Origin of the sequence: Bacillus pretiosus, from assembly GCF_051294775.1 — a bacterium.
In the GTDB taxonomy this organism is placed as follows: Bacteria; Bacillota; Bacilli; order Bacillales; family Bacillaceae_G; genus Bacillus_A; species Bacillus_A wiedmannii.
This window is the reverse complement of the sequence record NZ_JBPPHF010000006.1, coordinates 115,344-173,014: the sequence shown is the minus strand read 5'-3', so window position 1 is coordinate 173,014 and position 57,671 is coordinate 115,344. Positions and strand designations below refer to the sequence as shown.

Sequence of the window (57,671 nt, the reverse complement as noted above, 5' to 3'; positions counted from 1 at the left end):
CCTATTTTTTTGCTAAAATTGGAAAGGTGGTTTGCAATATGATAGTAGGCGATATTATTGCCGTAAGTGGAAAGTCTCTTATCTCAAAGATGATTCAAAAGGTGGCAGGTTCCAAGTGGACACATGTAGCTTTGTATATTGGTGGAGGATATATCATAGAGATAGATTGGAATACTAAATCCTCTATAGTAAGGGAGACATATTCTATTAGTAATTTAGAATGCATGGTGTTAAGAAATAAGAATGCGTTAACGAAAGAACAACAAGAAATTATTATCTCTACAGCGGTTTCATATCAGAGAAAAGGTTTTCAATATGATTGGCTCCGATTAATTTCTCTATATTTAAAGTCGAAATTTCCAAATAGCAAACTAATAGATAAACTAGATAGAAGGAATAAATTTATTTGTACAGAACTGGTGGATGAGATTTTAAAAGAAGCAGGTATTGATCTTTTTCCAAACCAAGGTGGGGATATTTTCCCTCATGACTACCTCACTTGTGAACAATTAATAGCGTTGAATAAAGTTAAATGGTCAAGTTATAAAAAGGCTAACTGAATCTTTTTACCCAAGTAGTTGACCTGTAAGTTGCTAACTATTTATGTTTTATTCTTACTTTTGGTGTTACTTTCTTAATGTTAATGACAAGAAGACCATCAATTTCAAGGTGCTCCTATTTATACTTTTATCTTGTAATGAAGTAGTTAGGAGATAAAATATTTTCCTATTGAACCTTCTAAAAAAAATGGTTATCTTTAGTAACTATTATAATTATAGGGGGATTTCAATGAAGTTTAAAATCCAATCAGATGTAATTGATATTCAATCAGTGGCACCTATACAAGTAATTGATTGGGGTGTTAATTTGATTCAAGCTCCTCAAATGTGGTCAATTACAAAAGGAGAGGGGATTAGGGTAGCTATATTAGATACCGGTATTGATGCTACCCATCCGGATCTTGCTGCCAATTACAAAAAAGGAATGAATTTTACTACAAATAATTTTACTGACATAATGGATAGGAAGGGGCACGGCACGCACTGTGCAGGTATAATTGCTGGGTGTGACAATTCAATTGGTATCGTTGGGGTTGCTCCTAAAGCTGGACTTTACATTGCTAAGGTATTAGCAGACGATGGTTCTGGTTCAGTTGAGGCAATTGTAAAGGGAATTGATTGGGCTATTTCTGAACAAGTAGATATCATTTCTATGAGTCTAGGTTCTTCGAATGATCCTGGTCCTGTCCTACATGATGCAATTAAACGTGCCCATGAGGCAGGTATTATTATTGTTGCTGCTACTGGTAATGAAAATACTCATGTTGGGTGGCCAGCATCATATGATGAGGTAATTGCAGTGGGAGCGATTAATAGAAATCTTGATAGAGCCACCTTCTCTAACTTTGGCAGTGAAACAGATGTAGCTGCTCCGGGTGTAGATATTTATAGTACATATCCTGTCAATCGCTATGCAAAACTATCTGGTACGTCTATGGCTACACCAATGGTAGCGGGGGTAATCGCCCTTATTCTAGCTTACTATCGTGATATTGGCAAAAAGTTAACTCCTGATCAAATCATGCAACTAATTCGTGAGCATTCGGTTGACCTTGGAGAAAAAGGTGTCGATGATATGTTTGGTAATGGACTAGTAAATGTTTGTGAATTAATGAAAATTAGTTGAAAAGAGGGGGCTCCGGCTCCTTTTTTATTTTTAAAATTTATTTCTAGATTTTTTATGAACCGTTTTATGTTATCTCAAAATTACCATATATCATAAGAGATATAGTTTTAGTGTGAAAATAAAAGAAAAAATTGTATATATTCCTAACGGAATCTCACCTTATGGTAGAAGTCTAAATAATTTATTGCTGCACTCTTGGTCGTTTTTGATAGGCTGATCTCGTAAATTAAGCTGTTCTTTTTTTATCATATGTACAGTTTCTACTCTAGAAAGAATGGATACAGCTGTGTAAAAATATTTGAATCCTAATATAAACGGAATTACTTCTTTATAAAGGAAATATCGTGTTCTACGATGTGTTATGGATTTGAAATATGAAAAGGCTGCAAAGCTTTCCTGAAAAAGCGCTTTGCAGCCTTTTAATTCGTTGTGTTGTTTAGGAAAAAATTAATTGTATTTCCTTTCGAATTAAAAATATCAAACAAATATATCTATTAAACTTTCACTTTGACATATGTTTCTTTCATTCTCCAAGAGTCATTTGTTTGAAGTGACGACGGATACGTTTATCCAATTCAGGTTCATGCTGACAATCTTAATGTTACCTATATAATTCATATTTATATAGGACCGGATCCATGTAACCAAGTCGTTCAAGTTTTCTATAAGATGCCGTAGCCTTTTCATTGGAGGAGTAGCGATGAGATATATATTTTAATGTCATCCATGTATCAGAGTGATAGAATTGTAGTCCTATGTAATAGGAACTATCATCCACTTTGATAACGGATACTCTCGTTGGATAGTTTTTCATGTAATCATCTTTCTATGTGTTTGTATGACAATTTGTTATTTTTCATAGTGACAGTAATGAATTCGTTCATGATAATCTCCTTCTATTTAATAGACGACTTAACCTAACCCTCTGACTGGAAAATTTATAGACTTGTAATATGGTTGGGAATGTGATACTGACATGGGAATTGGTAGTTATGTATTAAAAAAAGAGAGTGGTTATTCTTTAAATCTTAATTTTGTTTCACACCAGACGTTAGCTTAGTCAACATCTGTTTAATTGTTTCAATATCTTCCTTAAAAGTTCTACCCGAGAGTTATCCTCTAATGGGATTTCTGCTTTATATAATTAAGTTGAAAATAAAAAGAATGCAATCTGTTGAGGATGCATTCTTTGTTGTGGATTCATAGTCGTGAACTTGTTCAGTGCAAATTCCGTATACCATTTTGTAATTCAAAAAGTACAAAAGATTCGCCTGTGTACCAAGTTAGGTATAGGAGATTTGGTGATGAAGCTAACAGTATTTGATTGAGAAAATATGACAAATTGGTTAGGTTATGCCTGAAGTCATGAAAGGAGGGCGTGGACATGGAAGGGCTTAGGTATGAACGATTTGAACAAAACTTACTTGATCATTGGGTGAAACGTAAGGAGTCAGCAAAGGTGGGACTAAAGACTACTGTTGTTTGTCTTCAAATGAACAATGGATTTGAAGTAGTTGGACAATCAGCTTGTATGAATCCAGATGAGTACGACTATGAACTAGGTGTCTATTACGCTACAAAAGACGCGCTTAAAAGAATCGCTGATATTGTAGCTTACATTGAACATGAAGGTACCTTTTAGGTGTTAAGTTAAACGAGAAGCGCGTGATGGATAATCTATGCTCTTAAGTGTTTTAACCTTTTCAAAATGAACCATACTTAAAAACCTTGAAATAACATTTATTTAAGTAACTCACCTACATGAGGAATCAAAATGAATTTCGGAAAGTATTAATTTTAGCTTTGGCAAAAAACTTTAAGAATAGTGTTAATTGTGTCGTAGGCAAATTTCCTTGATGAGGAGAATCCATTACAGCAGACGTTAGATCATTTGCTGGTTAGTAATGCTTAGTCAAATCATTTTTATCATACACAGAAAGTAGGTACTAACTATGGCTACTAAAGAGCGTGAAATTGAAACTTACGATACATCTAGTTTTCTACAAAAGAACAGGTTAAAGGTTGCAATGGGTGCAGTTGGTGGTTTTGCCTATGGAGCGAAACACTTAATACAAACTCAACCTGTGCAAGGTTTAGTAAAAAGTGAAATTTTTGATGAAGAAAAAGGAATTTCCAAGAAAGCTAACAAGGGAAGTAGAATGCAATTTTCGGGAAAGAAGCTTGGAACTGCTATGGGTAAGGGACATTATGCTGTTACTCCTGCTACTGTTTTAGATGTAGGACGCCGAATTGAAGGATATGATGATACAGAAGAAATTAAAGGAGAACAAGAATTTCAACTTAGGAAAAAAATGAAGAAGCAAAGAGAGAAGAATAGAAATTTATATGGGAACATAAATCAAGGAGAAGTCGTATTTAATCTTTTTGAATCCAGAACAGGTCATCATAAGATGGGGAATGCTAAATTTAATTAGAGTGGAGCAGTGTATGTTTTCAATTGCAGATAACTTGTTAGGAACCCTGAAAAATATTAATAAACTTCTTAAAAAAGTAATTGATGTAGAGAAGATTATTCGTACTAAAACAACTTGTTTAAGTATGTCTACTATTGGATATGCGGATGCCAATAATTGAGTATCGAATATAATGGTTACCTAGAAGTTAAAAGTTGGTATAAAAAATCTTGAAATTTATCCATCTAGAAGCAAGAGTAAATAATTCAAGAAATTCACCAGTTGAAAATTTTTAGAGAAGAAAAATTAGAAAATATTTCTTCGGTAGGGGCTATAAAACAGGCTGATATAGATACTCTTCAAGCAACAGGTAAAGTGATGACAAGTAGCGATTAGTACAAACGGGTGCTATACGTAGTTCTTTAGTGGTTGCTTGAAATTAATGATTAAATGCGTGTACATACGCAAATGGTGGATTCCAAAGACATGGATCCTACTACTAAGAAATTATGTAGAATTTATACAAAAGCAAGAAACACCGCTATAAGGTGACGTGTCTACCCAATAAAAATGAGCATTACCTCAAAAACAAATGTCTCCAGTAACAAAAGGAATTTTTTAATCTAATAAATAGGAGGATAAATAATGGCTATTTTAAATTCAATCAAAAATTTTGCTAAAATAGGTGTTCTAAATACAAAAAAGGCCGTAAATGGTGTTAAAAGTGCTCCAAATAATATTATTAAGAGTACTTTTATTGATACAAAAGATAAGAAAAAGACATTGGGTAACCTCTACACTGGTAAAAGAATAAACCCAAAACACTTTGCTGTTGTTGGAGGGGGATATCTTGCTTTTAATCAAGCTAAGATGAGCTTTGAATATCAAATGGAACCTCTTAAACGAGCGACCATGAATGACTATCAGTATATTGGATCGCCAGAAATTATGATGTACGACGGTGTAGGGCAAGAAAGAGTTTCTAAAAATTAAAATGTTGATGGAAGTATTGTATTTGATCTTCATAATAATAGAAGGGGGTAACATAGATGGTGTTAAAAAAAATAAGAGAAGCAGCACCTAAATTCACTTTTGGGAAAGATGTTGCGGTTAGCTTATATGGAGGTGACGGCTTAGGTACATCATTGGCTAAAGCATCTATTAAAGGGGTTTTAAAAGCTTCTAACCCTGTTTTATCTGCGGCGGTAGGTTGGGGAAGCTTAGTAAAAAAACGTTACTGGGGTTTATTAGAATTCAATCACCAAAGGAAACAATGGTGGAATGCACAGTATGCAACAAGTAACGTAGTTGGGGGTAATTTTGTAGATACGCGAGGGGCTCAAACAATGAGACAAGCAGCTGTACAGGCTATCCAAGGAAGTAAGATGAATGCAAGAAGTGCACTTGGTGGAGAAGCTAAAATATTAAGCCCTTACTAAGTTGCTACACATCTAGAAGGTATTAGAGAGGAGGATTGGAAATATGAGTGGAATTATTAATCTTGAACGTGAAATGCTCCAAATTATTCATGATCCTGTTCAAAGGAGAGAACATCACCTAGGGGAGAGTCCAAGTTGGTATCAAGAGCAAATTATTCGACAGTCACATCATCGCGAAGGTTTACGTTATGGTGAGCGTGTCGGCAAATGTATAGAAGAAAACCAACGAATTATGAATCCTAACACGGGAGAATATAAGTCGATAGGAGAGCTTTATCAGTCCCAACTAGATGGTATCGCTACACCATTATTAACATTGAATGAGTTCTACCAATTAAAGAACAGTAAAGCTTTTTCCATTGAAGATAACGGTGTTCAAGATACGTTCGCTGTTGTAACCAAACATGGAGCACGAGTTACCCTTACAAGAAATCATCTAGTACTAACAGTCGATGGATGGAAAGAAGTAGATGCACTCCGTATCGGTGAAAGAATTGCTACACCTAAGTTCTTAACTGTGTATGGCACAAAACAAGTAGAAAAGAATAAACTTCGAATTCTTGCATATATGCTCGCTGCGGGACGTTTAAATAAGAATAGCATTAGCTTCCAAGTACGTTATGAAGGTGTTGGTGAGTCGTTGCAGAAATCTTGTGAGGCAATTGGTATTACAACGTATCATGAGCATCATAAGAAGGCGACAGTCTATCTAATGGACTTTAGAAGTTTTGAGTTTTATAGGGAGATAGAAGAAAAAAAAATCCCTTCATTTATTTACGAGTTGGATAGGGATCACTTAGCGTTCTTCTTAGGAAGTCTGTATTCTGCAGGTGGTTGGTTTTACGCCGGGCGTATTAGTGAAATCGGGTATGCTACTAAGTGTCGGCAATTTGCATTAGACCTAAAACACTTACTATTACGTTTTGGTATCCAAACGAATTTACTTCAAAAAGATATGAACGGTTCTGTTTATTACCATCTTATGGTTTATCACTGTTCCTCTATTTTATTATTCCTTGAACATTTAGCTACACCAGAGCGTAATTATGAAGAAGTCCGACAAAGAGCAATGAAAATGAATTCTTCTGAACCAACTCTCCCTAAAGAAGTATGGAAATACATTGAAAAGGAACGAATTGTTAAAGGAATGACAAAAGCTGAAGTGGTAGGAAAGGGTAATCGTCGTTATCGTACAGAAAAAGGTATTTCTTTAAGTAATGCTCGTGAATATGCGGAGAACTTACAATTTGCAATGTTACATTATTTAATTAATTCTCATGTATTATGGGAAGAAGTAGTAGAAATCATTCCTTATGGTAAGAGACAGACTTATGATGTCTTTGTTCCAGAGACTCATAACTTAGTAGTTGAAGATATTCTTGTATTTAGTCCATGTACAAATGTTTAGCATAGATAGAAATTGAATAAAAAAATGAAAAAAAGCGTAAGTGTTGCTACTACAATTTCTAACATCTTTACGATATATAACAACTTTGTAACGCCCCTTCAGGTAATCATTCCTGCTGGTAACGTGGTGAACATAGGGAAACTCTAATTTTTTAAAGGAAATAACCCCCTGATCTGAGGCTATATAGAGTGCGTTCCTAATATAAATAACAAGGTGCAATGACTATTCCATTGGATGTGAAATACGGCAACAAAAATGAGTTCATACGGGTAATTGAAGTATCTTGATTCAGAGCATTATGATATCTAGGGGAGATGATAGAGTCACGCATCATGTAAGAGTATGAACAGTTCATGAGGAAATAATAAAATAGTAGCGTTTTTTAAGAAAATAGCAGAAGTAGATTACATGAGTGATAAAAATTTTGAATCTATTTTCATCATTATCAAAGAAGCATCTATCATCCTATTTACTCCAATATGCCGAAGAGGGATATTCCTCAAAACATAGACTTAAATGAAAATGCATAAAGACGTAAAAAGGAATAAAAAACGTTTAGAATCTGAGGACATACTACCTTACTAGGGTTGCTTATGAACATGAGGTACTTGCTGGATTTTAAGTGTTTAATAAAAATATATTGACGGAGCAGCAAGCATTGGTTACAACTACACTATATTACTAACTCATAATAGTCCAGTTGCTATAGTTATTGAATGGATAAAAATTGAGTAGTTACATAAGTTGTTGTTACTCAATACTATCTTTACGATTTTCGTCATACAAGACTATAGTTTTGGAAAATAGATATATTATTTGGGGAATTTCAATTTATTAGCCGTGTTAAAATTTCTAAAGAGAAGTTTACATCAGGTAATTCAGCTAAGGAGATTATAAAGTAGGTAAGTCCGCATTTACTTAGACGAACATGTTTTAAATGGATTAGTGTTCGGATTATTAGTGTTCATTAATAAATACCCTAAATTTATAATTTTTATTAATATATCAAACACTATGAAAATAACGAAGGTAAGGAAAATATCTATCAATTCGTGTAAACAGCAGGAACGTTCAGTTAGTTCTAATGATATAGAACAAATAGATAAAGCAAACCCACCTAATTTAAAAAAGAGCTTGCGAAGTTTGGGATTGAGGTATTCATGGTTCCGATATGAATATGACTTCCCGCGGAGTATGGTAATAAAGGCGATAGGTATCCGCAGTGAGCCTGTTGCTTTTTTTATACGAAGGAGGACAACAATATGGATGAAGTATTAGGAAAAAAAGTTGAACTGGATACCGAATTAGAGCGCTCCATTATTGAATATAGACCACGCGTAAAGTATGAACCAAATAAACCTTTTACTGTTAATTTACCAACAGAAGAAATCATAGAGGAAGATCAAAAGGAATTTGATGAAGATGGTTCGTTTATTCCGGAAGAAAAGCCAGCTAAACAATATGATAAATTTGTAGGTACACTAGAGCTTATTAATGAACTTATTGAATATATTGAGAAGAAAATGAAAGGCTTACAAGTTCCAATTTCTATAGAAGAACTTGAGAAGGTATATGAGTCACAACCATCTTTTGAACAAGATATAGGGGACGAAGGTTTCATTGACTTTGAAACATATCAGAAAACATTTGAAAATCCAGAAGCACCTGCAAATTCACTTATTCAAGATATTGTTCATTCGTACGCAGAAGATGTGGAGGGCAGCTTAGAGTTAGAATTTTATGAAGATCTAAAAGAGTTGCATTCGATAGTAGAGGAAGGATATTTCCTATTTAAAGAAACTGTTTTAAAGAATTATCTTGATGGAAATATTCCTAAGACACCAGAAAAGAATAACAGTTTTACTGAGCAAATTGAAAAAGCAGTTAAGAAGCAAAAACAATGGTTTGATCAAGTTACAAACCTCTATAGGAACAACGAGCGTAAATATTATGATGCCCTAAGAACACAGTACGGTTCACCTGAATTCTTCAAGATGAGTGAGGAATATACAAAAACAAAGCGCCCTTATGACGTTGTGGTTCGTAAAGAAAAGACACTTAATGAGGTGAGTTCTCTTATAGATGGTCTTCTTATAGGTTCACAAGATTGTTCTGAATCTATTAAATTTGGATTAGCTATAGGTAGCGAGATTGATGGTGAAGGGGTTATGAATTTATTAGAAAATCAGGCTTCTACAAAAGAACAACTTACCGATTTGCTCAAATTAACTCAGCTATCATTGAAGTTACAACTTAATCAACAAATTGAAGATAAGAAACAATATCGAGACGTGTTAAAAAACATTAACAATCTTTCTCGTAAAAAGCGTGCGCATGATGAATTATTAATGGCATTGGAACTTCGAAATACGATGTACCTAAACATGTATGATTCATTGCAACATTTAGAATCTCCAAGCAAGGCACCTGGTGTGGAATCATTCCTAAATCAAATGGCCGGGGGATTAAGTCTTGTACAAGAACAGTATGACTCATTTCTGCAAGATGTATATGCAATGTATATGTCTGAATACGAAGTAAGAAAGGAAAAAATTGATAAAACATTAAACAAGGAAAATGCAAGAGCAGGTTATTCTTTGGTATCAGAGTACCTATAAAAGAGGTTTACTTCATCCTAATCCATATAAGGGTAGATGAGAAAACGCTGGCTAACTTATAGGAGGCTCTATTCCTTTTGAATATGGTGACATTAGACAAAGAAAATAAAGTGACCTAAGAGGTGAATCCGGATTGTTCAGTTTATCTCGAGATGAATTATTTTTTCATCGTTGAAAAACATACCATTGGGATGTACTAAAAGTAAGTAGAAGGTGTTTTTGCAACAAAACTTAATAATTAGTAAAACAATTAAATCTAGAAGCAGATTGGGATAAATTCGGACAACCTTCTTATGAAAATGAAGGTATATGGAAATAACAAATGTGGATCATACTCAAGATCTAGGAAAGTAATAAACTATCTACAAAATCTACTATACTAAGGTAGAACCTGTAAGAAGTAAGATGCGTGCTTTCTGCATTTCAGAAATACAAGATTTTAAACAATACAATTTTTTAATGGAGGGGTAAGAATGTATACGTACAATCAACTTATTTTCCCTTCTCATATGGAAAAGAATACTCGTTTTCTAGTATTAGCGGGCTTTTCTTTAAATGGGCCAGTAGGGACACCTTTTATTATTCGAGATAACATAGAGCCATCTTATATTCTTGGTGATTGTCGCCTGACGGAAAACGTAAGAATGGCAAAAAAATACGGAATCACCCCACTAATCCTTCGGTTAAATGGGTCTCATGGAGAATGCGTTGTTAATCATGATGAACTTAATATTCCAGTTTTCCGATTTAAAACATTAGAAGCAACAGATGAGTCAAATAACATAGTTATTCACTTATTTCCAACGTATATGATTATTAAAGGCATAAACACTAGTTATTCATACCTGTTCGCTGATTATAAAGGAGTAGATGACCTAGCTTTTGCTATCAAACAAGATCTTTATTTTGGGTCGGGAGAAGTAGATGTAGAAGTTATTAATCAAATTCCAATAAAAGGATTATGTACTTCTGAGAAATACGTTAGATTTATTGGAGCGGATGATGGCTTCCATTATGTAAGTAATCATAGCAATCTAGACTCAGAAGATAAGATTCAAATGCAACTACAGCTATTAAAAGATAGTTTTATTGCTGAAGATGGAAGTGAGGTTTTCTTTACAGGAGAATTAAGTAGTTTTCAAGTAGATACACTCCTATTTACAGATATACCTTACGAGAAAGCACCTGGTCAGCTATCCTCTATATTCGGGGAATTTGCCAAGACTAAGACAAATGAACAATCTATTTTCTGCTCAGTTGTTTTATGCTCTGATCTATTCTCTAAAAGTCGTTATACGGTAACAGGAGAAGATACATACGAGACTCAAGTACAATCACTTGTAGAAAAAGCCTCTATTAATACAGAAGAACATCGTCATTTAGAGCACATAGAAGTTGTAGTTGGTATACAAAACTCTGAGAACCCTAAATATTTCTCTATGCCAGTTGCAGCAAATTATGCTTGTATGCGATATAAACTGCCGAATTTCTATAATTCAGCTACAAATAAACAACTACTAAACATAAATACATTACAAAATAGAGAACTCAAAAAGGTAGAAGTTGCTAAATTAACAAGTAGTGGTTATATATGTATAGTACCATCAATTAAAAAAGGATTTGTTCCTTATTCCTCAAGAAATCTTTACCCTCAAAACAAATTTTATTCAAAACCTCATTATCTCCGGAGTATAGGTTACGATGTTAATCGAATTGCTGGATTCTTTAATCAATACATTGGAGAACCATTAAGCTTCGTATTACTTCAATCTATCATTACACAAGTTGATGCCTTTATTGATAGTCTTGCAGAAGATCATCCAATCTACAGGGATATAAAAATGGAAGTCCTACATTATGATCAAGAAAATCTTACTCTATCTATTTCATTTGAGTTATATGGTGAGATTGAAACGGTTAGAACTTCCTTTACTTATATTTCGTCAAGTGAGGTGAGTGTTTCATGTCAGTAGAAATCAATAAGCCAACCCAAGCAAATGGTTCTATGGACTATGAAGACATGACAAAGACAATAAAGCATTTACTAGATGCTGCTTGGGGAACTCAGTGGGGAAGCTTTACCGCGGAAGAACCAACTGTGACAGTTGACAAGCCTGTAGCATATCCAGTTATCATTCATTACCTTAAGTTAATGCAACCAGGACTAATTGGTAAAAGCATCAGAGAAATTAAACCTCGTCAACGTTACCTTGCTTTTAATGAAGATCCTAAAGGAACTCTACCACCTGCAACTAAGGTTTATGGTCAGGTATTTGATGCAGAAGTTGTTTTTGAGATTTGGGAAGAAACCAATGCGCGAGTAGACAAGCTCACAAAGGAGTTTCGTCAAACGCTTGCAACATTCACGGGATTCCTTAAAGAGAAGGGGCTTAAAGAACTTCAATTCGTAAAGATGGAAACAGACTTATCAAAAGCAAATATAAGTAATGTTAGTAAGGTTCGTAGACTTGTTTATTTTGCTAAATTTGAAGAATTAACAGAAGTTCCTGTAGATATCCTTCGTGTGATAGATGTCGTAGAACAGAAACTTCAGGAAACCACAAAAACTTTAAGAAACAAAAAAATCCAACTGGATGAATAGCGCTTGTCGCTTTTCAAATATAACAAAATAAAGAGGAGGCAAACCTATGCTTTATGAAAATCTTCCTGGCATTAATGTCACACTAAAAGATGGTGGCTTAATTGTCCCAGAACGAGGCGGATCAGAATCGATCCTAATCATTGCTCCATCTCTTGCGAAAGATGCTCCTGAAGAACCAGTATTAATTCGTAGTTCAACTGAACTTGTACAAGCTGGATTCGGTGACTTCTATGTTGCAGGAGAAGTTAACCCAATTGCTGCAGAATGGAAAGCTGCTACTGATGCAGGAGCTAGAATGGTTTACTTAGTAGCCCTTAAAGAAATCAGCTTAGAGCGTGCTGCTGAACTTGAGAAATATGCAATTGATGCCTATGTGGCTGCAGGAAACCAACTAGTAGAAGCCCAAGCTAAATTCAAAGACGTTTTAGTTGGCTCTACAGAAGCTGTTCGTATGCGCCGAAAATTCATCTATTTCTACGACATGCTAATGAGTGACCTACTTGATTTCACTGTGGATCACGTAGTTCTTAAAGGGGTTACACTTGAGGACGAAGCTACTAACTTAGTTGGTGAGTTTTTCCCTGAAGTTCCAAACTCTGAGGATTTCCCTTATATTAGTGGAATGGTTACTTCTTCTTATGTAATGGAGTCTCACGCTATTAATTACCCAGTAGAAATCAAAACTGGTACAAGCGATACGCTAGTAGTAAAGGTTGATGGCAAAGATGTAACGTTTACGCTTCCTGCTAAAACTTACAATGGTAGTTCATTAACAATAGCTGACTTGGTAAAAGACTTGAAGGCTGTTATCGATGAAGATGCAACTGGTATTAAAGTTAATGTGAGAGAAGACAGTGGTAAAATTGTCCTTTACTTCGATGCTCCTGCTTCTATCCAAGCTGGTACAACAGCGGCTGGTCTTCAATTAGATAAGCAAGTAGCAACATGGAAGAAAACAAGCTTTGGTGTAATTCACCGTGGTTCATTCGCTCAAACAGTTGCTGATTATTGTTCAATGAAAACTTTAATGAAATCAGCTGCGATTGGATACATTGGAGTTAAATCTCCAGTAGATACAAAGGTTTCTACAATCCGAAAATATGTGGAAGAACTATCTAAGATTGATACAGAAATCTCTCCTTATCTTCAAGTAGTGGGATCTGAAGTGGGAGTAATCATGCCAACAACAAATTCAATCCACTATGTAAATGGTGCGACTCACTACGCTGCACTACTTTCAACTCTTCGAAAAGAAAGTGCACCTACAAATAAACCAATCAAAGGTATTAAAGCTATCCGTTTTGATTACTCTCTGCGCCAACTTTCTAAACTAACTAGTAAGAAAATCGTTACATTCCGTTTAAAAGATTCAAATCAATTAGTTGTTACAGACGGAATCACAACTGCGCCATCTATTGTAATGGCTGGAAAAGTACGTGAAAGTGACTTTGCTCGTTTATCTACTCTTCGTATTACCCAGCTTGCTATCCAAGTTGTTCGTGAAGCAGTAGAACCATTTATTGGTGAAGCAAATGAAATGCCACAATACAACGCAATGAACACTGCTATCAAGTCTGCATTAGAGAAAATACGCGAAGCAGGCGCTATTCAAGGATACAAATTCTCAATTGAAAACCTTGGAGTATACTTAGATGAGGTAACTGTAACTTTAGAAATTATCCCGGCATTTGAATTACGTCGTGTACAAGTTCAAGTTAACTTAACTCCTCCTGAGTATATGCTACAAGGACTTAGCCAGTAAGAACTATTAATGAGAAGAGGGGATCAAAGGCCCCCTCTCTTATATAAAAGAATAACAGGAGGTTATTAACCTATGAGTACAACAGCTTCTCGCTATAGTAAAACTTTCACTACTTACGGTGGCTCTGACATCGTATGTACATTTAATGGACAGGTAGTTGGCCAATTACAAGCTATTACTTACTCAGTTACTCGTGAAAAAGGACCTGTGTATGTAATGGGTGATCCAAACCCAAAATCTTTCTCTCGTGGTTAAGATGTAGCCACCTTTCTATGGTGACATAGAATGACAAACTCCGTGAACTGCTGGAAACCCCTAAAGCTTTTGTTACTACAACGTAACTAGAAATGGTAAGCGTGAATGTTAAAAAAACAAAAGATAATTATATTCATGTTATGAATTGAAAAATTTATGGCGTAGAAAATAATGGGCAATCAGCAGCCAAGCTCCTGTTCCGAAAGGATGGAGAAGGTTCAACGACTAGAGTGTACTACCTGAAATGGTAATGAGACTTATTAGTGCGGAGCGAGTTGAAAGCCCATGTAAAATGACAATGTTTTAATGGGTGAATTCACACCAAAATATAATTACAAAAATAACCTTATTAAAAACATCAATTCACCAGAATACTGGTATATTGCAGAAATGCAAGCCTCAGATGTAAGAGACATCCTTTGTCCGGATAACCGATTGAAACAGAACTCCCAAGCAAAAAATTAAAATTTTTACAACACCATGATGGCTTAGTGTTTTAAAAAATGTTTTTAAAAAGGAAAAAAGAAAAGTATTTAGAGGTGTGTTATCAACTTGAAGATATAGTCTAGTCCGTCTGTAAAACAGAGTTAAAATATCTCGAAAGAGACGGTGTAAACGAAACGTGGTATTGCAGGAAGTTTAGTATTTACTATCTTCGACCGTGATGCACTATTTAATCTTAAGCAACAAGCTACTGTTCACCGTCATGGCTTAAATCAAACGGATGCACTTGCTAGTAGCTCTACTCAGGTATTAGATGCTGATGCAAATGCTGCAGCTTTAACTCAGCGTAATGACTTAGTTCAGGGATGGCAGACAAAACGTAAAGCCAACTTCATCGACGAAATCCCTCCATTTGATATTACAATCAACTTCCTTAACGAATATGGACAAGCTAGTAAAATGGAAATCTACGGTGTAGAGATTCTTAACGAAGGAATGGGCTTAAGTGTAGATGACAACACTACAGAAAAAGCTTGTACTTTCATTGCTCGTAATATTGTTGAGATGCGTCCACAAGATGATTGGGAAGTAGAATAATAAAACTTAAAGAGGTGCTTCGGCATCTCTTTTTGTATTTGGTAGCAAAAATATAATCGAGTGGTTATGTTCTATTTATAGAAAAATAGAAAGGCAGGTGTCTTCATGAGTAGTAGATATCAGAAGACTTATACGAGTTTTGCTGGTACAGATATTGTTGCTGTCGTAACCCCTGAAGGTGGTAAATCTGTAGTGCTAGGTCAATTGCAAACGATTTCTTATTCTGTTTATAGACCGACAGCTCCAGTATTTGCTTTAGGACAAATTGCAGCTAAAGGTGTTGTCCGTGGTGCAAGAACAGTAGCAGGAAGCTTAATCTTTACGGTGTTTGACCGCCATGTATTATACGAAGTTATGAAAGATCATAATGTGAATGGGAACAGTTGTCCTATCAATAAAAGTGACGAGCTACCACCATTTGACATAACAATTAACTTTATGAATGAATATGGGCAATCTTCAAAATTGGTGATATATGGAGTTAATCTTATCTCAGAAGGTCAAACAATGTCAGTTGAAGACATGATTACAGAAAATACAATGGAATTCATTGCTCTAGATATCGAAACAATGAAACCAGATGTTTTTGATGAAGGGTGGTAAGAGATATGAGCAATGGGGCTTATACATCGGCAGGTAAATCTAAAAGAGGTTATGCGAATTATTACTCAGGAACAGATATCCGAATTTACTTTGGAGATAACTGGATAGATGAAATTGTAGAAATAGAATGGACAATGCAGGAACAATTAGCACCAATCTACGGATATGCTTCTTATACCTGGGATAAGGTAGCTAGAGGGAACAGGTTGGTTCAAGGTTCTTTTTCTATTAACTTCAAAGAAGCTGGTTATTTACAAACGGTACTTAATAGTTTAAGTTCTGAAATGACAGAGGAAAATGAGTGGTTTAGCCTGGCAGAATTTAATGGTGAAAATGGTCAAAGCGCCCATAAAAATACAAAGGTTGAAGACCTTATAGGTAATTTTCAAGCATTAGCAGATGATTATGAAAATGCACTATGGGGAACAAACTCTAACTCTTCAAAGTTAATAGATAGCCGTAGAACTGATACATTCTTTTATAGCACAAATGAAAATGAAAAAAATAGGAATTTGAAAGAACATGGTTTTAATATCTTACTAACTTATGGAAATAATCCTTGTGCTGTTAGAGGGACTGGAAGCTACAAGACCGTTCAAACAATAGTTGGAGTGCAATTAACAGGTGTTTCTCAAAGAGTAGATCCGTCTGGGAACCCTATTTCTGAAGTATATACTTTTATAGCAAAAGATATCTCGGGGAATGTACAAAAAGCGTACTAGTTTTAATTATGGGATTTATATGACTAAATGATTTTAACTTTTAAATTTTTATATTAACGAGAGAAAGAGGAGGAAGTATAATGACAAAACATATTAAAAAAGAAGAAGCTTTAATGGAGGGTACTCAAGAAGAAACTTCGGTTGTTAAAGTAGGAGACAAATTCGATGAAGATGACGTTTCAAAAGCAGAACAAGAAATCTTCCCAGGTGGCCCGACTTATAACGAACTTGAAAAATGGAAGTCTATGTATGCAGGAGAAGTATACTTAACTGAGTTTGATGAGGAAAACATTTTTGTATGGCGACCAATTAAGCGTAAAGAATACAAAGATATTGCTAAAATTCCAAATGCAGATAATTTCTATAAAGAAGAGCGTATCTGCGAAAAAGCAGTTCTTTTCCCTGCTAACTATGGTTTCATGCAAATGACAAATGGTAAAGCTGGTATCCCGACACTATTACACGAATTGGTACTAGAGAAGTCAGGATTCGCAGCGAAAACAGGCGCAATGCGCTTAAGCTAAGAGCGGAGGAGGCGTATAATCGCCTCCTATTTTTATTGTAGGGAGGAAAAAACATGCTAATCGATCCTAGTTTATTAGATGACAAGGTAAAAGAATTACCTATTGAATTTGAAACATATGAAGAAGAGGTAGATTTCAAGGAACAATTGCGTATTTGGCATGAGAAATATGGGCATATCTTTATGCAAGAAATAAACGATGTCATATTTTTCTTTCGTGCATTAAGCAAAGAAGAATTGAAAATTGCACAGGAAGTATACAATGATGACTTTGAAAGAACTGAGTATATATGTAAAACTTGCGTTATAGAGCCAATTATTGAAGACTACTCGTTAGATATTTTTGCAGGTGTTCCAGAAATTCTTTGTCTTTCTATCTTAGAGGAGTCAGGTTATACAAAAGCTCAAAAAGTTAAAATTATGATAGCTAGATGGGAAAAACATATGGAAGAAGTAGAAAATCAACTTCCGTTAGTAATAAAAGAAGCATTCCAAGATATCCCATTAAGCGAAATTGAATCATGGACAATGGCTAAAACAGCAGAATATTATGTAAAAGCTAAATGGTTATTAGAAAATATACGAGGATTAAAATTATTGGGTGAAGAAGAAATTCAACAACAGTAGCCGTAAGGTGGTGAAGACGTATGGTCAATAAACGTTACATGGGTGAAGAGAAAGAGAAAAAGAAAAATCATGTGCTTAAAAATATAGCCAAAATTGGTTCTCTTATAGGGGAAGGGGTAATGGAATATCGCGATTTTTCAATGATAGGTAAGTCCGTATCTAATTTATCTAGTAACACAGCAGTTACAGGTAGTGTTGCTTTAAGTAAAGATAATTATAAACACAGTACTGTATCCGATGCAGGAGCATTTATGCAGAAGCAATCTAATGGTCTTGGTAAAAATGCTTATGTTAGTAGAAAGTTACGCGGTGGTTTTGATGATTATATACAGGAGAAGAAGTATAAAAAATTAGAAAATTATATCCGTAGAAATATTAAAAAGAAGCAGACACTTAATAAGCGTCTAAGTCAAAAGAATATGGAATTCACTACCCGTTATTATAACGAATTTCACAAAAGAAATATGTGGGGTCTCAACAAATTCGAATACGAAGCTACTCAATTATTCCGTCAAAATAAAATTCTTGAAAAACTTCAAAAACTATCTTCTATTAAAAACAATGGTGGGGACAAGATCCTTAAAGCCCTTATCCAATACTACAATCAGAATAAAGGTATTTTCAATAGTCCTGCCGTTTACATTAATGATTTTATAAAGCAACTGGAAAATGGAAAATACGCTCATAAAGTTAAATTCCTAAGTGATACGCAACGAAATGTATTTCAGAAGCAAATGCTTCAAACTCTTGGGCGGTACAAGGATATAAAAAAAATATTTGAAGAAAATAAAGGTACAATATTACCCCAAGCTAAGGCAATTGAAACTGCGTATGCTTACGAATTTATCAAAGATGCAATTAATCAGACTGACATATTAATGACTTATTTAAAGAAAACAGGCTTTAATTACACTACATTAAAAGATGCTGAAAAAGTTGATATAGCTACCAAGCGTAGGTATGGGTTAATCATTAATGACATTGATGAAAAAGGAAATGAAAAATCTATTGATATTACTGGGAAGTTACGAAAATTCTTAGATAACAATAAATGCAATGACGATTTAAATACATTGTTAGATAAAAAGGGAATATCTTTCGACTTTGAAAATATAATTCTTGATAGTAATTTATACACGCATGCTAAAACAGGTGAAATGATTGATAACAGGTATTTAAAAGCTGGTGCTATTAGCGCAATAGATTCTTTTCAGGAACGTGTTGAAGCTCCATTATTTATTAATGATTCGACGGATTTAACATCTTGGCAAGCTTTTTACTCGAGTCTATCTAAAGAAGAATTACAGGTATTAGTTTCAGGACAAGTTCATAAATTCGCAAGCAACTTAGGCGATAAAGGATTTGATAGTGTAACTAAAACGATTCAAGAAGGGGATATTCGCAATCCATTAAATAATAATGGCCATTTTTATACTAGTGGAAATGTTTTTCGTTATACAGAATCTGGCGTGGGAGATTTAATTAATGAAGGATTTTATCTAACACCATTACAATTCGGTGCGTTCTCGCGTATGGATAAGTCTTATGCTCGTTCTGGGTATAAAGAAGAGGTAACAGATAGGGATGCCTCGCAAGTTTACGAGGATAATTCTGTTGAAAAATTCGTAAGAAGGACATTGAAGTATATAAATCCATCTAAGGGATTTATATCTTTAAATGAAGCAGCAGTGGATAAAAGTTTATCAACCTTAATGGAATTCATGATTCCGACATTTGATGACGACGTAGTACGTATCTCTGCAATCGAAAAACTTAGACGTTCATTCCATCAATTCGATTTAAGAGCATTAGATAATGAAACTGGAGTTTTTTCACCGGATGTCGTGAAGGAGTATGCAAAAAATAAGGGGATTTTATCTGAATTAGATATAAAGAATATAAAGGGTTTAGAAACATTAAACGAGTTTCTGGGTTTTGACAATATCCATACTATTGATGTAAAGCCTCGTGAAGCAAGGGTATTCCTTGAAGATGTTATAAATAACGATAAAGATAAAGTTAGTTTTATTAGTACTAAATTAGTTTCAGATAGTGGCATAAGTAAAGTTGGAAAAGCAATTGTATCAGAGATTAATATTAACGACTTAAAGAGTTCTGGAGCCATTGATGTTGAATGTGATCTAACATTTAATACAAAAGATTCAGATTGGAGACTTTGGCCCCAGCTATACGAAGGTAATACGGTTGTTTCTCAAAATCAAATTATTACTGGCGAGGAAATGACAAATATGGGTGCACGAAGAATTATTTCTCGACTAAATAATGTTTTTGTTCCTCAAGTGCGTGAAGGCGAACGAGAAATTAATCAGTATTTTGACATTTATAGGGAATCTAGTGAATCTGTTCAAAGTAAAGAAAGTGTAAGGTTAGAAGCGTTCTTTGATGATGCAGATGGAAAAGAGCGAAAAAACAAAGGATTAAAAGGCTACTCAACAGATAAGAAGAAAACATTGTCCTGGGCTAAAAAAATGGGTTATGGTGACACCGAAGCCGTTAAATCACAAATTAATGAACTTTTCGATGGACTAGAAGATATTTCGTCTACAAAAGAACCTAATCAAGCAGGTAAGTACATACCGTTGGCTATAAAGTATCGACAAGAATATGAAGGTATTTTTTATAGTATGGGTGAGACTGAAGGCTCTGATAGCACATCGTTAATGGGAGCCTTAACACCAAAAGGGCAAAAATATATTCCTCGATTCTTTGAGACGAATAGCAGTAAAGAAGGTCAAGAGATTCTACGATATGTTCCTGAAGACACAAAAGGAATTTCACAGGACAGTTGGGGGCTTAGAGTAGATAAACAAGAAGGTATTGAAGATTATTTTAATACTCATTATCTACCAACTGAAAATTGGACTGGATGGAACGCAAGCACAAATCTTGATGGTATAAAAATCAAGGTTATGCAGAAGACGGGAGGAAATCCCGCTACTTCTGGTGATTGGAGTAAGGATCAAACTAGAGCGGAAAAAACAGGAGAAAAAGTAATTCCAATACACTCTTTAAGTAGTTTGATTAATATCGGTCGCTTGCGTGATGTGTTATTAGGAATGGGACTATCAGATGTAGATGTTCAATTAACTACTTCTTATGGTGAAGGACCAGGTGGAATCAATACTTCCATCGACATCATGAAAGATGTGAAAAATGAAATTTTAGATGGTCTTAATGCAGGAGTACATTCCTCATTATTCTAGAATACATTGAGCGGCGTTCAGTCTTTTTAGACGAGCGCCGTTATTTATTAGGAGGGTATTATGGAAGATATTAAAAGAGTGCCTATTAAAAACAGGGTGTTAATACCAGATTATGAATCAGCAGAAGATTTTGGTGAAATTAGAATAGAAAATCAAACTGAACGTGCAGCGTTTGAATACAGACAAAGTGCAATAGCTCAAACATATAACGAATTAACAAAAGATAATCGTATAAGTTCGTTAGGTATTTGGGAGTTGGCTCGTACTCCAAATAGTTTTAATGTAAATGCTCAACAAGCATTAGACCCTTTTATAAAATTAAAAAATGAAGACAATGTAGTATTCTTTGATATAGAAGCAATTGGAACGCCTGAACACATGAGAAGTAGTAAAGGATTAGACCTGTTTGCTATAACTGGGCTATCTTTTGGTGGAACTAAGTTTAATGGAAAAGACTTTGTTAAAAAGAACGGGGCTATTGTTTCAATGGCAGTCGCTCCTGAAAAAGATGCGTATTCCCAATTAAAACAGCAAATTAATAAATTAAAGCAAAATCCCATGATGTCAGTTTCACAAGATATACATCGAATATTAATGGATCTGACTAAGTATTCTGATGCAAGTAAATTTAAGGGTGCAACAAGTAATGGGAAATCCTATATATCTCTATTAGGGCATTCACGTGTTCTTCCTACAGACACAGCTTTTACAAGAAATACAATAGAAGTAATTGAACGTGGTCTTAATAACCTGTTTCATAAAGGGACAAAACTTGAAGATGCCTTATCTATTTTTCAAGGTCATATTATGTCTAGTAATGCAAAATTAGGAGGATATAATATCCATCACTACGATTTACCAGCTATTCTTGGAATAATAAAGGACACAAGTATAAAAAAATTCTTTGCAGATGCAGCGAAAAGTTCACTAGACTTTTTTCATGGATACTCTGCAACAGTTGAAAATCCATATTCATTAACTGGTGCTAGTTTACGTCAAGAACATATTTACCAAGCTATTTTAGCGAAAAGAAAAATTAACACGGGTAAAGTAGCAATTGACGGGAAAAGCCCTTCATATCTATATCATTTAGCAAAAAATGATATTCAAGCAAATATTGATATTGCTGGGTTTACTCACAAAAAAATCAAATCATTTATTGAGGGAGCAGAAAAGTCTGCTACTTATGATTTTTCTTCATCAGCAATAAAGCAAAATACTCTAGAAATAGGTAAGGAATTGTTTTCTTATCAAAGTGGTTACTTTGACAAAGATAAACACAAATACAATCTTGTGGGTAAAATTGGTAAAAATAAGAAAAACATAGTACCTCGGTTAGAAAATTTAAAGACATTACTCCCTTCAAATGAAACCTTCATAATTCAAGAATTCCTCAAAGATGTAGCGTTAACAGGTGCAGATAAAAAAGGTTTTGGCCTAAGGCTTGATTCTAAAGATATAAAGGGGAAAGTCCTTTTATTAATGTCCGAAACGCAGGAGGGATTAGCACAGCAAATTCATAGTTCTTTCATGCCAATGGATGATGCAATTTCTAGAAATTTGCGTGACTTAAAGATAAAATATGACGCTTCTTTTCGTGAATATGAACGAATGTTCGACACTAATGGATGGAAAAAAATGAAGGAGTACTATAACTATCTAGATAAAGCAGGTAGTGTTGAAGAAGATTTTGACTGGAGATTACACATTATCAAAAATGGTGGGACAGAAGAATTAGCTATGAAATTCCCTTATATGGTCGCACGATTAGAGGGAGAAAGAGATGTCTGGAGAACAGCTATTAGTACTCTCAAAGATTCAGGATTAAATGACGAACAGAAGTTAATTGCATTACGCCACATTAAAAGCAAGTTAGATGAGAAAGGAGATAATAAAGCTCAAATAACTGCTAAAGGAAATAAATTTTTTAATTTTAATTTTGATAAAGAAGACAATACAATATTTAATGCAAAAGACACGAATTCAATTAAAGCTTCTTTTAGTTCTTATATTAACGACAGAAGAGGGAATCGTATTGGGAATTTGGAAAGGTCATATAAGTTAGCTCGTATTGATGAATTGCAAAAAATAATCATTAAAAATTTCAAACTTTCACAAGATAGAAAAGCCTCTAATGATGTGAAATATCTTGTGAATCAGATGAAGAAAGAAGTTATGTCGGGAAATAAAACTGAAATAGCTCTGATTGAGATGACAAACCTCGTTCGTGAAAAGATAGAAAACATGGGTACAGACAATTTTGTTCGTGAAGTAACCAATCAGATGACAGATAGCCGTGTAACTGCAATTAAAGATTTGATGAAGAATCTACCAAATGTTATGCGTGAAAGTATTGAAAATGCTCGTTCATACAACAATACTAACGTATTATTAAACGGTAATAGTTCATTAAATAAATTTTTAAAAGAGCAAGATAACCGTATTAAGAGATTATTTGAGAAGAAATTTGGTACACATGGAATAAATGATCTAAACGTAATTAGTAGGACAAGTGGTATGGCTGCTAAGTACGAAGAACTTGTTGAGAAAATCATGTCAGCTTACAGCGAATACTTCAACACTCAAATTCGATTTATGGACGGTGGAAATCCTATACTTATCTTAGCAAGTAAGAAGAGTATTATGGATTTAAGCAAAGTAAAGACATATGAAGAATTGGTTCGAAACCCTAGATTAGCAACTATTGAGCTTCCATCCTTTGATAAGAACATGAAGGTGAAATACGGTGGAAACCAAAAAGCTTCTGTTATTCGTTCTGGTATTGGTGTAAAAGGTGCTTATCATAGTACATCGGTAACAGATGCTCTTAATATGATTCTTGATTATTCTAAGAAAGCCAAAGAGCTGTCTGAGAGAGCTGAAAGTATAGGTGGCAAGAATGCATTTGTTCAAATAAGACAAGGGCTACGTTACCGTATTGGAAGACAAATAAATTCAGTGCCTACTGATGCAAGTCGTAAATTACACTTCGATGATAGGGAAATGTTTGATAGCAAATCAGTTATGAGTGACGAATTCCTTTCAAGCAAATGGGATATCACAGGATATGCAGAGTCATGGTATCGTGCAAATTCTAAACGATTAGGAATTAGTGCTTCTGCCGACATTATTGCTCAAAATGCAATTGAAAAAGGAATTACATTCTTTGAAGCGATGGGACAGAGGGCAAAAGATTACGCTATTGCCGGAGAACTTCTTGATTTTGCAAAAGGTGCTTCTGGACTAAAAGGAAGTGTGGTTGGGATTAATAACCGGTCAGCTTCAAAAGAGCTTGTTGGGACTACAAATGTAAACGCTCGTACTTACATGGCACTAGGTAACTACTATGCTAAAACAATAGAGAGTCCACATAAGCCAATCAATTACCGGAAGGTAGACCACGAAGTTGCATCAAAAGTGTTACGTAACTTGGGTAAAGATCAATCGTTCCGTACGAAAAATAGTTTTATTTCATCAGCTTTATTTAAAGCTCTTGATGATGCAAATGAGGTTCGTGGTATTACAATGCAAACTGGTTATATGACGAATGAAGAAATTGCATTAAAGCTGGAAGATGCTAACACTATTATGAAATATAAGAGTATGATTGACACAGCTCAATTAAAAAAACAAATCTCTCCTGTAGAAGCAAGACAAATGAAGGAGTCTTTAGACATAAGGATGCTTTCTAATAGTGAAGGTTACGCATTTATGGATTACAAGTTAATGAAGGCTTTTGATGGAATGGATGAGGTTAGTATTAATATGAACGCCGAAAAAGTAATGTTCAACAACTATATTGAGGTAGCTATTGAAAAAGAAGCTGAAAAACAAGGTCTTGGTAATGGTTTATGGAAAGAGAAAGGAATCGCTTTTAATAAACCATTAGAGATTGATATCAATTCTATGTTCAATGAGAGAAATCATCTTACTCTTGGAAAATATGAACTTAACAATATCAAAAATAAAATTATTGATAAAAAACGTTTTAAGAAAGGTGATACAGTATCTATCCTTGGCTTCAACGTAGATGACATCAATAAAAAATCGCTTGTATTAGGTAGACAACGTGAAACAGGACACGAATTTAAAGTGGTAACTGAGGGTGGTTTCCGTGCTACTATGACCCCAATACTTGGTGATATTATGGGTGATTTATACGGCGTAGAAGGGGTAGAACAGGTGATTTCTCATCAAGTGGAAAAGGACGGTTCTACTGATTTACCGGCCTTAATTCGTGGTTACGATACTCAAATTCGTCAACAATTCAGTGGTTCTGTAATGAATAAGAAAATCACTAATGACTATGCTACTGAAGAAAGAGCGTTATCTTCATTTTATAAGGATGTTGAACAAATGCTTGGCATTAAAACAACTAATAAAGATGGCCAGTATGTAGTGGATTCTAGTTTTGGTTTAAATGGAAAACAGCTAGACTATAAAGGACGTGAGAAGCTTTCATCTAAGTGGATGAGGAAGTTAGGTCTTAACCGTGAAGTATTTGCTGACATCACAATGGCCTATGAGGCTTGGGATCGTCAGGGTGGAATTAATCATAGTAAGAACACGGTTAAAGAGCCTGGGGTATTAGATGATTCTGATTTTCGAACAGGGTTATATGTTCCGGGAGAATCCTCTATATATTCTAACTTTATGCATGATATGGTTTATAGTTCTAAAGTAAAGCCAGAAATTAAAGCACAACAAAAAGTATTTAATGAAATGGTTAAGTTTGGTGGTAACTATGAAAATAATTGGGAACCTAAAACAGGAGATGTAGTTATTGATTACACTCCTAATAGTACGAGGCTAATGACTGATGTAAATGCAAAGATGAAAGATGGTGTACTTCATGTAAGTAAGGATTCATTTGAAGCAATTCCACAAAAGTTTGATTATACCCAACCTTTCAATGTTGAGGATTACAGAAAAACTGTTATTAACGCTGGATTGATGGAATTTAATTTAGATCCTGGTGTTAAAGGTAAGAAAATCCTAGAACACTTACTTAGAACAAAAGGAACGGCATACTTGAAGCTTCCAGAATTTGCAGCAAATCAATACATTCCTCTTTTGGATATTAACTCAATGAAACTACCTGGTAATGTTAATTTTGTTGAGAAAACAGAATTTCTTGATACATTAAAAGGCTACTATACTTCTATTATTAGAAAAACAGAAGAGTACAATGACTTGTTTACAACAGATAAGTTTTCCGCAAGCGATACAGTGACGCGACGTGGAGTTCTAGAAACGGAAATTAATAGAGAAATTTCTCGACTTATTGCAAATTTTAGTGATTCAACTTCAAAAACGAGTATGGTTAAGCGTATTTCTGGGAATTTTAGTGGAGATAACTTAGCGGTGTTTTTAACTCCTTCTGGAATAAATGATGAGAAACAAAGAAATACTGTGGTGAATGATATCATAAGATTGCGTGATTCTGATAAGGAAAATAACAAATTAGCAGTTGATGTAATCAATGCTTCTGAAGCATTCTTCTCAGAAAATAGTGCTGAGAACCTCACTCTTGGAAATCTATATGGTGCTGGAGCATACGAAAAAAATCGTAAAGGTACGGGTGTATATAATGATTGGAGAACAGCTAAGAATGATGAACCTGGGGTTGGTAAAGCCGAACAAGAAAAATCAATTCTAGCTCGTGCTATCTTTTCTACAATTGGCAGTATAGATAATACAAGTATGAGGATATCTGCAGAGTTTATGAAGATGACAAAATCAAAAAAAGAGCCATTTGATGAGGCAGAAGGTTCAGGTCAAAACGTAGAAGAAGTAATGGATAAAAGAATAGCTGTTGAGCCAGAATTTTTCTTGAATGAAGCAATGCATAATGGGATGAATGAATCACTATCAGATATTGCGACTGTTGGTAAGAAAGTATTCAGTGGAAGTGCTACAAGTTTAGCTGGGATGGGGACTATAGGATTTGATGAATTATGGGCGACAAGCGCTCTAATGAAAGGTACACCAACACCAGAAGGCCTGCAAGAGATGGCACCAGTAGCACCTGAAACTTTAGGGTCCCCTACGGCCCGTATAACACCTAATCAAAATGGTGAGTACATTAACATCTCTGTAAAGGCATCAGCTAGTAATAGAATGAATCATAATAACCTAGCAGTGATGATAAACAATGAAATCATGGCAATGTCGAATGTCAAAATGAACACGAGTGTTAACGTAAATGATAATTCGAAAAAAATTGACAGCAAGTGGTTAGAGAGCGCTATTGCAAATGCGATGAATAAGGGTTATGCATATTAATAGACAAATGAGAGTTAACGTTTTGTTAGCTCTTTTTGTTTTACTACAACAAAAGAGGTGACCGGAATGAAAGAGAAAATATTAATTACCTCTCTAACTAGAGTTAGAAAAGATGCGCCTTGGCGTGTTGGTATATACATAAATCAGAACTACACGTTCATTAATGTAGGGAGCAAAGGGAATGTGGCTACTAGCCCAAGATTTAATATGTTCCTTGCAGAAGTGGAAAAAAAAGTGTCTCGTTATCCTGTAGACATTAGTTTTTATTCAATAGCGGATAACAGAGAAATGGAAGTTACTACGATGCGTAACCAAATCATCTATTTAGATTGTGGCTACAATTCTCATAGACTATTATCAAGCGCTAAATTCTACTACGAAAAAGAAGTACTTGGTAATCCATTAGAGATAGCGCAACAAAAACCAGAAGAAGAAAACAATGGATTCTTTAGTGTGATGGAAGAACATGCAGAACAAGTTGAGACTTCTGATTACATTGCGATTGGAAGAGTAGAGAAAGTTACAGATGGTGATACAATTGATGTGAAATTGGTGAAGCTATCTGATTTCTTGTCTTCTAAGCTAAACAAAGAACAAACAATCACAATAAGATACAACGGTGTAGACACACCAGAAACACTTCAGCCTGGAGAGGAATCGTACAAAGACCCTAAAAACACTAAGTTTGGAAAAACATATGGTGTTACTATGCAAGACATGTATGAGGTAGGAGAAGAAGCTCACAACTATAATAAGGAACTCTTAGGTTGTAAAGACAATCAGAAGCCACTTGTTATTATTCACTTTGATCGTAGAAAAATGGGAGAAGCACCTCTGACTGATGAAAAATATGGTCGCTACATTGCAGATGTTTATGCAACCAATGAAAAAAGTGCTGATATTGTTTTCGATAAGATCATTAACAAAAAGGATAATAAATTTGTACACGTAAACAAATCTCTTTTAGTAACAAAATCTAAGAAATTCCCTCAAGTCCCTCTTGGTCTTTTCCCATTTGAGTATGCAAATACTTTAACAGTTCTTAATCCCTTGAGTTGGATTCAGGAATTAAATTTAGAAGCGCATGACTCAGGTGTTGGTGCGCCTTCAACAGGTGGAAATGATGCAGAGAGTACGCCTGATATGGGTAGTGACGAACCCTACGATGAAGATATCAATCCTGAAACGACAAACATAAAAGGAACAACAACTCCTGCACACAACGCTTTAGACTTTTTTAGCCCTTATGACGATAGGGTTTCGATTTTTGCAGAAGGTATAACTTCAGTCGAAGATTTAAAAAAACATTCCAAAGTTAGGATTGGTGATGTAATTCTTACAATTCCACCTACTGCTATTGATGTAAATAAAACTTCGAACATCTCCAAAATAAAAACACTTCGTACAAAATCCTCTGTATTAGTTAACCGCGGCCAAACACTTACTACGTTAAGCATGGATCTTTATTTCCACGATCTAGAATCAATTAATGGTAAGAAATACCCTTGGAAGAAAGAATACGGAAAAGGAGAAGAGGCTAAGTATTTTTATGTGGATGGACTTAGACCACTACTTGCACAATTCGCTAAAGCGCCGTTTCTCCCTATTGATAACTATTACATTAATGATGTGTTAGGTATTCGTGATGTAGCTTTAATGAATATTGAAGTAACAACAGTTCCTAATTTCCCAGAGTCCTTAACTGCCAAATTAACGCTTGTTGAATTTAATTCAGAAGCATACTTGATGGATAAAAGCACACTAGGCGATTCTGTAAACTATCCGATGCTAAGATGGTATTACAACCAATCCCTAGCACCTCGCGGAGATAAGTACCGTTACTTCAAAGGATTAGAAGGTCAACTTAAAAGTGATATCAAATTTACCCTTGCTGATGAATCATTCCTTACAGCTCGAAGAGACGCTATCAACTACATGAAGAATGCAGATTCTCCGGAACTAAGAAAAATCGAATTAGAGACAAAGAATGATGAGTACAAATACAAAAAAGAAGATGCTTCTGTTGCTAATGAAATCTTGGATCAATATAAACGCTATAAAGATTCTACGATTAAGCCAGAAACAATTATTGATGATCTTCGAATGGGGTTTGCTGATAGTAACTATTGGTACATGGTTAGCGAACTTAAAAGTAAGTACCCCAAATTAAAAAGAGAAGAAGCAGAAAACGTTCTACGTGAAGGAGCGGAATTGTTTGATAAAATTTACGATGGTAAACACAAGGGCTCCTTTACTAATCTGCGTAATCAAGAAATCTTCATTCCATACCAGTCTCGTTTGTACTTTAAGGCTCGATTTGATTGGTCAGGTATATCTGCCGGGCTTAATTACTATGACGAAGATCCTCCAGTAGATTACTCAAAAGAACCATACAAAGGGAAAGAGGAATATGGTCTTATCCTTATAAAGGAACTTAAAGATTCTGGTAACCAAAAAGCACTTGAAAAGGAATTTAAGAAGTATTATGAGAAAGGACTATTCCGTATTCCTGCTAATGATGCTGGGATAAAGGCAATTAAAAACATTGCAGACGGTGCAAAGAAAATGGAAGATGAAGTAGCTAAATACAAAGATGAATTTGATGAATACATGAGAGTTATTGAAGCTAGTGAGCGTATGATTCCAATGAGGGAATACCCAATCTCCGGTAAGGCTATACCAATCTCTATCAATGCTCGTTTTTCAAATGAGTTTAGTATATCTCATGTTCAATCTAGTGAAGCTGCAACTCTACAATATATGGGTGGTGGAGATCCATACATTGATTTACTCTTGGAGGTAGATGAAGATGGTGCAAGAGATTTCAATAACCTTATTGCGACTTCTGACCAATACGCTAAGAAATTTAATCAAGGTATTACAAATGGATATATCGGTATTGAAAATGATCTTTCTCAGTTATTTGGTATTCGATATGTAATGTTTGAAAGTATCTCTGTAAATACAGTTCCTAACTTCCCAGGAAGATACCAAATCATGTTACAAGGTATTGGGTTTGATAAAACGCAACGTCAACGTGAAGAATTAACTGCACTACCTGGTAACAGTAAACAAATGGATCTTGAGAAGTTAAAGATCAACAAGATAGCATTTATGAATGACCGTATGATTGAAGCTAGACTTCACAAGCTAGAAGTTTATCCTGATATGGAACTTCCTACTTACGCTCAAATTAATGCCGTATTGCCAGAGCTGGATGCAGGAGTAAAAGAGTATCCGAACATAACAAATGGAACATATCTCGATCCCGACTTCTATTTCTCTACAGGTAACACGTTAAGACAATTAATTGAAGAATCATACCTTGGAAACCATCAGTTAAACATGTTTGATGCTACAGGTGTAGCTGCTTTCACAAGTAACAAATCAGAAAAACTATTTGATACAACTGAAGCAGACTGGGAGAAGCTTAAAAAGTTAGAAAAAACTGAAGGTGTAGGGCCTCTTGGCTGGAATTTTAGTTGGGGCAAACAGGAAGAAGCTAAGAAATCTGACGCTCCAAATACATCAGCAGGACCTGTTATGGCTGACCAAGGCGGTGCTGCAACGGTAAAGAATGCAGACGTTCAAAAGTTTTTAACAGATAAAAAAGATGATAAATTTGCTTATGAAACTTTCCCGACTATGGAAGAATGGAAAACACTCTTCCCTGATGGAGGAAATGATTATGGTACATTATCTCAAAAACCTAGTGGGGATGAAGCACTTATCTATCAAGAGCTTAATAGTCTAGTTGATAAGTACTTTAAGAAATATTATTCAGCTCCTGATTTCATTGAAGAGTGTCGCGGGGATTTAAAAGAGGCGGACAAAACTAAAAAGGTAGTCTCTTATCAACCTGCGGAAGATATTTATTATGCAAGTTTCAAAGTAAGAAGAAGTAAGATGAGAGGCCCAGATACTACTGCGATTGGTGATTTAATCAAGAAAGAAGTCATTAAAGAGCCTAAAAAACCGAATGGTATGGATCATATGGACTTCGCTAAAACAGAATCAAAAATCACAAAAGAACGATTCATGACGCTTATGAAAGCATTCCTTGATAAGACAAGTCAGTGGAAGCATTTTAAAGGGACAAAACCTAACGTTAGTAAGGCTGGACGTGTAGGGTTAGCGCAAGTAGATGTTTCTTCAGCTGATATAAAGGTTGATGAAGTAAAACGTTTAATGTACAACTGGAGATACAATTTACAAACAGCAGTTAAGCAACTTGCGGAACACTACGAGAAGCTAGATAAGTTAGACAAGGATCGTGAGAACTATGAATCTTATTGTCGTCCTTGGGATGGAATGTTCGCCCTATATGAAAAGCCAGATGCTAAAATTAAATTTTCTAAGGATATTGAAGACAATAGTTTTGCAAGCGGCGTTATGAACCGTTTCAACCATTATGCGACTAAGCCATTTAATACATTTAGTGGTTACAATAAGGATGTCTATAAAGGATATGCCGGATTAACTCTAGATGAGGGCATTACGATGGGTGATGGAAACAAAGATGACTATGTTGATCAACTCTTAGAGCTAGAATACTACGACTTATCAGTATTAAAAGCGAATAATTTAAAAGTTGATTCTGATAAGAAAAATATCAAGAAGGTCATGAAAAAGCATCTAGAAACCCTGGATAAACAATCACTGTACTCGATTTATGAGAAGCATTTAAAAATGCTATATGAATTAAGTAAGACAGATGGATGGGTTGAAAAAGGTATAGACTTTCTTGGGAAATACAATCCAGGTAACCTTGCTACATTTGGTGCACTTGGAAAAGCCACCGATAAACTAACAGACAAATTCGCAGGTAGTAAAAAAGATAAGAATGGATACGAGTATTCGCAAAAAATCTATGAAAAAGGTGCGAAGCTGTACGAAACAATTCACGATGTTGATAAAACAGCTGAATCGTCAACAGCATCAACAGACCTTCGTTTGTATAATGATGTTGATCCACGCGTACTGTATGAGGAAATGTTCTACGACTTAAGATATCATGACCAACGTGGAAGAATGCTTCGTGCATTCCCAGGGTTCCAGATGTTTATTATCCATGAAGGTGATTACTTTGGTAAGTACAAGTTTTGGGATAATATGTACGGATTCAACGCTATTCAGAGTATAGACGTTCACCGTTCTCGTAAAATTGCTGCAGATACGGCAGTAATCTCTATGACTAATGTTTACTCAAACTTAACAACTCGTCGTACCGATGTTGATTACGTAGACCGTGAGTTAAAATGGTGGGATAACTATATCTGGAATGAAATCCCTCAGGACTTAATTGATAAGAAGGAAAACGAAATTCACAAGAACCTTTTCCTAGAAACAGGAGCACGTATTCATTTAAGAATGGGTTATGGTGCTACAGCTAGTGCGTTACCAATTGTCTTTAATGGTACAATTTCAGAACTTGAGATTGGTGATGTAATTGAGATTGTTGCTCAAGGTGACGGAGTTGAATTAGGAAACGTAGTATCTGGTGACCCTGATGATGACAACGATGGAATCTTCAGTGTAACTGAACCACGAGACCTAATTTGTAGTCTTATGAGTTCAAAAGGAAGTTGGTTTAAAGACTTCATGAACGGTGTAGTAGATGAGCGGTTATTCAAAGACAACCCTCTAGGGATTATGCATTTTGGCCAACCATTTGACGTTAACAGTTCAAAGGATTCAAAACCCATGGGTAATCTAATTTGGTTTAATGATGAATATGGAGAAGTTGCTCAAAATATCTACTCTTCAAATGGGACTCCTACATTTTCGGAATGGTTGCATCCTAACGGAGAACGAAATAATATTTTCGAAGATTTTAGCTGGAAACGTCTATGGGAAAATAAGTTTAAAATCTTTAACCCAGGAGATGCAGACAATGTAGTTGTTAAATTCTACAACAACACAGTTTGGGATATTATACAAACGATTACCTATTCAACTCCGGACTATATAGCAGCTGTTCATCCGTTTGAATTACGATCGACACTATTCTTCGGTAAACCGTACTGGCGTTGTGCATTCGAGTACGATTCTCGATATGAGTTTGACCCTATACAGAAAACATGGTCAAGATATCTCACAGGACAACCAAGACGCCCATACATGCAAAACAAATTCTACATGTCGGCTTATGATATTATAGAAAACAATATTAAAGCTAGTGAGGATAATGTTTTCACAAACGTTATCGTAAACTATGACGGAAAACAAACACCGGTATTGTATGCGGATGCGGATATTCGTTTCGACAAACAGAAAACAAGAGTAGTAGAAGCTGACATTGTAGCAAAGTTTGCTGACTTCTACACTTCAGAAGTAATGGCTACATACTTTGGACAGTCTACTCTTAGAGATAGCATGAAAGATATGTACAAAGGAAATCTGTTGGTATTAGGAGATCCTACTGCGAAGCCTCATGACATGATGTATATCAATGATGAAATTAATGACCTTCAAGGTAACGCGTTAATTAAATCAGTAACACATCACTTCAGCATGGAGACAGGATTCATCACTTCTATTGAACCGGATTTACTAGTTGTAAACGATGACCAAGTAATTCTTGAAATGAGTAAGTGGTACATAAGTTTTGGAAAGTCATTAGCTGCTACAGCTGCAATACGTGCTGCAGCCAATAAAGCTGGAAGAAACTTAACTAAATGGATAAAAGGGGTCCCTGCTAGTGTAGGTAAATGGGTGTCTACTAAAGGATTGAGGCATACAATAAGTATGGCAAATAGTGGTGGGGACATGGATAAAATCCTAAAAACTCTTGATGAGATCGTCTCAAAAGGAGATGGGGATGTTAAGGCTCTACAACAAAGGTTAGTAACTGAGTTCGAAGACGCAGCTAAAAACATGACCAAAGCTACTGGAAAATCAGGTTTCCTTAAGAACACAAGTAAAAAGGCTATTCTGCAATCAGGAACTGCTCTTGCAAAAGCTCTATCAAGCTCTGATGATATAGCGAAGATTGGTAAAGGAGCATTAAACATGGTTAGAGGAGCAGCTTCCTTCACACCAGTCGGATTCATTGTCAATGCAGGAATATGGATTGGTACAGAAATGCTGTTTGAACACTATCGTCGATTTAAAGAAAACCTTCAGTGCGTTGTGGCGATACCATTAACGTATAGAGGGAAGGAGTTGACGGCAGGTATTAACAACCATGCAGGTATGATTTATGGTGATGCACCAGGTCGATACGATAAAATGTTCAGTGCAACGTTGTTCCATGATGATGAGGATGCAGAATTCTTCGGTAATGCATTCATAGAAATAGCTAACTTCTTTACCGGTTCCGGAGGAGAAGATGGTGTGTATGCAAAAACTGAAAAAGCTCATCAATTAAATGAATTAAACAAGAGGCAGCAATAACAATTACAGAAGAGGCTAACGCCTCTTCTTTTTTTTGTGTTAACTATAGCGAAAATCAAAATAAATGGTTAGCTTATCAAAATAAGGAGGTATAACTTTATGGCACAAAAAGACAAACAAACCTATAACACGGAGATGTATATAAAGAAAATAAAAGCAGCAAAAGAAGTGTATGAAGAACGTAAGAAATTCCTGCAGAGTTTCTCACTTAAAAAGAAAAAAGAGAAGCCAAAAGAAGGTGGCGGAGAAGTCGCAGCATCAGGTGGTGGAGGTTCAGTAAACTTCAATGGAGAAATGCCTACGGTTGCTCAGTACACTGGACCAGATGTTTACACCGACAAACTCCTAAATGGAGGAGTATACCAAAATGGACTTAAAGGTAAAATAGCTGGTACTGATCAATGGAATCAACATATTAAAGAACAAGCAGCAAAAGCCGGCGTAAACCCTCTCTTGGTTAAAGTAATTATGGCAACGGAATCCGGTGGAGTACACGATTCGACCCCAAACTCTTCTAACTGTGTTGGGTTAATGCAAACGGAAAAGGATATTACTGGCAATCTAAAGTTAGACTTTGGAAGAGCATGCAGTGATCCAGTCTATAATATCTATGTAGGATGCATGATTCTTAAAGAAAAACATAATTATGCTGGAGGCGTTATCTCTAGGGGTAAAAATCCATATGCAGAATTTAAGAGTAAAGGATTTGAGTTAAAACAAAACGGTCATGGGGTTTCTTGGTTATATAACGGTTTCAGTGTGCCTTTTGACGGGAAAAACAAGGTTTATAGTGGTGGATATGTTTATGCGAACCAAATAGTTGCAATGTATAAAGGTTTTGGAAGAGACGCATACACAGATACAATGTTAACTCTGGATGTGTTATCTGGTGGCGGTAGTGGTGGTGGCGGCACTGCAGCTGGACAAGCTGGTGGTAAAGGAACCGGTGGAAAATGGGAGTACGGAAAAACATTTGCAAATGGTGATGAAGTAGTTAAGTTCTTAAACACTGTCGATACAAGTATGATTAATGGAATCTATGTCCACCATACTTGGGACCCAGACCATACAAAGGCTAAAGGACAGACACTAGCAAAACTAAACGACGACATGAGAAGATTTCATACAAAAACTCAAGGTTGGGACGATATAGCGCAGCACTTTACTATTGGTGTAGATGGTCAAGTAATTCTTGGACGCAATATTTCATCCGTACCATGTAGTGCGAAAAATTATAATGGTACAGCTGATAATCATCCAGCAATGTATGAAATGATTGGAAACTTTGATAAAGGCAAAGATACTTTGCAAGGTAAACAGTTGGAATCAGCTGTTGCTATCGCCAAGTATTTTGCTGGCAGACCAAATGGTGTGAAGTTCCACCGTGAAGGGTTAATTAATGGTAAAGAACCGAAGAGTTGTCCTGGTACTGGAGTAGATAAAACATGGTTTATGAATCTAGTTACAGGTAAGGCAAAAGTAAGTGCATTTTCTGCTCAATCAGTACCTGTATCAGATTCAGATATTGAAGCAAGTTATGCAGCAGGCTGTGACCTTTATCAAGATCCGATACAAGAAGATGTCATGGACACACCATTCAGGCTACCACCAACAGAAGATGAATTAGCACACGCTAGAAGTTTTGCACTTAAGATAAGTATCCCTACTGCACAATTAAAAGAGAGCAGAATTATTGCTCCAAAGTACCCAAGGTCAAACTATGTGGAAGACTTTAAACTGTCATCCAGTTATGACATGAAGAAAAATTACTCCCCATTACCTCCAAATGAGTTTATTCATCTAAATGGCCCTCAAGAGAATTTCTACACAAGTGAAGCAAGACAAGCTTTCCGTCTTCTTAAAGATCGACTTGGATATAAAACTTTAAGAATAGCTAGAGGGTTTGATCCTTCTGATGGAGAGTCTTCTCATTCTATTGGTATTTCTATGGACATATATGCTGATTCAACAGAAGAAGCAATCTATATAGCTGATACTGCATGGTTGACAGGATTCCGAGCTATTGCGGTTGGTCCTAAGTTTGTTCATGTTGATATTGGTCCTGAATCAGCTTGGGGATATGATAATCTACCTCTTTATCAAGGACCAGGTACGTTAAGGGCGGGTGAGTTTAGTTATGGCTACAAACAAAGAAACCTATAATCTCGAATCATATAAGAAGAAAATTAAAGCAGGTAAGGAAGAGTATCAAAAAAGAAAAGAGTATCTTGCTAAATTTGAACTTCCTAAAACTGATGATGAAGAGGAAGTAGAAGAAACTTCCGATGATAGTAAAAAGTCTGAAGACCAAGGTAACGCCGTAAAAGAACCTGAGGGAGGAGTTGGTAGCTTCACAGGTTCGGGTGAACTAGGCGTTCCGGCAGAACCAAAATCGTATAGATTCACTTCTGTTATGGGAGCACGTTGGGGAACAAATCATAATGGAGTGGATTTAGCTCCAAACACACCTGGAGATACCAACTGTAAGATACTTTCTGCAGGTGATGGAGTTGTTCTTCAAGCTAGAAGTGGAGTAGGTGGATTTGGTACTTGGATAGTTATTAAGCATAAGGATGACTTATATACGATTTATGGTCACATGCCTCCTAATACATTAAAAGTAAAAACCGGAGACACAGTAAAAAGAGGACAACATATTGCAAATATGGGTATGCAGGGGCAGTCAACGGGTGTCCATTTACACTTTGAGGTTTGTACAGACTTTGTTAATAACAGAAGAGGAACTACAAAGAACCCTGAAGACTATGTTGATATTCGAGGCAGCGCTTCAGCTATTCAAGTAAATTCTATTGCACCTAAGGCTAGCTTCTCAGCAAAAGCAGATGAGAAAGAAGAAGGCAATGAAAAACCAATGCATGCTCTTTATGAGAAAGATGGAGCAGAATTATCAGAAGAAGAAAAACTAATTGATCAGACATACAGAAGTTCTTTCCCATACCTACCAGTTCAGTTTATTGGGGATTCTATTAAGAAAAGTGACATGACAAGAGAGTACTTTCTTCTTAACCGCGTTGGTTGGGCTAGAACTACCAAGTATGAAAAAATGGTTCCCCTAAATAAGGAAAGATTTATTCATAGTGAAAAGTACGATGGTCATGAAGGGAACCTTTATTCACCAGATGCAAAAAGGTTATTTGAAAGCTTGCTTTTGAAAACACAAAAACCTTATTTTGAGGTTATTAGTGGTTTCCGCTTTAGTAACCCCGGTCAACTTTCACCTCATGAAGCAGGTTGTGCAATTGATATTCTTGTTAAAAGCATAGATGAAGTAAGGGAAATTGCAGACTGTGCATGGCAATTAGGTGTGAGATCGATTGCGATTGGTGGAGACTTCGAAAACAACAAAGGGTTCATTCATATAGATATTGCTCCGAAAGGGAAAGACATTAAATATGATGGAGTTCCTATCTATGGTGGACCAGGAAAGTGGGTGACAGCATGACAATTAAAGAGTATTTAGAACAACATAAGGGCACAACATGTATTCAAATGAATAATCGTTTATTTGTTGGTATGAGTGATGAACATGGCGAATTGTTTTTTTATCATAAAGAGGATGGATCACTAAAGGGACCGTATTTATTTGGTCTTGCCCATGAATATATGCAGCAATTAATCACTAAGCCTATGACAGATGATTTCTTAACTCAAGAAAGAATTAAAGAGAAGGTGATTCGATGAACTTCAACAGTCCAATTCACCAATCTATTTACAGTAAGGTAGTTGTACCATCTTTAAATAGGTTACAAGGAACAATTGAAGGTTATGTGATTCAGGTGGATTATACGAAACTGACATGTGAAGTAGTTTACTCCGATGAAAACAGTCATGCTTTACGAACAATGAAAGACGTTTCTTTGCCTAAGGATGGAGATGGTGTATTTACACAGGCAGTTAAAAATGGCGATAGAGTTTCAATATCCTTTAAAAATAAATCTAAGGAGTCACCTTATATATCTACCGTATACAAAGCAAATCATAGTGACGAGAATTATCTAAGTCCATACGGTGGCAGGACAATTCGCCAATCTCGTATTTTTTAGAAAGGAGGATTCTAATGAATGAAGCGTATGTAAATAAAACATATGGAGATGGAGACAAAGATATTCATTATCCTTATTGGCGACAAGTATTGCAAAACGAACTCGTTAACTTTAAAACTAAGAGTTTAGAAAAGGAGTTAGAGAACTGGCAATTTATTAGTGAAGATGAAATTGCGCTAAAACATCCAGTTACAGGTTCAACCTTTAAACTCTGTGATGATGGTTCAATTGAAATGTTTGTTAATGAGGACACAGGTATTCGATTGGACGCGAAAGATAATGGAATCATCTTTTATGGTGACAGTATTCATTTTGCTACAAAGGAAATGAGAATGCATACAAAACCTTATGGATTCATTTGGAACAATCACAACCTAAATCCTTATCTGTATTATGGTGACAAGGTAGGGGAGAAGAGACATATTCCAAAAGCTTCAATGGTTTCTATGTTACAAGATGGGCCAAGTAACATAAATGTCCCGTTGTTCCAAGAGCAAAAGAGGAAACATTATTATGATGAAAAAGTTACATCTATGATTGAGGATCTAGGAATAGAAACTTCAAGGATAAAGAGAGGAGGCTAGTCATGGACTATCGATTAATTGGTCTTGAAACATATGGCCATCGATGTGAAATTTGTGGGCACTCTCTAGTAGAAGTTCATCATATCGACTATCAAGAACAACAAGCGCTGGAGATTCAAATTCGCAAGGCTATAAAGGCGGGCCAAGACATTACAGAATTAGTGGAAGCCGCAAAAGAACAAGGTTACGAGGAATGGGATGGAAAACAGCTATCGAAAAACAATCGATCCACTAATCTATCAGTTTTGTGCGGTAACTGTCACTACCTTATCCATCGACTTGATGCAGGCAAGAATCTACTAAAAGTATTAGAAAGAAGGAGATAAGAATGAAAGTCGATTTTCGTTTTACACCGGAAGGAGATTTAGAACTTGGTTCTCCTAGTTACAATGACTTTGATGAATTACTCTATATTGATTCAGTAGGAAATATCTCGACAGACAGCTCAGAAGGGTTATTAGTTAGAGATATCCCGCTTCAAGTATCCTATTTGAGTGAGAAGCAGGTAATACTCAATCGATTAAGAACAGACAATCCAGATTGGTTTATCCATCAAGATATAGGAGCAGACTTATCTGAATTAATTGGTCTTCCTAATACGAGGGAGACAGGAGAATTAGGAAAGTCTCTAATTGAGAAAAGTCTAACTAGTGACAAGTTCATACTGCCTAGCGACTTAAGTGTTAGACCAGTTCCTGTTAGTTCTAGCGAAATACTTTTCTATATAACTGTTAGAAGAAAAGTAACGAATCTAGTTTTACCAGTTCTATTTAATTTAGAACATGGTTTGTTATCAGAATATGAGGTGAACAGTTAATGAGAAAATCAAAAGATGAAATGCTCGAAGCCGTTTTAACTCGACTTCGAACTGAGGGTGGAATTACTGAAACAAGTCCAGGTTCCATTGCTCGTATGTTTTCAGAGGTAATGATAGAAGAGTTTAGTCCCTTCTACGATGAATTAGAATTAATTATTCAAATGGGCTTTATTTCAACATCAACAGGTGGATACTTAGACCTTATTGGTGAACTGTTAAACTGTACTCGTGATGGAGATGAATCTGACAACAACTATCGTGCAAGAATCTCCAATCAGGTATCTGTTGAACAGAATGCAAATCTAATTGCTATCCGTTTAAAAACACTGAGAATTGATGGCGTTGCAGATGCTCAATTCAAAAGATTTACAAGAGGGACAGGCTCGTTTACTTGCTATGTTACCCCTCAAGTTTATCCAATTGAAAACGACCTACTAACTCGTGTAGAAAGCGTTATAAATGAAGTGGCTGCTTATGGTATGAATGTAGAAGTAAAAACAAGTGAGTACAACCCCGTGGATATCACCCTCAACTTAATTTTCCACTCGAAAACAACTTCTCTTGAAAGACAACACATCCGTAATAAAGTCGTTCAAAATGTCGGAGCGTACATGAAACAATTAAACATGGGTTCTCCAATTATTATCAATGAAATTATTCAGCGCGTAATGGAAACAAGCGAACAAATTCTTGATATGGAATTTAAAAAACTTGTTGTTGGTGAAAAAGAATATTTCATTAAGAATGTTGAGCCTTCATTAGAAGAACGATACTTCTTAAGAAAAATTAATGTAGCTTAGAAAGCAGGTGACACCATTGTTAAACAAACATACAACAAGTATGATGTCCATGCTTCCGCAATGGATGAAGATGGCCAAAGACGAGAAATCTGTAGGGGCACTATTTTTAGATGCATTTGGTGTTGAACTATCAGACATTGAACGTTACATAGAGCAAGCTTGGAACAACATGTATATCGGTACAGCAAACTTACAAACAGCAGATTACTGTTATAAGATTCCGCTTGCTACTCGTGACGTTGTAGATGTTGAAACACCAAATCGTCACGTTCGTTTAGTTATTGATGGTGTGCGAAGAGACTGTATGCCAATGGATAGTTTACGACTATTTTTTGAGAGTGACGACAACGCCTACATGATTGATACCATTGAAGGTTATGTATATATCAAAGTAACGGATTACTACATGCAAGATAATATCTTTAAACCATTCGATGCAATTGAAGTAGGCGATACCCTTCACTATGAATATATGCTTCATCATATCTGGAACGTATTTGATGAGTTTGGTATGTTGCTAGGTATTTTTAGATTACCAGGTGAAAGAAACGAAGCTTTCAAGAATCGTATCTTAGATGTCTTTAAGAATCCTGGTGGGGCAACAAAGCAAGGGCTTATGAATGGCATTAGTAGAGAACTAGGTATTGATAAGTCACAAGTCAAATTAGGTTCATTGTCTGATGATCAATATGTTCAAACAAAACTTATGAATACAGACGGCACACCTTCTGAAACATATATCCAATACGTAAATCAGATTAATAGTAATCTAGGTTTCTCTTGGGATCATATGAATTGGGGAGAAGCTTATTGGCGCAGCATTGAAGAAAACAACATGGGATTTCATTACCTACCTCATATATGGGATGGTTTCTCTGCTTCGTGGAAAGATAACGAAGTGCAATCAGGAATTGGTAGCGGTGATGATTTACTAGTAACTGCTCCAAAAGAAGAATCTCCTGTTCGAGAATTTAAAGCCTATGTTGGGCTACATGGTACAGAGGAGCAAATTGAAGAGAACCACCCAGAAATTCAATTCAAGTACAAGATAGTTGCAAAAGGGAAAATACCAAATGATGAATACGATTTAGAGAATTACAAATATACAGTAATGGCTTCTGAAATCATTCCACTTCATTACGTATTAGTAGCTTTACGTGAATTCCTATATCAAACTCATATCACTTGGGATAATCGTTACGGTTATACTTTTAGTGACAACACATCTCCTGGTATGGAAATTGTTACAGGAGAAGATGTTCTTCACAATAATGAAGAGCCACAAATTAAAGTCCATGTAGAAATGAAAACTGCTGATAGAACAGTGACACCTGTTTTAGAAGAGCTTATAGTGGACTGGATCGATCAGAGTGACGCACCACAGTCTTACAAATTAACAACTGATGAGGACTTTACTCTAAACAATACAATGACCCAAACAACGTTAGCTGATGTAGAAGTTGGCAATGGTTCTGTAACTCTTGGTAGGGGTTCTTTCTCTGCCGTAATAGATACAGAGGGTTCATTTTTAAGAGGATCACAAGGTATATCCGTAAGAGTTAACCGAGAAGGTTCCTTATCTCTTAACCTACCAAAATAACAAGGAGTGGATAAATAATGGCTGAAACTGGATCAGTACAAAATGCAGTTGGGAATAATATTTATCCCGACTTAGTTCTTACTCGTTTCCCTGAATTATTCGATGAACGTAGTGGTTCTAAGTCAAATCCCAACTTGCTTCGATGGACAAACCTTAAAGATTACAACATGGCCGAGCATGTAAACTCGCTACAGGATGCTGTAATGGCAGTGCAACGTATGCTAGGAGAATTAGCTCAAATGCCAGCTGCACCAAAGGATGTAAACGGGAAACCTATTACAGACCCAAACGTGCTATTAAACCTTAAACGAACTTCTACCGTTAAGTCTCGTATAGACGCACTTGAGACTCATGATTGGTATGCTGAATTCGATAAACGATACGGAGGACCTACATGGGCTTTCGATAAGGACAAGACTACAAATGCTACAATTCAGCAACACCGTCACTTAGGTAGTACTTCAGGGATTCCTGGTATGCCGGAGAAGATTATGCTTACACAAGAAGTGCAGGGTAAACTTCCAAAGGCAAACGTTGATTTAACAAAGACTACTACAGGAATCACTGGTTCAGATATCTATGTAGAATCAACTTCAAATACAAAAGTAGCTGATGCGATTAACGACAAGATTTCTGAGACAACAGGTGGAACAATCGCACAAAATGCAGAGCTAAAAGTATTAGGGAAGACAAACACTCGATGGACAAGAGAGTTTGATTCAAATGATGCATCTTCAACTGGTAACACTGCAGTTGCTGACTCCAAAACATTACTAAACAAAGCAATTGAGAGTGGTGCTACTGCTGCTTCAGATCTGTTAAATGCACCATTAGATGGAATGCATTATGGTCGATATGTTGCGATTGTAAGATTATCAGCAAGTAGTCTTCCTTCTAATGCAGTGGTTGAGATTTCTGCAGTTAACTCAAAGACAAACCAAGTTATTAACAAAACTACTTTAAACGGAACAGACTTCGATACAAGTGGACAGTATAAAACATTCTACTTGATCTTTAATCATGATGGTTCTACAAAATTACGTGTTCGAAAACTAGCTACAACTTCTTCTGTAAAAGTTCGTTTCGATTACGCAATTGTTGAACCAGTTCACCCAGCGGTGTTTGATCGCTAAGAAAGGATGTTATATAAATGGCAAAACGACCAGAAGGGTTATCTCCTAATTTTAACTCCATCGTTACTCCAGACGTTCCTTCCTCACTCATTTTTTCATGGACATTCATTAAAGAAAACTCTAGTGACTATCAGAAAGATGCAGAAGTAAAGGTATATAGAACGGGCTCTAACACAGCCCTTATTACCTTTCATTCAGGAACAGATACTCAAGTAGATATAACTGCTCATCAGGGTGTTCTTGACCTAGAGCAAACTTATGAATGGGAAGTAAAAGTAACAGCTGCTAACGACTCCACTGCTTTTAGTGGAAGAAAAAGATTTAAATTTGGACCTGTATTTTTACAGGATGGACTTTTATGGCGAGATGGGCCAGAAGCATATGAATACATCGGGACTCGTCAATACTTTGAGGAGATTAGAGAAAATGCTGTCTCAGTATTAAAGGATTATGTAGTAGATTCTATAGAAGAAAACGATGCCTTAGAAAAAGCTTTGGCTTTATTCACTCGTGAAACTGTTCCTAGTCGTACCGATTTTGAAAGCCTCGAAAGTATCCTTTGGTTAATTGCAAAAAAAGAAGATACATATCGAGATGAAATTCAAAGACTTATTGAAGATGGTCTAGGGGCTCAAGACATTCATAAGATATATACAATCTTTGACCGTCTTATTAGAATCCCACCAAAAGAACCAAGTAATGTGTACTTAACATTTGGAGGTCTTGAACCACTTTATGTAAAAAGTGGAAGGGCGTACAATAATGGTAAAGAGGACTTATCTGTTGATGTTAACTGGCAGCCCTCAGATCTTAAGCCAGGTACATGTACGGTTAACTTTTTAAATGAGATATCAGAAGATGTTTCTTACTACATAATTGAAATTGGTGCTGGATTCACAGATAAACAGTGTAGATACACATTGATTTATCGAGTAGAAGACATAGATTCTTTTGGAAGAAAAATTGATATTCCTATGGATCACATCAATTTTACTCATCTTTCTAACTCTAAGAAAACTCGATATATGCTAAAGGCTACTGCCGTAGATAAAAGAAAACACGAATCAACTGGCTTTATGAAATATTATAATGTAGATAACGTTCCTCTTGGTGTAGCAAGTTATAACCTACGTGTTCAACAATATGATTTATCAAATCAGTGGATCACCCAGTATTACTACGACATTTACAACGGTCCAAATACAGCTTATGTTCATAATGTAACAGGCAATGTAGATGGTGTTTATCATTATGCTGTTCGTGTATTTGACATAAATGGAAATGTAAGCGATTGGTTTTGGATCTTGGATTATATAAAAATTGATCCACTAAAACCTCCCGCAGCTCCAAAACCTCGTATGGCGTGGTCTTCACAACATGAACTGAATTTCATTTGGGATGCTGTTCCTACCGCTGAGTATTATGAATATTTACCTATGTGGTGGGCAAACCCATCTATACAAAGAACGAATAGTTTAGACTCACCTCATGAATGGTTAAATCCTGATACAACATATGTCGAGAAAGTAAGAGCTGTAAACCGAGCAGGCGCATCACCTTGGGCTACTGTTAGCGGTAAAACCCAACCACGACCAATTATTGAGAAGGTTCAAAATAATGTAGGAAGTAGAACTTGGCGTACAGATTATGTTATCTACAAACAAAACGGACAAGTTAGACGAAATCCGGCAGAGTGGCGCTACGAATATGATGACAGAGAAGTGTTTCACGGAGAATGGGTAGAGCTTCGAAACAAAATCCAGGATGGCATTGCAGTTAAAAAAGGAACAAGATGGGGCAGTAACAAATGTTTATTCTTCCTTGATCATAACGACTGGAGACAAAAACTACAGGGGAAAGAAATTCTAGATGTTAAGCTTTATATACGCAGAAGAAATACCGAACACGGATATCCGGAAGATGGTCGATTCCTTCATGTGTGGGCTCACAACTATGGAGGGAAATGGGATCTACCTCCAGCGTGGCAAGGTCCTCAATTATTTAATCATCAAAAGATAGAACGATTAGACTTTAATCGTGGAGAGGGACACTGGGTTCCTCTTAACAAATCGTTTGGTGAAGGTTTACGTGATGGTTGGATTAAAGGTGTGGCTTTTTATCATCCAGAAGCTAGTTACGGCCCATACTCTTATATGCGTTTTGATGCTTATACATTTCAATTTTACGTTAAATATCGATAGGGAGAGAGCGATCTCCCCCTTATTTTTTTAAGGTGGTGACACAGATTGGCACAGTACCAAAGAAACTTTTATTCTAGTTCGCTATATGGACGACTAAAAGCATTTTATGGAGATTATCTAACAGAAGAATTTGATGCTCAAGAACCTTTTAGCTATCATATTGATGCGAAAATCCAAGCACAATTACCTTCTACGTTTTATGCAGCAACAAGCAGAGAATTTACAAGAACCGATGCAACCAAATGGACGGTATCGGGTACTAATATTAAAACAAGAACTGCTAATACACCAGTGGAATTCTTAGCTACAGGTGACAATTTGGAAGTTCATGTACGACTTCAAAACGTGGGTACTCAGAACATCGAAGCGAAGTTGTACAAAGAAGAATTAGTATCAGAAACATACCAATGGGTAGAGAAACAAACAAAGTCAATCAATACACTATCCCTAACAAATCCAAATAAAGTAGATAAAATCGCCTTTGATTCTTACGGTTTTGGTGATTATAAAGTAGTTATCCAAGCGCTTGATACGACAGCAGATGCAATCATTGTTGGAGGTAAATTAAGAACAAGTGATTTCAATATTGAGATTCGTACCTCCGCTAATAAAACTACATGGTCACAATGGGAGCCAATTACTCTAACCAAAACACTTACTCAAGGACAGGATTATTTATGTACAGGACAGAGCGTAACATTGTATCAAAACGTTCGCTATGTTCAAGGTAAAATAATTTTATTATCTTCGGATAATGCTACTTCTCCAATTATCGATAAGGTTGAGTTACGCTCAGAAGATAGTGGACTATATGACCAGAATGGTGATTACACTGTCAAAATCGATATGACGCAAGTAGCAACAAGTATTGGTAAGACATTCAAGTACGCAAGTAAGATACGTTTTATTCAGAAACAACCAACTGGTACTGAAATGAATATTCGTTCTTCTTCTAGTCGAGACAATATATTCTGGGGTCCAATCACAGCACCGTATCGCCAAAATACAAAACGTCTTCGATTAAAGCGCGGAGTAACAAATCATAGTGTGACATTAGGCCCAATCAATGAAGGAACTAAATTTGACTTTAGTAAAACAACAGCGCTGTTGAATTGGGACACACAAGCGTTTCCTCCAAAAGATACGAGTAACACTAAGATATCTTATGTCTTCTCTAAAACAAGAACAAATCAAAAAGACCCTCGAAATCTTCTTCAGGTAATTGATAATCCGATGAATGTAAAAGATCGAGCAATGAAGTTTTCTCCTCAACCATATTTCCTAACTGTAGAAATGACACGTTCTTCAGTAAGAGGAACACCGGTAGTTGACCTTATAGATATTTACCAAAACATCTTATACAAAGAAGTAGTCAATGTAATCAATAAAGATGTTTCTGCAGTAGATGGTTTAAGCACAGGAAGAAAATCACTTCAAAAGATTAGTGATTATCCGTTTAAGTATCCTAGCATCTCAAATCAAATTACGTTTAATCAGCAACAAATTACTGCTGCTCAACAAAAGTATGAGCTTACAGACCAAACAAGAAGACCTTCTGACGTTATGATTTATCTTAAATCAGAGGAAGCGAAAGGTTCTAGAACTGGTAAGTCTACATCTGCATCTGATGAAGTAATTGCAAAAGCTATTCAAAGGAAATTGGAGTTTGGAGAAAAAACAGGAGTCCTTATGCATTATCAATATGGTGCAGGGAAGGTTCAGTATTTAAGACCTTACGAAAGGGAACTAGATTCTACATTCACACCGTTCTTACTATCTAATCTTAAGTATCGTTATTACATTCAAAATGGATGGCCAAACGAATTACATAAGGTTGTTAATGCACAAACATTAAATGATGTGGCTGAAATGTACAACACAACGGTAACAGCAATTAAAGCTATCAATAAGGATATTCTACTGAATGAGGATGGAACATTAGTGAAGGACCAGCTTATCACAATGCCAAACACATCTAAGAACAGCAAGGTTTCTTTATTGTTCAAGAACGGTACAGCTTATACACAAAAATCTAGTCACAACGCAGTATATGACAAAAATCATGGTGTAAACGTTACTGACTTATCAAGTGAACCAATAAATATTAAGGTTCCAAACACGCCTCCAAAAGGATATGTAGATTGGGCATCAGAAGAAAAAATTTATACGGGCGTAATTAATGCGAATGATATCCGTGGTGAATTTGTTCGTACACAATTCAACCTTTCAACTCTTGCAGATTTTAATCGTGAGTATGTAGTTGCAAATGGTGACACATGGGAAAGTATTGCTACTAAATACGATATCCACGTACAAGATCTAAAAATAGCTAATGACTCAATTGAAGAATTGCAAGTAGGAAGCACTATTATCATTCCTCCAAATATCATTCTTCCTGCATTAGCTCCTGAAGCTGAGTTTGAAAATGCAATGCCTTATGAGATTTCTATCATTGAAGATTCTGTCCATAAGAAAAATGGAGTTAGAATTGATGAGTCCTTTATCCCTATTAACTGGAATGGGAAACACCTACCTCTTGAAGTAACGTACAGAACCTCTGAACTACTTACAGCTGAAATGGTAAGAGGCGGGGATGCTAATGGAATGGACCCACTTCCTTTAAGTGATGTTGTTGAGATTGTTTCTTGTAAAAAGAAAACTGGAAGTGTAACGTATCATATTTGGAACGACACTCTAAAAACAGGCGACTTCAAATTAAAGAGCAACTATATTGACTGGTCTCCATCTCAAGCAGGAGTATTAGAACCTGCAGCTGGAGAAGAGTATGTTGTTGTTTACAAGCGTCGTGAAGTAGACAGTGTGAAAGTTCATTTAGATACAGACTACTTTGAAAAGATGGGAACTGACATTGTATGGCGCTCACCTGAAGTGAAAGTATTTGATGGGGTTTGCACACCAACAGAAGACTTTAAACTAGAGCTGCCTAATCCTCAGTCTTTCGAAGGGTATGATGGTGTTTATAAAAACATCGGTTATATTATCGAAGACAATGACTTATGGGTAGAAACGAGTGTTCAAGATATTAATGGTAAGAAGTTCTTAGTGGGAACTCTGAATGGAAAAGATCCAAGTAAGAATTGGCATCCTGGAATTCAGAAGGGATACTACTACCTAAAAGAACAAGAGCATTACCTATATTCAGAACCATTAAAAACGGTACTAACTGAAAAAGAGTTACCAACAGCTGATGGTATCGAATATGTAAATGGACCAACTGGAATTGGGGCAATGTTGTTACCTACTAGTAGCAACATGGTTAAGGATTCAGTGTTTGAAAACGACAGTTGGAAAAAGGCTAAAGTCTTTAATGCAACATCATTCTAGTTTAGTTAAGGAGGGGAGAGATTCCTCTCCTTTTCTTATGGACATTAATAAGAAATAAAGGTTAGATTGTCAAAAGAAATCAATAAAAAGGTGGTGCAGAAATGTTCACTAATCCGGGAACAATTATTAAACATGCTACAATACCAAACGCTATTACATTCCAAAGTGCGGGATACGTTTCTATTTCTGATGAACTTTATGAAGATAGTAAAGTAGTATTCTCATTTCCTAAGCCAATGGAAAAAGTGGTATTAATCCCTAAATATTTAAGTGATGGAAACTTCTTATTTGCTTCTTTAGATAAAGAAAACCAGCTACATATAGGCGGAATTGTAAAAGATTCTGAAAAGATTTATGGAGTCGTAGATACAAAGGATAATATCTTAGATTCTAATACTCTAACAATCTCTTCGAATGGATCTCACTTTACAGTGACATTGAACAATAAAACGGTTTTCAAATTCGAATCTGCTTTATTCGTAAATGGACAAGTTCGTGTGTATGGGGAGGCAGGAGAAATCTTTTATTCTTGTGAAATACAAGAACCTCAATCTACCGCATGGACAAGTAATGCAAATGGTGGGGGAGTAGAGGTAAAAACAATTAAAATAGAAGACCATGAGTATATAAAACTCTTAGGATCTGCAACTAAGAAAGCGATGTTCTCGCAATCTATCTCTCTACTTGCAAAAGACCATACGCTTTCATTCAATGCTCAAGGGAATGGTGAATGTCTAATTAAGTCAGGAGATACAGTTCTAAAACAGATTGCTATCTCAAAAGGAGACTTGTCTTACATCTCTCAAACTTTCAATGTAGCAACCCCACAAACAATTACTCTATTATTCCAAACAAACGGAATTCTTATCGTGGGAAAACACCAATTAGAAGACCGTGTAGATCCTACTCCATACATACCGAATCCTAGTATTACTAGTTCAGTAGTTCGCAATGGATCATCATTAAAGTTCCCAGTAAAGAACTTATTTGATAAGAAAGCAGGGAGTATCTATTTAAAACTAACTACCAAAAACCGCATTGATAGAGATCAAACCCTTTTCCGTTCAGATACAAATGAACTATCACTTGCAGTACGTGGAACTAATTTAGTCTATACCGTTGGTGCAAGTTCAATTACTATCCCTAAAACACTTGAAGGAAGTAAGTCATATGAATTCCTTTGTAGTTGGAATGATGAAGGTATTGAGTTAACTATTAATGGTGAAAATGCGAAAGCTTTAAATACAGGACTTTTACTTACAACTCCTCAAGAATTGATTTTCGCAAATGAAGAAACACCTATTCAGGAAGAAGTCATCTTAGAAGAATGGGCACTGTTCAATAACAAATTACCAGCTACTTCTAACATTAAAACACAACTACCTTTTGCAGTTATGCAATCTTTATTTGATGGAGGAATAAGTGGCCAGAATGTTACTTGGTCTGAAATCCCTGTAGCTCCAATTGATCATTCACCGATTCTAGTTCAAAAAGAGAATGGAGACACGTTACAAAAAGTATCATTCTTTAATCATGAGACAGGAGCATATCAAACGTGGAATCAAGAACCATTCCAGTATGACGGTAAAAGTGATTACATTGAGGTTGCATACAATAATCTTGATGAACAATTTAGGGATATTGCTATCCGTACAGAGGATGGAGAAAAAATAGGTGAGCCTTACCGAATAGATGGTAAAAGATTTTACTTCTCTTTCCACACAAACAGGAAGGCAGTACTAAAAAACAAAACTCTCTATGCAACGTACCAAGTGAATGACACTTACACAATTGACTACAATATCAAAGCTGTTGATGGTTATCGAATTGATTTCGCTAAACACGATGGCGGGAAAAGAATTGTGTATCAAGAAGGAAACCGTTATGGTGAACCGAAGAAGCTAGCAACAATGATCGATATGAATCCAATTCAAAATCAGAATCATGAAGGGTTCTTATATATTACAAACACAATAAATAAGACAGATAGCTTTAGAATTACGGCTACGCCAGACCGATTACATGCAGATGGCGCGAGCTTCTCAACACTCATTATCGAGCCACTTGACTATCAAGGAAACTTCTTATCTCACTCCAACTTAGAGATCATTGCTTCTAAAGGATTTGTTTCTAGACATGTATCAAGAGATGCAGTTGAAGCACAAAAACGTTCAGGGCAATATCTATATCAATACCATGCTCCATATATTCAAGTGAAGCGTGCAGGTGAGATTGTAGAAGATTATATTTGGATTACAGATAAAGATAACAATATCGGTGTTTGTTACAAGATGTTACTTAGCCCTGTATCAAAACCAGATAAGGTTCAATTAACTAAAAGTGAAAAGAACTTATTAACTGCAAAAACAAAAATCATCAACTACCTTCTTATGTATGAAGGTGTAGAGAAATATGAAGATGAAGTACTTTTCTCCATCTTAGATTTTAATCAAGACGGTCGCGTTACAATGGATGAGATTTTAGTCTTGGAAACAAACCAGAAAGATAATGATTTGACTGTTATCTTAAACAAGTTGAAAGAATGGGAGGATACAAACCATGCAGCTGCAACCTCATAAAGACATTGTTCGTAGTGGTCAAAGAAACCGCGGGTATGCTATTCGTATTGGTAACAAAGTTCCTAAGAATAGTGCAAACCTTGCATATGTACAATCAAAATCTGTATCACCTGAGGAGAACATCTTATTAGAAGATGTTTCTTCTCAAATTAAAGAAAACGGATTATCTAATTTTATAGAGAAGGATTACATGGTTTATCCAAACAATAAATTCTTATTGGAAACAGAATCCGGACAAGCTATTTTTCCTACAGATGCAGTTTATGTAACCGATGAATTTACTATTCGTAAGAACCGTCAAGATACTCCAAAACCAGTATTCTATCAAATGGAGTTGAAGGGACGTTTCGATGCAAGAACTGCTCAAGTTATTCCTTATCTAGGTGGCTTCTCTTCTGAGACCGAACAAGAAGCTATACCCTTAGAAGAAGTTGTGATAGACAAAAGAAATGACTTAATTTATGTAGGTAATAGTATACGCATAGAAGCAAACAGTGGACCGTTACAGGACGGTGATGTGTTTAAGGTTCAATTAATTCGTGAAGACAACTTTGTATACCGTATTGTTGTATTTACAAATTTCCGTAACAACAAAGATGTTACATACAAAGTAGTTTATCCTAATTACAAAAATGACAGTAAAGAGAGCGAATTAAAGGAAGAAGTCCTAAACGCATATCCATTCTTCGAACAAGTAACAATGGACAAATTTAAAGATACTGTTTCTGAAATGGAATCAAATCCGGATAAATACAAACATTTGAAAGTCTATGCAATTGAGGAGAAGGGGAATGATTTCTCTTTCTATGCAACATCTGATGTTATGATTGCAAACTATCAAACACGAACACCTCAACTATTTAAACATCGCGTCGAAGCAAAATTGAAAACCAAATTAAGTGAAACAAACCCAGGTAAGATGAACATTGGATTTAGTTTTGTTCAATCGGTAGTTAATGTTGAAAATTTATCTTCTATTGGTAAGACAATCAATGAGCACCTGTCGCTTCCAAAATATATAGAATTACAAAACCCCCATCCAACAGAAGTAGATCTTTTGAAAAAAGATGTTCGATATTGGGCAGTTAACCTTGATATGCCAGATCACCATTATGAGGATTATGATTTACTCGTTATAACTGGTTACGGTAAAGCCGACTTATCTATGTTTAAAGACAAGTTTGAGCATTACTTAAAAAATGGCGGTACGATTTGGATAGATAATGCTGGTAGTGGAATTAATATTCTTGATTTCAAAACGAGCAAAGGGAATACATTTATTTCTGATATCGGGTTTTCGTCAAGTAGCAATGAATTTGGAGTTAAGGAAATTAAAAAAGACTCTCCATACATTAGTCGCTTGCTACCAATTCAAAACGTTGGAGCTTTAGGCTATGCGGACATTTCTCCGGCTATCTTATTTGGACAAGATGAGGAAAGTACCCAGTGGGATACAATTGTAAAACACTTAAATGGTGGCCCTTCAATTATTAAAAAATCACTGTTTGATAAAGGTACTGTTCTTGTATCTAACTGTGGAATATTCAGAGCATTTTACCACAACCAAAAAGAAAGTGTAAACCTTGTTTTAAACTCGATCCTTTATCATTCAGAAGAACAATGGGTGTTTACTCCTTGGAGAAATGACTTCGTATATCACCGAGATAATTTATTTGCTCAGGAATACAAAGTGAACAATACGGATGTTTATATTAATGACAGAAGTGATTACAATGCAAATCAAATTGTCGCAAAAAAAATCCTTTATAAGAACTGTAAAGAATACGTGAAAATCTACTGCAAACCTTGGTTCTATAATGCTACAGGAGTGTATGAACATGCTATAGATGGTGATAAATCAATTCCAATTAACAACAGTGGATTTGAAAGTGGTCAAGTAGATTCAGGTGGACAGCCTATTACTTCTTGGACAACTGATACAGTAAATGCAATCCCTTCATGGAATACAAAGAAGTTAGCTGGTCAAACAGTTACATTCACACATGATTCCACAAAAAGCTTATTCGGTGTTCGTCAGGTATCCTTAGACTCATCAACCGGAACAACAGGAGCTCATGCCTTTTGGGAAAGTGAAGATATCTATTTATCTATTGATGATTACAAGGTGACTGCATGGGCAAAAATTGGTCAAGTACGAGGGATTACAACAGATGGTGTGAAAATCGGTATTTATAACTTACAGGGTGAAAAAATTTCTTCTTCTATTTCTATTACAGGGAAAAAAGATTGGGTTAAGTTAGAAACGAATTTCCACATCGATAAACCCCAAAAAATTAAGATTCGTTTAGGCTTTGTAGATGGAAATGGTTTTGGTAAAGCAAGCTTTGATGATGTTACATTAGATACAATCGGAGCAGTTAGAGGTGTTGCACAGAATGAAGGAGAGAAAACTCTCTATGCATTCAGTATTAAACCGAATGCTACAACGATTGATATTCAAGCAGAAGGCTTTGAAAATGCAGACATCACTAGAGCTACACCGGAAATTCCATTCACATATACGATTATGCCATTTATTCATCAGTGGATTTCCTACGGAGTAGACCCAGGAACAGGACTAGAGTTTGGTCGTTATGAGCGAATGTATGGACCACCAGTTGCTTATTCTAAATCAATTCGTAAAACAGAAGGATTAAAGAATCTAGGCTACTTACATACGCTGCTTCCTCCAGTACCAAGTGGGAAAGAGTGGTATGACAAGAACAAAATCTTCTACAAGATTTCACTTGGTTCAGAAAACTTAGAGGAAAACAATTTAGTTAACCTAAAACTGTTTGACCGTAAAACAGGCATGGAATGGTTCTACAGTGGAGATCTTGTTATTGGCCATAAAGATATTTTCTGGGCAACAGATAAACCAAGTTTTGTTCTTCATGTTGAAACTGGATTCGAAACAATAAGAGCGTCTAAACGAAACTTTGGATTGAAGTTAATTGATGATCGTCGTATCTATAGTGAACTTCCTCAAACAAAGGATGCGAAAGAGAACTGGTATTTAAAAATTCATAACGGACAGTTCATTAAAGATGACCTTGGATATAAAGAATGGTCAGAATTACATGCTAGTAATAATCTTGCTGTAATGAATCAATACAAAGAACGAGTTATGAAAAAAGAGAAGTATCAAGTCAACGAATACGCTTCTCAAATCTTTAATCCTTCTATCGGAATTATGACAGTAGAGAACGAGATGGAGTACATTACTCCTTCTACAGTAAAAGTACCTCACAATAATCTGTATGTAAGCCAAGGCTCTGTAGAAAAAGAACAGCTTTTAGTTGAGGGCTTAGCGAATTCTGCAGGAACATTGTTCCGAGCTAAACAAAAAGATTGGATTCGTAACGATAAGGTTCACATCTTTATAGATGCTGCAAACAATGGCAACATCTTGGAGATTTTCGAAGAGTATCCATTCGAGATTAATCATGACGAGGGTACTGTTTTCTTCCCAGGTAGAAATATAACTGGTAAAGTGTACGCTACTTATGAACATCGTAACTTCCGCCTGTATAAGCGAATCTATAAAAATACAAAAATGTCTAACGACTTATTGGAGAATAAACGTATCGATCCGGTTACGAAAGAAGTAATCATGTATGGTTCAAAAGAAAACTGGTTAATCCAACCGGTGCCAGTTCTAAAAACTACCAAAGGCAAGGCAACATTCGCTAATACGATTCCTGCTACAAATTATCGAATCGATTATGAAAAAGGAAAAGTAGTCTTTAAATTTGAACCAGTTGGGCCTGTATATGCAGACTATGGTTATTTCGAAAACAAAGAGCTAGCAGCAAATGATTATGATATCCAAAACGGAATCTTCTTCTTAAGAGAAAACATTTCGTTTAAAGATGATTTATTTGCTAAGTATTCTTATTTTGATAACTTCTACGAATACAAGGGCTTCTATAGTGAAACACTTCGAACATTCCTTCATTTAGACCTCAATCCATCAGTAGGACATTACTCAACTCTTCCGATGACAACTTATGTGAATGGTGTTCAAAAGGTAGAGTACAAGAAGGTTCCATCTTCAAAGCTTCTCAATAAGCTTATCCATATTTACATTGTTCCTAATTCTGAAAACGGAAACTCAATCCGTCACTGTTTCAGTAGAGAAGAGTGGAGAAGCATTCAGCAATCTAATCCTATGTACTTGTTACTTGCTAAGGTTCAAGTAAGAGAGCATACGAGCGTTAAAGATGTAGTTGTTATGGATGCACGTACTCGTGGTGGCGGTATCTCTGAGTCGTTATCAACTAAGACAGTTGATGAAAGAGTACAAGGAAGACAACGTTATTGGGACATTGGTAATTGGGATGGAAAAGCATTCTATCGAAATGGTGTTCTAATTGTCACACTTCCTAAATCGATTCTAACTGAATACGGCGGTAACTTATCAGAAGAATACGCAAAAGAAGTTATTGATAAGTATGTAGCTTACGGAACGTACTGCATTATTGAATGGGAGTGATTAGTATGAGTTATCCATTAGGAGTGTTCCAGTACTATGACAAGGAGACGGATACAACCCACCTACAGTGGAGCTATGTTGATGATCCGAACCTTACTCATTTTGAAGTTGAAATCTATGATCAAAACTTACGTAAATGGGTGAAGTGTGATGGACGAAATGGAATTATAGAAAAGCAACCGAAAATAGGAAGCAACTATTAACCAGTGGGGCGGATAATTCCGTCCCGTTTTTTATAGCAAAAGTAATTTGTAATGGTTATAAAAGAAACATATTAAAGACAAAGTAGGTGAATGTATGGAAAAGGAATTGATTTTCCCTGTGCCTTATTCTGAGTTTGTCCGTAAAAAGGATGCTCAGTATGACGGAGATCCTAATGGTGATTACGTCATGTCTGAAGATGTTAATGAACTGCAGGAGTCTATTGAACAGATAGAACGCGTCATTAACTTTAAAGAGCTAGGAAGCACAGTTTCAGGTGAACTTAATAAAAAAGTAGATAAAGCAACCATATCTGATTTTGGTAGCCCTCTATTCGTAGGCTACAGAGGTGCATCTATTAACACATATGATTCTATCGAAAAACGAATCAATGCTTTTAGTTACATTCCTCATGTCATGATTAATAAAGAAGAATCTACTAACTTTAATTTCTTTGTAGATGAAGTTAAGAAGAGTGGAACGCTACTATATGGTATTATCAATTACCCAAATGTTGTTTTAAATAACATTGAAGCTGATATAACATGGTTTGAATCTAAAGGTTTTCATGGAATCTTACTATCTAATTTTGGATTTGAAAATGGATGGAACAGAGCGCAACAAAACCAAATTCTTCAATACATTCATGCAAAAGGAATGGCAGCTGTTGTTACAGGTGAAATAGAAACTACGTTATTTAACAAACCCCATAAAAATAACCCTCAACAAGCAAACCTTAAAACATCGAAAGATGACATTTATTTAGCACAAGACGTATTCGTTTTAAATGGTGCTAAAAACAATCCTATTGTAATTCCTTCCGTTGTTTTCAACTTAAACAAGGCTCAAAAAGAAAGAGGTATTCAAATCTTCGTTGAAGATACAGCAGATGCAAGTAACGATAATAATAAGCTTTATTTATACGGAAAAATGCTATCTACTTTATACAACTTAGATGGATACAGCCTCGTTCCTCAGAGTCGATACGCTTTAAATGAGAAGGTAGAAAGATACCTTCATGGTTTTGAACTAGGAAAATGGAAAGCGCAGAATCCAGTTTATGTAGAAGAAGCAACTGCTACATCACGTTCTTTCTCTAAAGGAAGTCTTGTATTCGATAAAGTGAAAAACGAATGCTACGTAAAAGGAGTAGGGTTAAACCCTTCGATCTACACATGGCAAGACAAACAAATTCCTGGTAGCGCAATTGATTTCGCAAGTGCCATTTATGGTTCTGAAGGTATTGAA

37 protein-coding genes and 1 pseudogene (1 of these 38 only partly in view) are annotated in these 57,671 nt (G+C 35.8%); 37 read left to right on the top strand and 1 reads right to left on the bottom strand.

Annotation, left to right across the window (positions count from 1 at the left end):
- Positions 1–38 precede the first annotated feature (38 nt).
- Positions 39–560 carry a hypothetical protein gene (locus ACSG5Z_RS25110; RefSeq protein WP_435712447.1) on the top strand — a complete coding sequence of 174 codons (522 nt, stop codon included), beginning with the start codon at positions 39–41 and terminating at the stop codon, positions 558–560.
- 229 nt (positions 561–789) lie between these two features.
- A complete protein-coding gene (locus ACSG5Z_RS25105) occupies positions 790–1,686 on the top strand; it encodes a S8 family peptidase (RefSeq protein WP_327962914.1) in 897 nt (298 codons plus the stop codon).
- Positions 1,687–1,845: 159 nt separating this feature from the next.
- On the opposite strand, the pseudogene ACSG5Z_RS25100 reads toward ACSG5Z_RS25105, so the two are convergent.
- A pseudogene (locus ACSG5Z_RS25100) lies at positions 1,846–2,275 on the bottom strand (DDE-type integrase/transposase/recombinase); the annotation flags it as partial.
- 795 nt (positions 2,276–3,070) lie between these two features.
- On the opposite strand from ACSG5Z_RS25100, the gene ACSG5Z_RS25095 reads away from it, so the two are divergent.
- The 35 genes from ACSG5Z_RS25095 to ACSG5Z_RS24925 all read left to right on the top strand — a co-directional run.
- The gene (locus ACSG5Z_RS25095; protein WP_000398755.1) at positions 3,071–3,328 is read left to right on the top strand and encodes a Gp49 family protein; all 258 of its coding nucleotides are present in this window, start codon (positions 3,071–3,073) and stop codon (positions 3,326–3,328) included.
- 310 nt (positions 3,329–3,638) lie between these two features.
- Positions 3,639–4,121 carry a hypothetical protein gene (locus tag ACSG5Z_RS25090; RefSeq protein ID WP_097881392.1) on the top strand — a complete coding sequence of 161 codons (483 nt, stop codon included), beginning with the start codon at positions 3,639–3,641 and terminating at the stop codon, positions 4,119–4,121.
- A 13-nt stretch (positions 4,122–4,134) separates the two neighbouring features.
- Positions 4,135–4,281: a hypothetical protein gene (locus tag ACSG5Z_RS25085; protein ID WP_435712446.1), complete on the top strand. Its 147-nt coding sequence runs from the start codon at positions 4,135–4,137 to the stop codon at positions 4,279–4,281.
- 464 nt (positions 4,282–4,745) lie between these two features.
- Positions 4,746–5,093: a hypothetical protein gene (locus tag ACSG5Z_RS25080; RefSeq protein WP_435712445.1), complete on the top strand. Its 348-nt coding sequence runs from the start codon at positions 4,746–4,748 to the stop codon at positions 5,091–5,093.
- Between the two features lie 56 nt (positions 5,094–5,149).
- A complete protein-coding gene (locus ACSG5Z_RS25075; RefSeq protein WP_435712444.1) occupies positions 5,150–5,539 on the top strand; it encodes a hypothetical protein in 390 nt (129 codons plus the stop codon).
- 43 nt (positions 5,540–5,582) lie between these two features.
- Positions 5,583–6,947 (top strand): LAGLIDADG family homing endonuclease, encoded by a 1,365-nt coding sequence (locus ACSG5Z_RS25070; RefSeq protein ID WP_435712443.1) that lies wholly within the window; start codon positions 5,583–5,585, stop codon positions 6,945–6,947.
- 1,262 nt (positions 6,948–8,209) lie between these two features.
- Positions 8,210–9,565: a hypothetical protein gene (locus ACSG5Z_RS25065; RefSeq protein WP_435712442.1), complete on the top strand. Its 1,356-nt coding sequence runs from the start codon at positions 8,210–8,212 to the stop codon at positions 9,563–9,565.
- A 473-nt stretch (positions 9,566–10,038) separates the two neighbouring features.
- The gene (locus tag ACSG5Z_RS25060) at positions 10,039–11,538 is read left to right on the top strand and encodes a hypothetical protein (RefSeq protein WP_435712441.1); all 1,500 of its coding nucleotides are present in this window, start codon (positions 10,039–10,041) and stop codon (positions 11,536–11,538) included.
- The gene (locus ACSG5Z_RS25055; RefSeq protein WP_435712440.1) at positions 11,529–12,167 is read left to right on the top strand and encodes a hypothetical protein; all 639 of its coding nucleotides are present in this window, start codon (positions 11,529–11,531) and stop codon (positions 12,165–12,167) included. The genes ACSG5Z_RS25060 and ACSG5Z_RS25055 overlap by 10 nt, the downstream gene beginning before the upstream one ends.
- A 46-nt stretch (positions 12,168–12,213) precedes the next feature.
- On the top strand, positions 12,214–13,929 hold the full coding sequence (locus ACSG5Z_RS25050) for a phage tail sheath protein (protein ID WP_435712439.1): 1,716 nt from the start codon (positions 12,214–12,216) through the stop codon (positions 13,927–13,929).
- A gap of 72 nt (positions 13,930–14,001) precedes the next feature.
- Positions 14,002–14,184, top strand: a complete 183-nt coding sequence (locus tag ACSG5Z_RS25045) for a hypothetical protein (protein ID WP_000108095.1) — start codon at positions 14,002–14,004, stop codon at positions 14,182–14,184.
- Between the two features lie 903 nt (positions 14,185–15,087).
- A complete protein-coding gene (locus ACSG5Z_RS25040) occupies positions 15,088–15,225 on the top strand; it encodes a hypothetical protein (RefSeq protein ID WP_000409223.1) in 138 nt (45 codons plus the stop codon).
- Between the two features lie 105 nt (positions 15,226–15,330).
- Complete coding sequence (locus ACSG5Z_RS25035) at positions 15,331–15,828, top strand: virion structural protein (RefSeq protein ID WP_098656983.1); 498 nt, start codon at positions 15,331–15,333, stop codon at positions 15,826–15,828.
- A gap of 5 nt (positions 15,829–15,833) precedes the next feature.
- On the top strand, positions 15,834–16,550 hold the full coding sequence (locus ACSG5Z_RS25030; protein ID WP_098656984.1) for a hypothetical protein: 717 nt from the start codon (positions 15,834–15,836) through the stop codon (positions 16,548–16,550).
- An 80-nt stretch (positions 16,551–16,630) separates the two neighbouring features.
- Positions 16,631–17,074, top strand: coding sequence for a hypothetical protein (locus ACSG5Z_RS25025; RefSeq protein WP_000160472.1), 444 nt, complete (start codon positions 16,631–16,633; stop codon positions 17,072–17,074).
- 53 nt (positions 17,075–17,127) lie between these two features.
- Positions 17,128–17,700 carry a tail chaperonin gene (locus tag ACSG5Z_RS25020; RefSeq protein ID WP_198130815.1) on the top strand — a complete coding sequence of 191 codons (573 nt, stop codon included), beginning with the start codon at positions 17,128–17,130 and terminating at the stop codon, positions 17,698–17,700.
- A 20-nt stretch (positions 17,701–17,720) separates the two neighbouring features.
- Positions 17,721–20,924: a hypothetical protein gene (locus ACSG5Z_RS25015; protein ID WP_435712438.1), complete on the top strand. Its 3,204-nt coding sequence runs from the start codon at positions 17,721–17,723 to the stop codon at positions 20,922–20,924.
- A 60-nt stretch (positions 20,925–20,984) separates the two neighbouring features.
- Positions 20,985–27,209, top strand: a complete 6,225-nt coding sequence (locus ACSG5Z_RS25010; protein WP_435712437.1) for a hypothetical protein — start codon at positions 20,985–20,987, stop codon at positions 27,207–27,209.
- A gap of 66 nt (positions 27,210–27,275) precedes the next feature.
- On the top strand, positions 27,276–34,604 hold the full coding sequence (locus ACSG5Z_RS25005; RefSeq protein ID WP_435712436.1) for a thermonuclease family protein: 7,329 nt from the start codon (positions 27,276–27,278) through the stop codon (positions 34,602–34,604).
- A 99-nt stretch (positions 34,605–34,703) separates the two neighbouring features.
- Entirely contained in the window at positions 34,704–36,767 is a 2,064-nt protein-coding gene (locus ACSG5Z_RS25000) for a peptidoglycan recognition protein family protein (RefSeq protein ID WP_435712435.1), read from the top strand.
- Positions 36,742–38,067 (top strand): peptidoglycan DD-metalloendopeptidase family protein, encoded by a 1,326-nt coding sequence (locus ACSG5Z_RS24995; protein WP_435712434.1) that lies wholly within the window; start codon positions 36,742–36,744, stop codon positions 38,065–38,067. The genes ACSG5Z_RS25000 and ACSG5Z_RS24995 overlap by 26 nt, the downstream gene beginning before the upstream one ends.
- Positions 38,064–38,306 (top strand): hypothetical protein, encoded by a 243-nt coding sequence (locus ACSG5Z_RS24990; protein WP_435712433.1) that lies wholly within the window; start codon positions 38,064–38,066, stop codon positions 38,304–38,306. The genes ACSG5Z_RS24995 and ACSG5Z_RS24990 overlap by 4 nt, the downstream gene beginning before the upstream one ends.
- Positions 38,303–38,668 carry a hypothetical protein gene (locus ACSG5Z_RS24985; protein WP_435712432.1) on the top strand — a complete coding sequence of 122 codons (366 nt, stop codon included), beginning with the start codon at positions 38,303–38,305 and terminating at the stop codon, positions 38,666–38,668. The genes ACSG5Z_RS24990 and ACSG5Z_RS24985 overlap by 4 nt, the downstream gene beginning before the upstream one ends.
- Before the next feature lie 14 nt (positions 38,669–38,682).
- On the top strand, positions 38,683–39,252 hold the full coding sequence (locus ACSG5Z_RS24980) for a hypothetical protein (protein WP_435712431.1): 570 nt from the start codon (positions 38,683–38,685) through the stop codon (positions 39,250–39,252).
- A gap of 2 nt (positions 39,253–39,254) precedes the next feature.
- Positions 39,255–39,578: a hypothetical protein gene (locus ACSG5Z_RS24975; RefSeq protein ID WP_435712430.1), complete on the top strand. Its 324-nt coding sequence runs from the start codon at positions 39,255–39,257 to the stop codon at positions 39,576–39,578.
- 2 nt (positions 39,579–39,580) lie between these two features.
- Positions 39,581–40,069 (top strand): hypothetical protein, encoded by a 489-nt coding sequence (locus ACSG5Z_RS24970; RefSeq protein WP_435712429.1) that lies wholly within the window; start codon positions 39,581–39,583, stop codon positions 40,067–40,069.
- Positions 40,069–40,869 (top strand): baseplate J/gp47 family protein, encoded by an 801-nt coding sequence (locus ACSG5Z_RS24965; protein ID WP_327988912.1) that lies wholly within the window; start codon positions 40,069–40,071, stop codon positions 40,867–40,869. Before ACSG5Z_RS24970 ends, ACSG5Z_RS24965 begins: the two co-directional genes overlap by 1 nt.
- Before the next feature lie 16 nt (positions 40,870–40,885).
- Complete coding sequence (locus ACSG5Z_RS24960; protein WP_435712428.1) at positions 40,886–42,469, top strand: hypothetical protein; 1,584 nt, start codon at positions 40,886–40,888, stop codon at positions 42,467–42,469.
- Positions 42,470–42,486: 17 nt separating this feature from the next.
- Entirely contained in the window at positions 42,487–43,602 is a 1,116-nt protein-coding gene (locus ACSG5Z_RS24955) for a hypothetical protein (protein ID WP_435712427.1), read from the top strand.
- A 17-nt stretch (positions 43,603–43,619) separates the two neighbouring features.
- Positions 43,620–45,803, top strand: a complete 2,184-nt coding sequence (locus ACSG5Z_RS24950; RefSeq protein ID WP_435712426.1) for a glycoside hydrolase family 78 protein — start codon at positions 43,620–43,622, stop codon at positions 45,801–45,803.
- A 45-nt stretch (positions 45,804–45,848) separates the two neighbouring features.
- The gene (locus ACSG5Z_RS24945; RefSeq protein WP_435712425.1) at positions 45,849–49,148 is read left to right on the top strand and encodes a LysM peptidoglycan-binding domain-containing protein; all 3,300 of its coding nucleotides are present in this window, start codon (positions 45,849–45,851) and stop codon (positions 49,146–49,148) included.
- A 101-nt stretch (positions 49,149–49,249) separates the two neighbouring features.
- Positions 49,250–51,727: a hypothetical protein gene (locus ACSG5Z_RS24940; RefSeq protein ID WP_435712424.1), complete on the top strand. Its 2,478-nt coding sequence runs from the start codon at positions 49,250–49,252 to the stop codon at positions 51,725–51,727.
- Positions 51,708–56,222, top strand: coding sequence for a hypothetical protein (locus ACSG5Z_RS24935; protein WP_435712423.1), 4,515 nt, complete (start codon positions 51,708–51,710; stop codon positions 56,220–56,222). The genes ACSG5Z_RS24940 and ACSG5Z_RS24935 overlap by 20 nt, the downstream gene beginning before the upstream one ends.
- Positions 56,223–56,227: 5 nt before the next feature.
- The gene (locus tag ACSG5Z_RS24930; protein WP_327988616.1) at positions 56,228–56,425 is read left to right on the top strand and encodes a hypothetical protein; all 198 of its coding nucleotides are present in this window, start codon (positions 56,228–56,230) and stop codon (positions 56,423–56,425) included.
- A 94-nt stretch (positions 56,426–56,519) separates the two neighbouring features.
- Positions 56,520–57,671 carry the 5' end (the start) of a hypothetical protein gene (locus tag ACSG5Z_RS24925; protein ID WP_435712422.1) on the top strand. The gene runs 2,364 nt beyond the window's last position, so 1,152 of the gene's 3,516 nt are visible here — the first part of the coding sequence; its start codon is at positions 56,520–56,522; the stop codon falls past the right edge of the window.

What these genes read in the sequence shown, in the direction of transcription:
- ACSG5Z_RS25110 (WP_435712447.1), top strand. Translation starts at nt 39, where the DNA reads ATGATAGTAGGCGATATTATTGCCGTAAGTGGAAAGTCTCTTATCTCA.
- ACSG5Z_RS25105 (WP_327962914.1), top strand. Translation starts at nt 790, where the DNA reads ATGAAGTTTAAAATCCAATCAGATGTAATTGATATTCAATCAGTGGCA.
- ACSG5Z_RS25095 (WP_000398755.1), top strand. Translation starts at nt 3,071, where the DNA reads ATGGAAGGGCTTAGGTATGAACGATTTGAACAAAACTTACTTGATCAT.
- ACSG5Z_RS25090 (WP_097881392.1), top strand. Translation starts at nt 3,639, where the DNA reads ATGGCTACTAAAGAGCGTGAAATTGAAACTTACGATACATCTAGTTTT.
- ACSG5Z_RS25085 (WP_435712446.1), top strand. Translation starts at nt 4,135, where the DNA reads ATGTTTTCAATTGCAGATAACTTGTTAGGAACCCTGAAAAATATTAAT.
- ACSG5Z_RS25080 (WP_435712445.1), top strand. Translation starts at nt 4,746, where the DNA reads ATGGCTATTTTAAATTCAATCAAAAATTTTGCTAAAATAGGTGTTCTA.
- ACSG5Z_RS25075 (WP_435712444.1), top strand. Translation starts at nt 5,150, where the DNA reads ATGGTGTTAAAAAAAATAAGAGAAGCAGCACCTAAATTCACTTTTGGG.
- ACSG5Z_RS25070 (WP_435712443.1), top strand. Translation starts at nt 5,583, where the DNA reads ATGAGTGGAATTATTAATCTTGAACGTGAAATGCTCCAAATTATTCAT.
- ACSG5Z_RS25065 (WP_435712442.1), top strand. Translation starts at nt 8,210, where the DNA reads ATGGATGAAGTATTAGGAAAAAAAGTTGAACTGGATACCGAATTAGAG.
- ACSG5Z_RS25060 (WP_435712441.1), top strand. Translation starts at nt 10,039, where the DNA reads ATGTATACGTACAATCAACTTATTTTCCCTTCTCATATGGAAAAGAAT.
- ACSG5Z_RS25055 (WP_435712440.1), top strand. Translation starts at nt 11,529, where the DNA reads ATGTCAGTAGAAATCAATAAGCCAACCCAAGCAAATGGTTCTATGGAC.
- ACSG5Z_RS25050 (WP_435712439.1), top strand. Translation starts at nt 12,214, where the DNA reads ATGCTTTATGAAAATCTTCCTGGCATTAATGTCACACTAAAAGATGGT.
- ACSG5Z_RS25045 (WP_000108095.1), top strand. Translation starts at nt 14,002, where the DNA reads ATGAGTACAACAGCTTCTCGCTATAGTAAAACTTTCACTACTTACGGT.
- ACSG5Z_RS25040 (WP_000409223.1), top strand. Translation starts at nt 15,088, where the DNA reads ATGGAAATCTACGGTGTAGAGATTCTTAACGAAGGAATGGGCTTAAGT.
- ACSG5Z_RS25035 (WP_098656983.1), top strand. Translation starts at nt 15,331, where the DNA reads ATGAGTAGTAGATATCAGAAGACTTATACGAGTTTTGCTGGTACAGAT.
- ACSG5Z_RS25030 (WP_098656984.1), top strand. Translation starts at nt 15,834, where the DNA reads ATGAGCAATGGGGCTTATACATCGGCAGGTAAATCTAAAAGAGGTTAT.
- ACSG5Z_RS25025 (WP_000160472.1), top strand. Translation starts at nt 16,631, where the DNA reads ATGACAAAACATATTAAAAAAGAAGAAGCTTTAATGGAGGGTACTCAA.
- ACSG5Z_RS25020 (WP_198130815.1), top strand. Translation starts at nt 17,128, where the DNA reads ATGCTAATCGATCCTAGTTTATTAGATGACAAGGTAAAAGAATTACCT.
- ACSG5Z_RS25015 (WP_435712438.1), top strand. Translation starts at nt 17,721, where the DNA reads ATGGTCAATAAACGTTACATGGGTGAAGAGAAAGAGAAAAAGAAAAAT.
- ACSG5Z_RS25010 (WP_435712437.1), top strand. Translation starts at nt 20,985, where the DNA reads ATGGAAGATATTAAAAGAGTGCCTATTAAAAACAGGGTGTTAATACCA.
- ACSG5Z_RS25005 (WP_435712436.1), top strand. Translation starts at nt 27,276, where the DNA reads ATGAAAGAGAAAATATTAATTACCTCTCTAACTAGAGTTAGAAAAGAT.
- ACSG5Z_RS25000 (WP_435712435.1), top strand. Translation starts at nt 34,704, where the DNA reads ATGGCACAAAAAGACAAACAAACCTATAACACGGAGATGTATATAAAG.
- ACSG5Z_RS24995 (WP_435712434.1), top strand. Translation starts at nt 36,742, where the DNA reads ATGGCTACAAACAAAGAAACCTATAATCTCGAATCATATAAGAAGAAA.
- ACSG5Z_RS24990 (WP_435712433.1), top strand. Translation starts at nt 38,064, where the DNA reads ATGACAATTAAAGAGTATTTAGAACAACATAAGGGCACAACATGTATT.
- ACSG5Z_RS24985 (WP_435712432.1), top strand. Translation starts at nt 38,303, where the DNA reads ATGAACTTCAACAGTCCAATTCACCAATCTATTTACAGTAAGGTAGTT.
- ACSG5Z_RS24980 (WP_435712431.1), top strand. Translation starts at nt 38,683, where the DNA reads ATGAATGAAGCGTATGTAAATAAAACATATGGAGATGGAGACAAAGAT.
- ACSG5Z_RS24975 (WP_435712430.1), top strand. Translation starts at nt 39,255, where the DNA reads ATGGACTATCGATTAATTGGTCTTGAAACATATGGCCATCGATGTGAA.
- ACSG5Z_RS24970 (WP_435712429.1), top strand. Translation starts at nt 39,581, where the DNA reads ATGAAAGTCGATTTTCGTTTTACACCGGAAGGAGATTTAGAACTTGGT.
- ACSG5Z_RS24965 (WP_327988912.1), top strand. Translation starts at nt 40,069, where the DNA reads ATGAGAAAATCAAAAGATGAAATGCTCGAAGCCGTTTTAACTCGACTT.
- ACSG5Z_RS24955 (WP_435712427.1), top strand. Translation starts at nt 42,487, where the DNA reads ATGGCTGAAACTGGATCAGTACAAAATGCAGTTGGGAATAATATTTAT.
- ACSG5Z_RS24950 (WP_435712426.1), top strand. Translation starts at nt 43,620, where the DNA reads ATGGCAAAACGACCAGAAGGGTTATCTCCTAATTTTAACTCCATCGTT.
- ACSG5Z_RS24940 (WP_435712424.1), top strand. Translation starts at nt 49,250, where the DNA reads ATGTTCACTAATCCGGGAACAATTATTAAACATGCTACAATACCAAAC.
- ACSG5Z_RS24935 (WP_435712423.1), top strand. Translation starts at nt 51,708, where the DNA reads ATGCAGCTGCAACCTCATAAAGACATTGTTCGTAGTGGTCAAAGAAAC.
- ACSG5Z_RS24930 (WP_327988616.1), top strand. Translation starts at nt 56,228, where the DNA reads ATGAGTTATCCATTAGGAGTGTTCCAGTACTATGACAAGGAGACGGAT.